This is a genomic window from Hymenobacter aquaticus (assembly GCF_004765605.1).
In the GTDB taxonomy this organism is placed as follows: Bacteria; Bacteroidota; Bacteroidia; order Cytophagales; family Hymenobacteraceae; genus Hymenobacter; species Hymenobacter aquaticus.
The window spans coordinates 343676-399218 of sequence record NZ_SRLC01000003.1 but is presented as its reverse complement, the minus strand read 5'-3'; the positions used below and the strand labels follow the sequence as shown (position 1 = coordinate 399218).

Genomic DNA, 55543 nt, shown 5'->3' with positions numbered 1-55543 from the left:
AAAAACGTATCAGTCCAGATTCCGCGGGGTCAGCTGGTGGTCTTCACCGGTATTTCGGGCTCGGGCAAGTCCTCGCTGGCTTTCGACACGATTTACGCCGAAGGCCAGCGCCGCTACATGGAGACGTTTTCGGCCTACGCCCGCTCCTTCATGGGCGGCCTGGAGCGTCCCGACGTCGACAAAATCGAGGGACTGTCGCCGGTTATCAGCATCGAGCAGAAGACGACCTCGCGCAACCCCCGCTCCACGGTGGGTACCATCACCGAGATTTACGACTTCCTGCGCCTGCTCTACGCCCGCACCGCCGAGGCCTTTAGCTACGCCACGGGGGCTAAAATGATTCGGCAGAGCGACGAGCAGATCATCAACTACATCCTCAAGCACTTCGCCGACAAAAAGCTGGTGGTGCTTGCGCCCGTAGTGAAAGGCCGCAAAGGCCACTACCGGGAGCTGTTCCAGCAGATTGCCAAGCTGGGCTTTACCAAGGTGCGCGTCGATGGGGAGCTGCTCGACATCACGCCCAAGATGCAGGTGGACCGCTACAAAATCCACGACATCGAAATCGTCATCGACCGGCTCAAGGCCACCAAGGAAGACCGGTTCCGCCTCTCGGGCTCGGTGCAGAACTCCCTGACCCACGGCAAGGGCACGATGCTGGTGCTGGATTCGGACTCGGGTAAGACGCAGTTTTTCTCGCGCTTCCTGATGGACCCCACCACCGGCATTGCCTACGACGACCCGGCGCCCAACACCTTCTCGTTCAACTCGCCCTACGGCGCCTGCCCCACCTGCAACGGCCTGGGCGAGGTGCAGGAGATTACCGAGGAAAGCGTGATGCCCGACAAGAAGCTCAGCATCAGCCGCGGCGGCATCGCGCCCCTGGGCGAATACCGCGACATCTGGATTTTCCAGCAGCTGAGTACCATCCTCAAGCGCCACAAGGCCAGCCTTTCCACCGCCCTCGACAAACTGCCCGCCGACCTGCTCGAAAAGCTGCTCTACGGGGTAGAAGAAGAGGAAGGCGCCGACCCCAAAAAGGCCGGCTACGTGGAGCCCTTCGAAGGCATCATTCCCTTCCTGCGCCGGCAGATGGACTCCGACTCGGAAAACATCCGGGCCTGGATTCAGGAGTATACCCAGGCCAAGGAGTGCCCCGAGTGCCACGGCTACCGCCTCAAGAAGGAGTCGTTGCACTTCAAGATTGCCGATAAGAACATTGGCGAGCTGTCGGTGATGGACATTGCCCAGCTGGCCCAGTGGTTTGAGGGCCTGGAAGACCGGATTTCGGACCGCCAGAACCTGATTGCCCGCGAGCTGCTCAAGGAAATCCGGAAGCGCATCGGCTTTTTGCTGGAAGTGGGCCTGGAATACCTGAACCTGCACCGCTCGGTCCGCACTTTGTCGGGCGGGGAGTCGCAGCGCATCCGCTTGGCCACCCAGATTGGCACCCAGCTCGTGGGCGTGCTCTACATCATGGACGAGCCCAGCATCGGCCTGCACCAGCGCGACAACGAGCGGCTCATCAAGGCCCTCCAGCACCTGCGCGACATCGGCAACTCGGTCATCGTGGTGGAGCACGACAAGGACATGATTATGAATGCCGACTACGTGCTGGATATTGGCCCCGGGGCCGGTATTCACGGCGGCAGCATCGTGGCCCACGGCTCACCCACCGAGATTTTCGAGTCGGGCAGCCTGACTTCGCAGTACCTGAGCGGGCAGAAGCACATCGAGCTGCGCCGCCAGAAGCGCAAGGGCGACGGGGGCCAGCTGGTGCTGAAAGGCGCCACCGGGCACAACCTCAAAAACGTGACGGCCAAGTTCCCGTTGGGAAAGCTGGTAGCCGTGACCGGCGTGTCGGGCTCGGGCAAGTCGTCGTTGATTCACGACACGCTCTACCCGATTCTCAACCAGCACTTCTTCAACGCCAAGCGCGACCCGCTGCCCTACCAGGCTATTGAAGGCCTAGAGTTGATTGACAAGGTAATCGAGGTCGACCAGTCGCCGATTGGGCGCACCCCGCGCTCCAACCCGGCCACATACACCGGCGTGTTCACCGAAATCCGCAGCCTGTTTGCCTCCTTGCCCGAGGCTAAGATCCGGGGCTACGGACCGGGCCGCTTCTCCTTCAACGTGAAGGGCGGCCGTTGCGAAACCTGCGAAGGGGCCGGCATGCGCACCATCGAAATGAACTTCCTGCCCGACGTGCATGTGCCCTGCGAGAGTTGCAAAGGCCGGCGCTACAACCGCGAAACCCTGGAAGTGCGCTTCAAGGGCAAGAGCATCACCGACGTGCTCGACATGACGGTGGAAAAGGCCGTGGAGTATTTCGAAAACCAGCCCCGGATTCTGCGCAAGATACAGGTGCTGAACGAAGTAGGCCTGGGCTACCTCACCCTGGGTCAGCAGGCCACCACGCTGAGCGGCGGCGAGGCTCAGCGTGTGAAGCTGGCTACGGAGCTCGGCAAGAAGGACACCGGCAAAACCTTCTACATCCTCGACGAGCCCACCACCGGCCTGCACTTTGAAGACATCAACCACCTCTCCGACGTGCTCCAGAAGCTGGTCGACAAGGGCAACACGGTCCTTATCATCGAGCACAACCTGGACCTGATCAAAGTCGCCGACCACATCATCGACCTCGGCCCCGAGGGCGGCGGGGGCGGCGGGACCATCGTGGCCCAGGGCACGCCCGAGCAGGTAGCCAAGGTCAAGAAGGGCCACACGGCCCGCTTCCTGGCCGAAGAGCTCAAAGTCAGCAAGTATGCCGAGGCGTAGACTGGCGTGACGCATTGCAAATGAGGCCGGGAAATGATTATTTCCCGGCCTCATTTTTTCCGGCCTATGCGCGTTTTTCTACTCCTCCCGGCTCTCACACTGTTGCTAGCGGCCGGAACCGCCCCGACCCCACCAACCGGCACCCGTTTCGAGGGCAAATTCACCAACGGCATGAAAGGCAACACGCTCAGCTTCGTGCTGGCTCCCGATGGCAAAACCATCCGCGACGTTACCTTCAAAGGATACTGGCGCTGCGACGGGAAGCTGGAAATGCTGGGTGCCACCGGCCCCAGGGGTAGCTTCGCCGTCACCAATGGCACCATTGCCGGCCGCCTCTGCGAACCGCCGGACGGTGGGGCCTCCGCCTGGTGCTTTGATATGGGCGGCAAGCTCGCGGGCAAAACCGCTACCGGCCGCTTCCGCATGAACATCAACGCCCTGCGGTGCGATTCTTACGAACTCCAATGGGAAGCCACGGCTGTTGGTCCGGCTAAGTAAGACAGGCACGTTAGGCCAGCACCCGGGCGCCGTGCTTCTGCCGGTAAGCAGCATCCAAACGGCGGTAGCGGCGGCGGTTCAGGAAGCCCAGCAGTGGAAACGCCACGGCCGGAATCAGGCGCAGCGCGATGGGCGGCAGCACGAAGGCCAGGGCAATGCTGCTGACGAACACCAGCGGCGACATCAGCGGGCGGGCCAAGTCCAGGTCGGGGTGCTCGTGCTCGGGGTCGGCCACGAGCTGATGGCGGTGGTTGCGCAGGTGGCGCTGCAGGGCGGTCTGCATCAGGCCTGTGAAGGCAATGTTGATGCTGTACACAATCCAGGGGGTGCGCAGCAGGCTGTACTCGCTCTGGTAAGCCGTGGTGAAGGGCATGATGACGATGCTGAGCAGAAACACCAGATTCAGCCACAGCAGGCGGTTGTCGAGGCGGCGCACGAAGCGGAAGATGCGGTGGTGGGCCATCCAATAGATGGCAATGATGAAGAAGCTGAGCAGAAAGCCCACGAACTTCGGAATCAGGTGAGCCAGCACGCTCTGCACGGCGCTTTCGGTGGGGTGCTCCAGCTCCGGCACCTTGATTTCGATGACGAGCAGCGTAATGGCAATGGCAAAAACGGCGTCGGTAAACAGAATTACCCGCTCAATCTGGAAAGCGTCGCGGTGGTGCTGGGCTTTTTCGTTGCCATCCATAAGTATCTGTCCCTAATACGAAGCCGACAATAGTGCACCGGTCAGCCAAATATAGAGTTTGGCATATGAGCAGCCAACCCGCGCCGCCAGCAGAGCGCCAAAAAGCAGAAAGCCGCCGGACGCAGGTCCGGCGGCTTTCTGGTGGTAAGCAAAGCGCTTGGCTTACATGCTGGCGTGCTTTTTCGACATATCCAGGTGGCCCTGTACCACGGGCGTCACCTTGCCGATAAAGCCTTGCAGGTCGGCGTCCTTGGTCATGCTTTGGTGGGCTTTCAGCGTGTTCAGGGTCTTCTGGTGGTCCATCACCATCTGATCCATGAACTTCTTGTCCAGCGCCGCGCCCGACAACGTCTCCATCTGCTTGGCAATGGCTTTGTGCTCATCGTCCATATCGGCGGGCAGGGCCACGTTCTTTTTCTGGGCTAGGGCTTTCAGGTCCGCCGTCGATTTGGTGTGGTCCTTAATCATCATCTCGGCGTGCTGCTTGGTCATGCCGGTCGCGCCTTTCGCGAGCACCAGCTTGCTGAGCTGAATCTCATTCTGGTCGCTGTGGGCCGCCGACATCATAAACTCAGGGTCGGTAGCGTGCGGGGCCGTAGCTCCCGACGAATTGGCGTTCATATCGGCTGGGGCCGTGCCCGTAGCGGCGGCGCTGCCGGCGGCGGTGGCATCGGCGGGCAGCGAGGTTGTCGATGAGTCGCCGTTGGTGGCGGCGTTCATGTAGTTGTCGCCCGCGTTGCCACCCGCTTCTTCTGAGTTAGTCGGGGCGTCGGTCGTGGTAGTCGAGCTGTCGTTGCTGCTGCAAGCGCCCAGGCTGAGTAAGCTGGCACACAACAGGCTCATGGTAATGCGTTTCATAGTGGGTGGTTTGGTTGAAAAGAGGAGGGGATACTCAGGGCGGAAAACTCTTACTGCTACGCTGAGCTGCCCCGGGCGGGTGGCAGCTCAGCGTAGAGTGTACCAAGAATACGGCTGCTTAGGGGGCCGTGGTAGTGTCGGTCATGGCCGAATCGGCGTTGGCCGTCACAGTCGGGCCTGCGTCGTTGTCGATTACGGTGGCGTCGGCCTGTACGCCGCCGTCGTCAGCGGCTTTGTCCATATCACTTACTGCCTCGCCGGCCGTGCCGTCGGTGCGCTTATCGGCATCGCCACAGCTGGTCAGGGAAAGCATAGCTGCCAGGGCCAGCAAAGAAAAAAATCGGGTCTTCATACGGTAAATTGGTTGAGTAAAGGAAAATCAGGTTAGGGTAGCTTTTCCACCTGGTCGTTGACCTGCTCGGCCATTTCCAGGTGTTGTTTCAGCACGGGAGCGTACTTGGCCGCGAAGCCGCGAATGTCGCCGTCGTAGGCGTCTTCGCTCATGTCCTCAAACTCGTCCACGTCCTTCTTGTGGTCGTCGACCATCAGATCCATGTAGGCTTTGTCGAACTGGCTGCCGGTGAGGCCCGAAAGCTTGCGGTAGGTTTCCTGCTGGTCGCGGCCCAGGCTGGCGGGCAGCACGAGGCCTTTTTGCTCGGCCAGCGTTTTCAGGGCCGCGTTGGCTTCGGCGTGCTGAGTGGCCATGTGCTGACCAAAGTTTTTTACCGCCGGTTGGGTAGCCTTTTGCTGCGCCAGCCGGCCCAGCTCTACTTCCAGCAGACCGTCGCTGGCGGCTTCCACCATAAACTCGGCGTCGCGCTCCTGCTTCTTCGTCACGTTTTCGTCGCCGATGCGCTTCTCGTTCTGAAACTGGGCTTCCGCGACGGGGTCTTTCTGGCTCTGCTCGGGCGAACAGGCCGCGGCCAAGGCCAGCAGGCTGCCCCACAAGGCTACGGTTCGATACGAGGAGCTCAGCATAGGTCTGGGGGCGGATAAGTGAAAAGCAGTGCGCTTCTATACGGCCGGTGGGCTTTGCGGTTCAAAATGAAATAGTTCCGGGCCGCGAAAAAAAAGTTTGACCGGGGTTAAACTCTTTCCTTACCCCGGCCTCTAACGGCTACAAAACCAACCCATACCACACTTTTTCAACCTCCCTCCGCATGAAAAATCTCACGCTCCGCTCCCTGGGGCTGGCTGCTCTGGCTAGCGGCCTGCTCTGCTTCACGGCCTGCAACCGCGACAACGACAAAGATGCTGCTCCGGAAAACCTGGAATCGGCGGAGGACAGCGGCAACGCTGAAGACGAAAATGCTGCCATCGGCGACATCATCGAGGCCTCGACCCCCGACAACGAGCGGGTATCCAACGGCCCGGCCCGGGAGCCCGGCGACGTGCTGCGGGTAGTGGGCACCTGCGCCGTGCGCACCTACAACGCCGAAACCCGGACCCTGACCATTGACTTTGGTGCTACCAACTGCCTGTGCCCCAACGGCAAAACCCGGCGCGGCCAGATTGTGGTGGTCTTCGGCGGACCCTACCGTCTGAACGGCGTTACGCAAGCCGGCGCCACGGCTACCGTAACCTTGGTCAACTACTACGTGAACAACAACCGCCATACCGGCACGCGGGTCTTCACCAGCCTCGGCAACGGCTCCTTCTCGCTGGACGTGCAGAATGCCAGCATCGTCACCCCCGACGGCACCCACAGCTGGACCTCGCAGCGCACGTACACCCGCACGGCCGGCTTTGGCACTGCTACCATCCAGGACGACAAGTACCAGGTGACGGGCCAGGCCTCGGGCACCAACCGCAAAAACGTGAGTTACACCGCCCAGATTCAGACGCCGCTAGTGAAAAACTTCACGCTGGGCTGCGCCCGACACTTCACGGCCGGTACCGTCAACATCAGCAACTCCAAGGGTAAAACCCTGCTGCTCAACTACGACCCCACGGGCACCGAAGCCTGCGACAACATCGCCAGCATCACCGTGAACGGCGTTACGCGCACCATTCGCCTCCGCTAATCCTTTTCAACCACACCTAGCGCCCCGCTGCGGATTGTCGCAGTCTGTACCCACAAAGCGGCCCGGAATTTCCGGGCCGCTTTGTTTTTAGGGCCCAGTAAAACCGCTATTTCTTGGCTTTTTTGACGTGTAGAGTTAGCGTCGCCACCCCATCGGCCGTCACGATGCACACACTGTCGTAGTAGATTCCGTCGCCGTTCCAGTATGAAAGGAACCGGACGGAGGAAATGCCGACAACAGGGTCCAGCGTTAGGGGCGGCATGATGTCAGCGGGTACGGTGCCCGTCCATACCGACGTGCGGTTGCCGCGCGGAGTGTCACAGTGTACACGCGAAACAGGGCAGCCTTGTCGAAAAGCTGCCCTGCGGCGTTGAAATTCAGTATTTGTCAAGTGCTGGGTTACGTCCGGACAGCTGCCCTACCAGGAGCACGTACTCCGTCGGCGAAGGTGCCAGCAAGAACGGAGCCGACGAAGGCCGGATCAGTCGTCTGGTTGCGTGTCTATGATGCCGAAATAATACAGTTACAGACCTTTAAATACGGGTTTGCGCTTTTCCGTAAACGCGGCCACGCCTTCCCGGTAGTCCGCCGATTCGCCGGCCGTCTGCTGGCAGTCGGCCTCGTAATCGAGCATTTCGTCCAGCGTGGCGGTGCCCGCCTTGTTCAGCATCTGCTTGATCAGGCCAATCGACTTGGTCGGGGCCGCGGCATACCGGGCGGCCAGCGCGGCCACGGCGGCATCCAGCTCGGCCGGTGCCACCACCTGATTGACCAAGCCCAGGCGCAGGGCTTCATCGGCCGTTACCTTGGAACCCAGCGTGCAGAGCTCGAAGGCCTTGAGGGTGCCCACCAGCCGGGGTAAAAAGTAGGAGGAGCCCGAGTCGGGCACCAGCCCGATGTTGATAAACACCTCAATCAGCGAGGCTTCCGAAGAAGCCACCAGCACGTCGCAGGCCAGGGCCAGGGAGCAGCCGGCACCGGCCGCTACGCCGTTGAGCCGGCCAATAATAGGCTTGGGCATGTTGCGCATAGCCCGAATAATGGGGTTGTAGCGCTTGTGCAGGGTATCGGCAAAGGAAAAATCAGGGTCGTCCTGGGTGGCTTTCAGATCCTGACCCGAGCAGAAGGCGCGGCCGGCCCCGGTCAGCACCACGGCCCGCACCGAGTCGTCGTCGGCTACTTTCTGCAGCGCGTCCTGCAGCTCGTAGCTCTGCGGGTCATTGAAGGCGTTGAATACTTCCGGCCGGTTCAGGGTAATAGTGGCAACGCCGTTCTGAACGTCGTAAAGCAGGCAGGTGTACATAGGAAAGAAATGTCGGGTGGAAAGGTTTGAGAACCGAAAAGTACGCCGAACCCGGCAAACGGGCGGACCGGGTGATTACCCAGCGCCCAGCTCGGCCCGCAGCAGGGCCTCGGCCACAATCAGGTCTTCGGGGGTGGTAATCTTGAGGTTGCGGTAGTCGCCGGGCACCAGGTAGATGGGCTGCAGATCTTCCACCACGCTGGCATCATCCGTAAACGTGGGCAGCTCGGGTAGCTGGTAGGCCCGCCACAGCAGCTGTAGCTCGAAGCACTGCGGCGTCTGCACCAGCCGCAGCCGGCTGCGGTCCAGGGCGTAGGAGCCCTGCTGGGCCAGGCCGCGCACCGAGTCTTTGGGAGCCACGGCGGCTACGGCCGCCCCGTGGGTGGCGGCGGCGGCGTAAGTCTGCTCAATGACGGCCGCCGACACCAGGGGCCGCACCCCGTCGTGCACGGCCACCAGGCCCGCCGGCTGTTCGGCCAGGTAGGCCAGGCCGCGCCGCACCGAGGCCCAGCGCGTTTCGCCGCCCGCCACCACCGCGTGCGGAATGCTGATGCTGAACTCCCGGCACAGCTGCTCCCAGGTGGCAAACTGCTCGGCTGGCAGCACCACCACGCATTGCTCGATTCCCAGCTCCGGTTGGGCAAACCGGCGCAGGGTGTGCAGCAGCACCGGCTCACCGAGCAGATTCAGGAACTGCTTGGGTCGGTCGGCGCCCATGCGCGTGCCGCTGCCGCCGGCCACCAGAATGGCGTAGCGCGGCGGGGTGGAGGAAGAGGTGAGAGGGGAAGCAGCAGAAGCCATAAGCGGAAAGTAGCGGGCAGATGGCCCGAAAGTAGGTTTTTCCCAAAAGAAAGCGCCGGAGCCGTTGCGAAAACAGCCCCGGCGCTACCGGATGGTACAGCAAGTTGCCGCCTACAGAATCAGCATGGCGTCGCCGTAGGTGAAGAACTTGTACTTCTCCTTAATGGCGGTCTGGTAGGCTTCAATCAGGAACTCGTGACCGGCAAAAGCCGACGCCATCATCATCAGCGTGCTTTCGGGCATGTGGAAGTTCGTGAGCAGGGAGTTGGCAATCTTGAACTCGTGGGGCGGGAAGATGAACTTGTCGGTCCAGCCCTGATTTTCCTTCAGGCGGGCATGCGCCGATACCGACGACTCCAGGGCGCGCATCGTGGTGGTACCCACGGCGCACACGCGCTTCTTGGCGTCCAGGGCGCGGTTCACCACCACCGCCGACTCGGCCGGCACGATGAAGTTCTCCGAGTCCATCTTGTGCTTGGTCAGGTCTTCCACGTCAACGGGACGGAACGTGCCCAGGCCTACGTGCAGCGTCACCGGCACCATGTCCACGCCCCGGATTTCGAGGCGCTTGATTACTTCGCGGGTGAAGTGCAAACCGGCCGAAGGAGCGGCCACGGCACCTTTATTCTTGGCGTAGATGGTCTGGTAACGCTCTTTGTCGGCGGGCTCCGCGTCGCGGGTGATAACCTCGCGGGGCAGCGGGGTTTCGCCCAGGTCGTTGAGGGCCTTGTAGAACTCCTCGTCCGAGCCGTCGAACAGGAATTTGATGGTGCGGCCGCGCGAAGTGGTGTTGTCGATAACTTCGGCCACCATGTCGCTTTCGCCGAAGTAGAGCTTGTTGCCCACCCGGATTTTACGGGCCGGATCGACCAGCACGTCCCAGAGGTGGATTTCCTTGTTGAGCTCGCGCAGCAGGAACACCTCAATTTTAGCGCCCGTCTTTTCCTTGTTGCCGTACAGGCGGGCCGGGAAAACCTGCGTGTCGTTGACCACAAATACGTCACCCTCATTGAAATACTCAATGATGTCCTTGAAGACACGGTGCTCGATTTTGCCGCTGTCCCGATGCAACACCATCAGGCGCGATTCATCCCGAGTTTTGGCCGGATGTTGGGCCAGCAGGCTTTCGGGCAAGTCAAATTTGAACTCGGACAGTTTCATGGGCTAAACAAAGGCAATAGGAGGGGAATCTAACAAAATTTTGGGTTGGCAAAAGTACGTACAATGGCCGGATAAATCGTTACTTTTCGCCCGAAAAGGTGAGATGGTGAACTAGTGAGATGGTGAGTTGTCGTGCCGGCAGCGCAATTCCACTCTATCCAAGCATAAAACTCACCCTTTCACCACCTCACCATTTCACTGGATGAAATCGCTGCGCCTGACTTTGGAAAGCTTCCGCTTCGCGTGGCAAGCCCTCAAATCGAACCTGTTACGCACCATTCTCTCGCTGCTGGGCGTCACGGTGGGCATTTTCGCCATCATTGCCGTGTTTGCCGTTGTCGATTCGCTCGAGGCCAACGTGCGCAAGAGCATGAGCTTCGTGGGCGACAAGGTGATATACGTGGGCAAGTGGCCCTGGGCCTTCGGGGGCGAATACCCGTGGTGGAAATACTTCAACCGCCCGGTGCCGACCGTGCGCGAGTTTCGGGAGCTGCAGAAAAACCTGGGTCCTAACAATAAAGGCGTGGCCATCTTCGGGGCCGTGGGCGGCAGCGTGCTGAAAGCGGGCAGCAACAGCGTGTCGGACTGCGCCCTGCAGGGCGTCAGCTACGACTACCGCCAGGTGTCGGACGTGCCCATTGCCGAAGGCCGCTACTTTACCTCGCAGGAAGTCGACGCGGCCCGCAACGTGGCCATTATCGGGGCCACCATTGCCGAAAGCCTGTACCCCAATGGCAGCCCCATCGGGCAGGAATTCAACGCCAAGGGTCGCAAGTTCGTGGTCGTTGGCGTGATGCAGAAGGAAGGCAAAAAGCTGCTCGATACGCCCAGCAACGACACCAACTGCCTGATTCCCTTCGGGATGTTCACCAAGATGTTTGCCCTGAACACCGGCGGCATGACCGGCGTGACGCCGACCATTGCCGTGAAAGGCTCCGACTCTGACCCCGGCCTGCTCGACCTGGAATACGAGCTGCAGGGCGTGATGCGCAACATCCGGGGCCTGAAGCCCCGGCAGGAAGACAACTTCGCCCTGAACCGGCCCGAAATGCTGGCCAACGCCATTACCCAGCTGTTTTCCATCATCGGGGTGGCCGGGGCCGTCATTGGCTCGTTTGCCATGCTGGTCGGCGGCTTCGGCATTGCCAACATCATGTTCGTGTCGGTGAAAGAGCGCACCAACATCATCGGGATTCAGAAGTCGTTGGGGGCCAAGAATTTCTTTATTCTCTTTCAATTCCTTTTCGAAGCCGTTTTTCTGTGCTTAATTGGCGGCGCGGCGGGCATCTTTCTGGTGTTCCTCATTACCCTGGTGCCCCAGGATTCGCTGCCGTTGTTCTTATCGGCCGGCAACATCGTGCTGGGCCTCACCGTGTCGGTGGTGATTGGGGTGTTGGCGGGCATTATCCCGGCCGTGCTGGCGTCGAACCTGGATCCGGTAATTGCCATTCGTTCGAAATAGTGGCCGGAGCAGGACATTCTACAACAGCGGGTTAGGCTATTGTTAACAAATTGTTAACTTGCACGCCCCAATTTTTAGTCGCCCTGTTTCCGCGGGGCGGCTTTCTTTTGCCCCCACTCTTTTCGTATTTTTTTCACTAGCGGGTTGGCTGTACCGCTACGGGCAACGTCGTTGCCTCCGGCTGACCCTGCAATTCCCATGTGTAGCCATGACGAAACTCAAAAAAACCAGTCGGACTAAAGCTTCCGACGAGGCCCTCAACGCGGGCAGCGGCCAAACCATCGTCCAGCCCAACGTAAACGACAATAAAGTCACCAGCATCAGCGACATCCGGGAGCAGACCCACGGCGAGCGGACGGTGCAGCTCGACGACGAGCAGCGCATCCGCAAGGCGTTTGTGGACAAGGACTGGAACGAAATCAAGATTGCCGACTCCTGGCAGATCTTCAAGGTGATGGCCGAGTTCGTGGAGGGCTTCGAGAAGATGTCCAAGATTGGCCCCTGCGTTTCGATCTTCGGCTCGGCCCGCACCAAGCCCGACAACCCCTACTACCAGATGGCCGAGGAAATTGCCTCCAAGCTGGTGCGCCACGGCTACGGCGTTATCACGGGCGGCGGCCCCGGCATCATGGAAGCCGGTAACAAAGGCGCCCGCGCCGAGGGTGGCAAGTCGGTAGGTCTGAACATTGAGCTGCCCTTCGAGCAGTTCCACAACATCTACATCGACTCGGACAAGATCATCAACTTCGACTACTTCTTCGTGCGCAAGGTGATGTTCGTCAAGTACGCCCAGGGCTTCATCGGCATGCCCGGCGGCTTCGGTACGCTCGACGAGCTGTTTGAGGCCATTACCCTGATTCAAACCAAGAAAATCGGCCGTTTCCCCATCGTGCTGGTGGGTACCAAATACTGGCAGGGCATGTTCGACTGGATTAAGACGGCTATGCTGGAAGACGAGCACAACATCTCGCCCGAAGACATGGACCTGGTGCAGCTCGTGGACGACGCGGCTTCGGCCGTAAAAATCATCGACGATTTCTACTCCAAGTACCTGCTGTCGCCTAACTTCTAGGCCATTGCTCGACGAAAAGAAAAGCCGGACCCGCGTCCGGCTTTTTTTATGCCCGCCCCAGCTACGGCCGTCGGCAACAATTCCGGGCTGGCCTGCTTTCTTTGTTTCGTGAAGCCTGACTTTGACTACTTACTTGCCGGGGGCGGCGCCGCGGGCCTGAGCCTGGCCTACCACATCAGTCAGGAGCCCCGGCTGCGCGACAAGCGCGTGGTCATTATCGAGCCCGCCGCGAAAAACCAGAACGACCGGACCTGGTCGTTCTGGGCGGATGCGGCCACGCTGTTCGACCCGATTGTGGCGCACGAGTGGCAGCAGCTGGCCTTTCGCAGTCCGGGCTTCGAGCGGGTGTTCCGGTTGCAGCGCTACCGCTACAAGATGATTCGCGGCCTCGACTTCTACCGCTTCGTGCAGGAGGCCCTGGCCCAGAACCCGCAGTTTACCTTCGTGCAAGCCTCCGTAGAAGGCCTGACCAACACCCCGGAAGGCGTGGAGGCCCAGACCAGCGCCGGCGCGTTTCGGGCCCGCTACGCTTTCGACAGCCGCCTGCCCCAGCTGCACAAGCAGCCCGAGAAACACCGGTATCTGCTGCAGCACTTCGTGGGCTGGGAAATCGAAACGCCGCACGACGTGTTTGACCCGGGCACGGTCGAGTTTATGGACTTCCGGGGCGAGCAGCACCGGGAGGCGCGTTTCATCTACGTGCTGCCGTTTAGCCGGCGCAAGGCCTTGGTTGAGTACACGCTATTCTCGGAAGAGCTACTCCCCAAAGCCGAGTACGAGGCCGCCATGCAGGAGTACCTGCGCCATACGTTAGGGCTGACTGACTACACGATACAAGGCGAGGAAGTGGGCGCCATTCCCATGACCGACCACCCGTTGCCGAGCCGGGAGGGCGCCAACATTATCAACCTCGGTACCCGGGCCGGCCGGGCCAAGCCCAGCACGGGCTACGCCTTCCTGCGGATTCAGGAGCACAGCGCCCGGCTGGTAGCCGCCCTGGCCGGCACCGGCCAGCCCCCCCGCAACCCAACCGGCGACCAGCGGCAGTTTCATCTGTTCGACACGCTGCTGCTGGACATTATGCGCCGCCGGGGCGAAACCACCCGCGACATTTTCACCGAGCTGTTTCGGCGCAACCCCATCGAGCGGGTGCTGGCCTTCCTCGACGAGCGAACCTCCTGGGCGGATAACTTCCGCATCATGAACTCCGTGACGCCCTGGCCCTTTATGCGCTCCATCTGGCACGTGCTCCGCGGCCGGCCTGGAAAGCGGGGGGAGTAATGTGCTAATGAATAATGTGCTCAGGTGCTAATGTGGGCAATGTGCTGATGTGGAGAATGCGGAAAACGTGGGCAATGTGTTCTGCGGATGCTTCAGCCCCACGATGAAAAAGGAAGCATTGGCACATCCAACCACATTTCCCACATTCTCCACATTAGCACCTGAGCACATTAATCATTAGCCCATTGAACCTATGCTTTCCTCACTTTCCAGAAACTCCCGCTCGGCCTGGACTACGGCGGCGGAGAGGGGCTGCAAAGTAGGCTGCGGCCTGGACAGGTTCAGGACGTACCCGGGCATGACGGCCAGATTGTCGAGGTCGTGGGTGATGCAGAGGATGGTTTTGTGGGCCTGCGTGACCCACTCCCGCAGTAGGTCGAACACGCGGCGGCGGTAGTAGACGTCGAGCTGCTGGGTGGGTTCGTCGAGCAGGTAGAGGCCGGCATCCTGCAACGCCAGCTGGGCCAGCCACACCAGCTGCTGCTCGCCCCCCGAGAGCTGGGTAAAGTCGCGGCGGGCCAGGTGCAGCGCGCCCACGCGCTGTAGCGCGGCTTCGGCCAGGGCATAGTCCTGCGGGGTGTAGGAGCTCAGGAAGCGGTGGTGGCGAAACCGGCCCATCACGACCAGCTCGCGCACTTCAATCGGGAAGCCTACCGCGCTGCGTTGGGGCAGGTGGGCCAGCAGCCCGGTTGCCGCCGGCCGGCGCACCTGGCGCAGGTCGTGGCCGGCAACGTGTACGGTGCCCTGGTAGGGAATCTGGCCGGTCAGGGCCCGGAACAGGGTGGTTTTGCCGCAGCCGTTGTGCCCGATGACGGCCACGAAAGCCGGCCCCGGCAGGCACAAAAAAAGGTTGCGGAGTAGAACGCGCTGTTCGTACCCCGCAACCAGATTTTCAATGTGTAGTGTCTGATGCTTAGTGCTTGGTGCTTGGTTCATGACGTGAGTCGAGGCTCCAGAACTACCTAAGCACTACCAACCAGGCACTAAGCACTAGTATTCGTCTTCGTTGAACATGAAGTCTTCCTTGGTCGGATAGTCCGGCCAAACTTCTTCGATGTTCTCGTAGGGTTGGCCGTCATCTTCCAGGGCCTGCAGGTTCTCTACTACTTCCATCGGAGCGCCCGAGCGGATAGAGTAGTCAATGAGTTCATCCTTGGTGGCAGGCCAGGGGGCATCTTCCAGATACGAAGCCAGTTCGAGGGTCCAATACATAGTCGTGTGTGCTACAAAAAAAGGTTGGCAAAAGTAGTGTTTAAAAGTAATTCAGACGCCGCCTACTTGCTTGACACGGCTCCGGTCGTTTGGTTGCTTTTGCAGGACAACGTAAAATACCTCTGAATGTTGGGCTACGCAACCAAGCGCTGCTGTAAGATGTCGATTAGCTCGGTTTTCGTGCGGATTTTGCGGTCGAAAGCCCGCACCTTCCCTTGCAGCATGGTACGGAAGGTGTCGTTGCCGGGCGAGTCGCTGAGCTTGCCCAGGTTTTCCAGCAGCACCTCGCGCTCCTGCTGATCCGACTTGATAAAGTCGCGCAGGGCCTGCACGCGGGTGCTGATCTGCTCGTCCTTGGTCAGTACCTCGGGGTTGCCGGCCTGGCGCTTGCGGATGAAGTGCTCCAGGGCGCTCATTTCGAACACCTTGTCGCAGGCCAGGATAAACTGCTCCCACACCCGGTCCGACTCCTCGCCGCGCACGGGGCCCACCTTTTTCCAGGCGGCCTGCAGCTCCTTGGCCCGGGCTACGGCCTCGTTCATGGGGCGGTTCAGCAGGGCATCGGCTTCGGCGACCAGGGCGCGCTTGCGGCTCAGGTTGTCGTCGGGGCCGCCGCTGGCCACCACGCTTTCCACCCGCTTGATGCTGATATGCTCCTTCAGGCGCTCAAAGAAGTGATTGTGGGCCGCCCTAAAGCGGGTCCACAGCTCGTTGGCCTGCTTGCGCGGCAGCGAGCCGCCGACTTCCTTCCAGTCCTGCTGCAGTTGCTTGAGCTTGGCGGTGGTGCCTTCGAAGTCGTCGGAGTTTTGCAGGGCTTCCGACTTGTGAATCAGCTCCTTGTACTTGTCGAAGACGCGGTTGGTCATGGCCTTTTTCTGGGCCATAAAGTCCTTTTTGCGCACGAAAAACTCTTCCACCGCGTCGCGGAAGCGGGTTTCCAGCTCCTCGGTTATCTGCTTCTCCACCGGCCCGGTCTTGATCCAGGCCTGGCGCAGGTCCTTGAGCTTGTCGCCGGCTTCCTGCCAATCGATTGTGTCGCGCAGGGCTTCGGTTTCCTGGATCAGGCTGATCTTGGTGGCCAGGTTTTTCTCCCGGTTGCGGGCGATGGTCACCTTGATGTTGTCCTCGGCCTCGGTGAGGCGACGGTGCAGGCTCTCGAAGTCGCCGAGGCCGTCGTAGGTGGCCGTCTGCTCCTTCAGGTGCAGGGCCTTCATCAGGAAGGAGCCCTTGTTTTCCGACTCCTCCATCTTCTGCAGGAGCTCGTCGACTTTGGCGCGGAAGTTCTCGAAACGCTGGGCGAAGTACAGCAGGGCCGCTTCCTCCGAATCTTTTACCAGGCCTACCCGCCGGGCTGGCAGGTTCATTATCGGTTGAAGCCACACCTGGTCGCCCTCGATGTAGCCATAACGGCGAGCTTCGGCCAGTAAGTGGTCTTGTTGTTCCATAAACTAATAACGCGGGGCGAATAGGGGGTGAAGGGGGGAGTTCAGAGCGGAAATATGGACAAGAATTACGGCATGCCTAACAAGTACACCTGTTTTTTGCCGGCCCACCGGCATTCTGCGGAATCTTACGCCGGGCTACCTACCTTTGGTGAGCGGGCCCCCAGGGTGGCGGCTGGGGGGCTCCGCGCCTGCAGGCAGCTTCTGAAAGGTAGGCTACGCACTGAAAGCCTGCACGGTTATGACAAACCCATAACGAGCCGCCAGCCACCCAGGTGCGCAACCACTGCAAATACAACCGGTAAGAATGCGCAATGAGCCCGCAAAATATCGAGTATTACTAAATACCCAACTGTTTAAGGTTGCCACCGGCTTTGTTCGACACGCGCGGGCCAGGCAAAAGCAGTGGCAAACCCCGGAAAAGTTCCGGGCGGGGTAGCTCCGGCCCGGGCCCCGACCGGGGCCCGGGGACCCGCCCCCGCGTTTTTTTCGTTTTTTCGAGGCCCCAGGCCTTACTTTCTTTCCAACCACCCTACCATGAGCGACCAGACGATTATCTTTTCGATGGCCGGCGTGACCAAAGTCTACCCGCCGCAAAAACAAGTTCTCAAAAATATTTACCTCTCGTTTTTCTACGGGGCCAAAATCGGGGTGCTCGGCCTCAACGGCTCGGGTAAATCTTCGCTGCTCAAGATTATTGCCGGCGTCGACAAGCAGATTCAGGGCGACGTGGTATGGTCGCCGGGCTACACGGTGGGCTACCTGGAGCAGGAGCCCCAGCTCGACCCCACCAAGACGGTGCTGGAGGTAGTGCAGGAAGGCACGGCCGAAACCGTGGCTCTGCTCAAGGAATTTGAGGAAATCAACGAGGCCTTCGGCGGCGAAGACCCCGATTTCGACAAGCTGCTGGAGCGCCAGGGCACCGTGCAGGAACGCCTCGACCAGCTCGACGCCTGGAACCTGGACAGCAAGCTGGAGCGCGCCATGGACGCCCTGCGCACGCCCCCGGCCGATGCCATCATCGGCAACCTCTCGGGCGGGGAAAAGCGCCGGGTGGCTTTGTGCCGCCTCTTGCTGCAGGAGCCCGACGTGCTCTTGCTCGACGAACCCACCAACCACCTCGACGCCGAAAGCGTGCTGTGGCTGGAGCAGCACTTGCAGCAGTACAAGGGCACCGTCATTGCCGTAACCCACGACCGGTACTTCCTCGACAACGTGGCCGGCTGGATTCTGGAGCTGGACCGCGGCGAGGGTATTCCGTGGAAAGGCAACTACTCCTCGTGGCTGGAGCAGAAGTCGACCCGCCTCTCGCAGGAGGAGAAAACTGAGAGCAAGCGCCAGAAGACGCTGCAGCGCGAGCTGGAGTGGGTGCGCATGGCCCCCAAGGCGCGCCAGGCCAAGAGCAAGGCCCGCCTGGCCGGCTACGACAAGATGGTGAACGAGGACGCCAAGGAGAAGGAGCAGAAGCTCGAGCTGTTCATTCCCGACGGTCCGCGCCTGGGTTCCCAGGTTATCGAGGCCGAAGGGCTGACCAAGGCGTTTGGCGACAAGCTGCTGTTCGAAAACCTGTCGTTCAACCTGCCCCAGGGCGGTATCGTGGGCATCATCGGGCCCAACGGCGCGGGCAAAACCACGCTCTTCCGCCTGATTACCGGCCAATTGCAGCCCGATGCGGGCACCTTCGTGGTGGGTCCCACGGTGCAGACGGCCTACGTGGATCAGCAGCACGACACGCTGGAACCCAACAAGTCAGTATTCGAAACCATTTCGGGCGGCACCGAAACCATGCTGCTGGCCGGCCGGCCCATCAACGCGCGGGCCTACGTGAGCAACTTCAACTTCCGCGGCGGCGACCAGGAAAAGAAAGTGGGCAGCCTCTCGGGCGGGGAGCGGAACCGGGTGCACCTAGCCACGACGCTGAAGCAGGGCGCCAACCTGCTGCTGCTCGACGAACCCACCAACGACCTGGACGTGAATGCCATCCGGGCCCTGGAAGACGCGCTGGAGAACTTCGCCGGCTGCGCCGTCATCATCAGCCACGACCGGTGGTTCCTGGACCGCCTGGCTACCCACATCCTGGCCTTCGAGGGCGACTCGCAGGTGGTATGGTTCGAGGGCAACTTCTCGGACTACGAGGAAGCCAAGAAGAAGCGCCTCGGCGACGTGGAGCCCAAGCGGGTTCGCTACAAGAGCCTGGGGTAAGCCCACTATGCCTTGCCAAAGCCATAAGCAAAAAGCGCCGCCGGAAGTATTTCCGGCGGCGCTTTTTGCTTACTCGGTCATTGATTTCTGCTGCGCAATTACGGGTTGGCAAACTTGGGGCTACTGGCTACCTGCCAGCGCAGACCCGCAAAAATCAAGGCCGCTTCCGGCTTGCCCGCATCGGACAGCTTGCTGCTGATGCCCGTCGAAATCCACATGCCTTCCACCGCCCGAAACTCCAGGCCGCCGCCCCAGTCGCTGCGCTTTTTGCTGGCCCCGGGCAGCGGGTTGCTGCGGGAGGTGCCGGATAGCTCGGCAAAAAAGTTGACAGTAGCCGACCCAAACAGCAGGCGCGCGCCATACTGCAGCTGATTGTCAATTTCGGTTTTTGCTTCCGCACTGTTTACCTGGCGTTGGCGGGTGTAGCGCAGCTGGCCCAGCAGCTGGCTGGCGTTTCCGGGCAAGGGCACTGCGCCGGTGGCCCAGGCGCTCCAGCCCAGCTGGCGGTTGGCCGCCGCCGGGGCTAGTTGCGACTCGCTCAGCCGCCAGCCAGTAGCGGCGGCCACCGAGAAGCTCGTTTGGTTCCAGTGCTGGCTGTTCCAGCGTTTGCGCAGCTGCGCTATTTTTTCCTTCGCCGCTTTATCGGCAGCCTGGTCCTGCGCCACGGCTACCGTTAGCGAACTGGCCTGGAGCTGCCCCCGCGCTAGGTCGGCTTCGGCTTTGGTAGCTGCCGCCGCGGCCTCCGTATCAGCGGGGCGGGCGTTGGCTACGGCGCGTGCATCGGTAGCAAGCTGCTGGAGCTTGGCCACCGCAGTAGCCGCCGCCGCAATGGCGCTGACCGGGTATTTAGGCGAAGCCGCGACCAGTACCCGACGGATGCTGTTAGTGAATGCAGTATCGCGCATCGGGTCGCTTTTGTCGATCAGCGTGACGCGGGCGCCGATGCCCAGGTCGGTAGCGTGGGCGTCGCCGGCCACCCGCACGGTACCCAGCGACACTTGCGCGTTAGCCAATATGTACTGCCCCGGCTTCTTCTGGTAGTCTTGCAGCGTAATGCTCTTGTCGAGCAATGACCAGGGCGCCAGGGCTAGGGCCAGTCCCTGCTTTACCCGGCCCATGGAATCGATGCTGTTGACAAGCTCGGTCGCCAGGCCGCGCGGAATGACCGGCCGGCTAATCTTAGCGCTGCCCGCGTCGATAAAGGTCAGGGCCGGTAGCTCGGGGAAGGCATACGGCTGCTGCCGGACCGTATCCTGCTGGCCAAGGGCCGGACGCATGAGCAGAATGCTGAGCAGAAACAGCGCAAACCAAGTGCGCCAGGTGCGCCGCATAGGATACAAATACCTCATGTAGTCAGGTCGATGGAGCCGTCTACCACCGCATTGCCATTGCCGTCGGTAGTACCAGTCAGGGGCAAGGTGGCTCCGGGTAGCGGCGTGCCGGCCTGGGCCAGCGTAACAGTCACTTTATAAGGCGTGTTAGCATTGCCGTGCAGCGCAACGTGATAGGCAATGGTGCTGCTATCGGCCAGCCCGGCAACGGAATAGGGGTAGCTGCTGGGCGTAGCGGGGCCTTTGTCGGTGCCGGTGCCGAGGGTCGTAAAGAGTACGTCCAGCGCTTGCTTATACCAGAGCTTGTACGCCGCGACCTGGGGCGAACCGAAGTCTACCGTGATGGTAACGGGCTGGTTGGGGTTGATTTTGACGCTCATGGGAAAAGCTATGACGGGTTAAGAGGGAGTTGTTGCGCCGGAAAGTCGGGCAGCAGCAGCAGTAGCTCTTTGCGGCGCAGGTTCTCCTCCCGCTGTTGGCGGGCGGCCGCCGGAGCCAAGGCGCGGCGCGCCAAGACAGCTTCCGCGGAGTGCCGGTCAATCAGCAGCTCCTGCACGGCGTCAATGATTTCAGCTTTGACTACGTTCTTCCCCGGGCAGCCCTTGTGGCTGGTTTTTGGGTCCTCCTTATGCAGCCGGATGGTAGCGGGGGCGAGGCCCAGAACGGCGGAAAGCGTAGCCAGGGCCGCAATGGTGTTGTGGCGCACGTTCAGGCCCCGGCCGGTCGTAAACGATTCGGTAGCATATTCCCCCAGCATTTCTACTCCCAGGGAAAGCTTGTTCCAGGAGGGCGAGTGCACCCCCGATACGGTGAGCGGGGTAAACACCCAGATGCGCTTATCGTCGACGAACAGGTGCGGGCCGGCATTCCATTCCTGCACATCACGGTAGTAGTGCTCCAGGTCGAGCATGTGCTGGCGGCGGAAGCCGTTGGGGCGCTGGGCCAGCGTCGGAATGCTGGTGTTGTGCAGCACCAGAAAGCCAGGTCGCCAGGCCGGCCACGTAAGCGTATGGCAGTAGCTATCGAATTCCGCCGGGGTAAAACCTGCGCCGACAATGCCTTTCCAGCGAATAGCCATGACAAAAGGGGGTTAGGTGAGAAAAAACGAAAGAAAGAGACGTAGGCGGCGCGTTTCCAGTCGCCGGGCAGTTGTCAGCAGGGGCGTATAGTATCCGCTAAGCTTTATGGAACACATTGTTGGCCAGCCTGACGGCCTCCGTCAGATTCTGCTGGGCTTGGTCGGCCACGGCTTGGTCCGCCGAATTCAGGCCGGGCAGCGCCGCGGGTGCTGGCTGCTCCTGGGGCATGTAGCGCGCCGCAGGCCGGTCGGCGGCCGGGCTACCCTGGGCAATGGCGGCCACCGTAGCGGCGGCCGTGACGCGCGCCGCCGCCGCTTCCACCTTCTTGATTTCCTTGACTTTGTTGACGTACCCCTGAATCGAAGTCCAGAAGCCGGAGCCGCCACTGGCTAGCAGCCCCAGTAAGAATAGGACGCCGAAATTGTCGTTCCAGTCGTCTTCTAGCTTCAACGTTTCGGCCAGGGCCGGGAAGGCCAGAATGGCCGTGACGATGCCGGCCCCGGCGGCCAGCACCTGCAGCAGAATCTTGCGCCACCGCTCCTTGGTTACGTCGGAATTTTCCTGATCAAGCCCCGGGATGATGCCTTTGATGATTTCAACCAGGCGTTCGGCCGCCACGCTCAGGGCAATCAGCACCACGAGGATATTCGACAGATTGGTTAGCATGACGGATTAGCTTAGGAAAACCAAAACACTAGTAATTTAAAAGGGCCGCGCGTCACTCCGGGACGTTGACCGTAATCTGCACCAAGTGGGTGCGCGGGGCGGGGCTCAGGATGCCCGCGGCCAGAAACAGCTTCACCGTGGCCTGCCCCGGCTGCCGCGCCTCCACCTGCACGGTGTTGGGCAATCCGGCCGGGCGGGGCCGGGCGCCGGTATCGTGGGCGGTGGTGCGCAGGTAGGGGCCCACCACCGCCACGATGCCCGCACCAGCCACCACGAGGGCCCCCGAGGCCCAGAACCGGGCGGTGTCGCCCACTGCCAGCGTCAGGCTGTCGGGCAGGTGCGGGCTGCCTGCTACCTCTACCTGCTTGCCCACCGGCGTCAGTGGGTCCCGACGAGCGTCGCGTGGTTGAACTCGGCCAGCAGGTCGGCCGAAAACCGGATATCCTTCGCCTCGGGCCAGCCTTCGGCGTGGACGCCGTCCCCGTGGGCGGCCATGGCCATTTCGGCGGCGGGCTGCTTTTTAGGCTTGGGATATAGCCGGCCGGCAAAGGCATAGTCGGTGGCGTTAATGTCCTTGCCCCCCGGAATGCCTTTTTTGTTTTTCATGATTTTGCCGGGCAGCTGATAGCACATGATGGATGTTTCATCGGGCTTGGTGCCGATGATGGACCGGGCGGCCAGGGGCGTGAGTACCTGATCATCCACGGTTTCCTGGTCCCAGCCCTGGGTTTGCAGGAAATAGGCGTAGGCACTCTGCCGGTCGATGCGGTCTACCAGCTCCTGGCGCATGTGCTCGTGCTCGAAGCCCAGCGTGTGGCCCGCCTCGTGGCGTACGACCCGGACAAACTCGGACTCCGGTGTCTGCATGGAAAAGCCTTCCAGGTTCATCGTTTGCTCGTCGGCCGGGATGAGCAGAATATCCGTGCCCAGGTACGACCAGTACCCGCCGGGACCAAACGACACCCGGACTTTCCCGCCTTTGTCGACGCGCTGGAACCCGATACAGCACGTTTTGGTCCAGGCGTTCATGTGGCTCACAATCCGGTCCTGTAGCTCCCTGGCGGTGCCGGCCGGAAAGCTGACCGTCAGGATGCGGGGCTTATCGTCCCACTTTTTGGCCACGGCCGCCGTCAGGCGCATGGGCGGCGTGGGCCGGTGGCCGTTGGGGGGCGGCGTGGGCAAGAATCCGTTCAGCGGATTAACGGCTAGGGCGGTCCGGATGCCTTCCAGCTTGAGCCGGTCGGGCAAAGCTTTAAGGGTACAGGGTTTCACGTCATCCTGGTCGTCGGCGTCGTTGTGCGTGCTCATTGGTGCTGGAAAGTAAGCGGTGAATAGTCAGCGGTGCTTGTCAGGTGGGTGCGCCAGAAAGGGCAGAAGTCGTAGGGCTTGGCGAGAAACAATGCCGAGGGTCAGGGAGGTGTAAAGCTGCAGAGAGTTGCAGGTACCGCGCGTCAGTACTATCACTGAATTTTAGCCACTATGCCCCGTCCAGCAGACCGGCGCCAAAACAAAAGTCCCGGCTGCGCCAAGCACAACCGGGACCAAGTTGACAAGTAAGCTGTCGGGCTGAACGCAGCCGTTTTGCTGGCGTTTGTTTCCGGGCGGGGCCGCTTAATGCGGCATGTGGCTGATTTTGGCCTCGTCCAGGTCGAGCTGGGCTTCCTGGTGGCGCAGCATCTCCTCCTCAAACACGTCTTCGCGGCGCAGCACCATCAGCTCCTCGCGCTGCACCTGCAACACGTCTAGCAGCACCTGGTGGTAGCGTTGCAGGGCCCGGCGCTTCGACTCGTCGTAGTCCAGGGCTTCGAGCAGGTTGCCGGTGCGCTGGGCCTCGGCCTGCATGCGGTGCTGCAGGGCGCTGATCATCTCGTTGCTGCGGATGTCCTCCTCGTAGTGCCGGGCCAGGTGGGCCAGGGCCACATGGCGCAGCCGCAGCCGGATGCCAGCTTCCTGCTCGTCGGTGGGCATGCGCTCCTCCAGGTCGGCCACGCCGGTCAGCCGGATGATGGCCGGCAGCGTCAGGCCCTGGAAGACGAGCGTAACCAGGATGACCACGAAGGTGATGAACAGAATCAGGTTGCGCTGCGGAAACGCCTGCCCGTTGCTCAGCAGCAGGGGCACCGACAAAGCCGAGGCCAACGACACCACCCCGCGCATGCCCGCCCAGCCGATAATCACGGGGCCCTGCCAGCCGGGGCTGGCTTCCTGGGTGCGGATGCTGCGGAACAGCCAGCGGGGCACGAAAGCGGCCGGAAACATCCACACCATCCGGATAACGATGACGATGGCGCTGATGACCAGGCCGTAGGTAATGGCTTGCCGCAGCGAGTAGTTGCCCAGGCTCTGCACGGCCACCGGCAGCTCCAGCCCAATGAGGATAAAAACCAGGCCGTTGAGGGCAAAGCCCACGCTGGTCCACACGCTGGCCGTTTGCAGGCGGGTGTCGGCGTCGAAGATGCGGTGGGAGTGGTAGGAGAGCAGCAGCCCGCCGCTGACCACGGCCAGCACGCCCGAGAAGTGAAACTCCTCGGCCAGCAGGTACATCACGTAGGGCGCCAGGAAGGTCAGCACCGTGTTGATGCTGGGCGTGGTGGGCAGGTAGGTATGAATCAGGTAAAAGCCGTAGCCGACCACCAGCCCGATGGCCAGGCCCATGCCACTGACCAGCAGGAAGGTGGTGGTGGCCTGGTGCCAGGAAAACGTGCCCGACACCACCGCCGCCAGGGCAAAGCGGAACACAATCAGGCTGCTGGCGTCGTTGATCAGGCTTTCCCCCTCCAGAATGCTCGTGACGCGGCGCGGCACCTTGATGCCCTTCAGCACGGAGGTGGCCGCCACCGCGTCGGGGGGCGAGATGATGCCGCCCAGCAGAAACCCCAGCGCCAGGGTGAAGCCCGGAATCATGCTGCTCGACACGTAGGCCACGATGGTGGAGGTGAAGAACACCAGCCCGAAGGCCAGCAGGGCAATGGGCCGCTTCCAGCGCCAGAAGTCTTTCCACGACGTATCCCAGGCGGCCTGGTAGAGCAGGGGCGGCAGGAAAATCAGGAAGATCAGGTCGGGGTTGATGACGATAAGCGGCAGGCCGGGCACGAAGCTCAGGCCCAGGCCGGCCAGCACCAGGAAAATCGGGTAGGAGATGCGCAGCTTCTGGCTCAGCATCACCAGCAGCAGCATGGCAAACAGTAGACCCAGAACCAGCAGTATCGTTTCGTGTAGGGCGTTATCGTGCATCAGACAAAGGGCTACGGGCGGGGCGCGCCCGACCTGGACCGGAAGGTAGCCGCTGCGGGCTAAAAACGCTACTGTCGGCGCCCGCCGCAACGCCCGGGCAGGAGCCGCCGAATGCCACCCGATCTGTCATCCTGAGCATGAGACAGAGGCCGGGGAATCTCGCGGGCTGCCGAATGCCACCCGATCTGTCATCCTTCATCTGGCGTACGCCCAGCGAAGCACCTTGTGGGATACGAACGACAAGCGTTGTTACGACTCGTGCCGGCGTGGTGAGGTCCTTTGCTTTGCGTACGCCAGATGAAGGATGACAGGGCCCATCCCGGGGCCGGGTGTTACCCGCCCCGGGCTTCTCTTCGCGGCCTCATACCAAAAAAGGCCGCCGGAAGCGAATCCGGCGGCCTTTTTCCTATGCGGTAGCAAAATGGGTTGTCATTCCTCATCGGGCAGGACTTCCGCCTGAAAACCGGCCAGGTGCAGCAGATCAATCAGCTCGGCTGCCTGCACCCCGCCGCTGCGGGCCTCGATGCGCAGGATTTTGTCGCAGTCTTCCAGGTCGAAATTGGCCCGGTACCGCGCGAAGGTTTCGTGGATCTGGGTCAGCAGCCGCTGGGCGTGGCGGCGGGCCCGGACGTTGGTTTTAAAGACTTCTACCATAACGCAGGCTTGAAAAAAGGCTGGGCCGCGGCTAGGCTATGCTCAGGTGCGACGACCGGGCGGGAGCCTCCGTCCGGCGCCGGTTGGTGACGTAAGACGTGGCAATGACCAGGAACCCGATGGTCAGGGGCAGCCACGTGCTCAGCGGGTCGCCCACGGCCAGGCCCGAGTACATGGCCCCGGCCAGATCGAACACGAAGCCGGCGTAGGCCCACTCCCGCAGGCGCGGAAAGCCCGGCACGAGCAGCGCCAGCACCCCCAGCAGCTTGGCCACGCCCAGAAACGGCGACAGATACGCCGGGTAGCCCAGGTGCCGGAACGCGTCCAGCGACTCGGGCGTGCTCAGCAGGTTCGACATGCCCGACATGAGCATCAGGGCCGCCAGCAAGCCAGTGGAAACCCAGTACAGCACAGTTGTAGTTTTCATAACGCAGAAAGGAAGTGGATGAATGACGGAGAAGCAGCGCCGGTAGCTACCTCGTTTGCTAATTGAAGTAGCTAAATAAGGCGTTGCGCTTTTGCTTTGTTGCCAACAAATTTAGCAAGACCGGCGCGGGGAAAGCAGGGGCAATTCCGACTTATTGCGGGTATTTTGCGACGCCCACCTTCCAACTGACGAAAATGGGAGAGGCGCGCCCGAGTGCTGCCGGCCCGGCCCCTGGCGGCCGGGGCTCCGGCCGTTGCCGGGGTGCGGTGCGGCCGGGCGCTTTTGCGCAACTGGCCCGGGCAGGTAGCGGCCACAACGGGCCGCCGGTCTATCTTGCGCCCGCCTATGCCCGACCTGCTGCCCTACCTCACCCGTTTCCGCAAGCTCAAAACCAGCCGCCTCGCCGGCGAGGAAGCGCCCTACAAGCCCGCCCTGCTGCTGGCCGTGCTCGAAGGAATTGAAGACGAGAGTATCGTCGACAACCAAATCGTCATCACGCCCGAACTGCTGGCCGCCTTCCAAAGCAACTGCCGCGACCTGAGTTCCTCGGACCGGTTTCGGGCCAACAACTTCGCCCTGCCGTTTTACCACCTCACCGGCGACGGGTTCTGGCACCTGCGCACCCACTTCGGCCAGCCCCTGGTGCTCACGGCCTCCGGCTCGCCGCGCAGCCTGGGCCACCTGCGCCAGGTGGTAGCCTACGCCGCCCTCGACGAGCCCCTGTGGCAGCTGCTGCAAGACCCGGCCACCCGCCACGTCTTCCGCGACGCCCTGCTGACCCGCTACTTCCCCCAGACCCGCTTCCGCTACCGCCCAACGGCCGGCCCCGATGCCCTGCGCGACCTGGGCCAACAGATGCTACAGGAGCCCGCCGCCGTCTACCAAACCCACCTCAACCTCACCGACGAAGTGGAAACGGCCGTGCGCAGCGCCGTCTTCAAGCGTGAGGTGCTCAAGGCCTACAACTACACCTGCGCCATTTCCGGCCTCCAGCTCATCAGCACCAGCACGACTGCCCCGGCCCCGCTGCTCGACGCCTGCCACATCGTGCCCTGGGCCATCAGCCACGACGACACCATTGGCAACGGCCTGGCCCTGACGCCCACCCTGCACCGCGCCTTCGACCGCCACCTCCTGCGCATTGACCAAGAGTACCGGGTGCGGGTCGCCGGCTCGTTCCGGGAGCTGCGCGGTGCCGGGCATGGGCTCCTGCAGTTCGAGGGCGAGAAGCTGCGGCTACCCGAGCGCGAGGAATGGTGGCCGCGGTTGGAGGGGTTTGGGGTGTGGTAGAGCAGGTAAAGGTATATGTAAAGAGGAAGCCTGTTTTCTTTACATATATTGCAGCATCTGATAAGTAAAAAGCCTTTTGCTTATCAGATGCAATGCTGTTATGTGTGTCTGAAATATCTCCTGGTCATGGCTACTTCGTTGTGGGAACCTACCAATTTGCCGCCGGCCGAAGAACTGGAAACGCGGGCCGTGCTAAAAAAGCTACCTGCTGCCCGTAGCGCATTAGCCGAGCTAAAAGGCATTTCCAAAACGATTCCTAATGAAGGAATTCTACTCAATACTCTGCCGCTGCAGGAGGCCAAGGATAGCTCAGCCGTAGAAAACATCATCACTACCCACGACGAACTGTTTAAGGCTGCCTTGCAGACTGAAGGGCTAAAATCGCAGGCAGCCAAAGAAGTAAGTAATTACGCTGCAGCTCTGCGCCTGGGATTTGATCTGGTACAGCAATACGGCTTTTTGAGCGTCAACCACTTGGCGCAGATTCAGGCGGAGTTGGAACAGAATAGTGGGGGCTACCGCCGTCTGCCGGGTACCACCCTGATGAATCAGAATGGGGAAGTGGTGTATACCCCACCTCAACATGCTGATGATATTTTACGCCTGATGGGAAATCTGGAAACGTACCTCAACGACGATACCCTTAGCGACGCCGACCCACTCGTGAAAATGGCGGTGCTGCATTTTCAGTTCGAGAGTATCCACCCCTTTTACGATGGTAACGGCCGTACGGGCCGCATTCTAAATATCCTCTACCTGGTACTGAAAGGACTGCTTGATATTCCGGTGCTGTACCTGAGTCGCTACCTCATTCGTCACAAGGCCGATTATTATCACCTCCTCCAACAGGTGCGTGATACAGGCAATTGGGAGCCCTGGCTGCTCTACATGATTGAAGGAGTTGAGCAAACTTCCCGCGAAACAATTACGCTGATTGGGGAGATGCGCGATTTGATGCAGCACACCAAGCAGCAGCTACGTACCTACCGCTTTTACAGCCAAGATCTGCTCAACAACCTATTTAGGCATCCCTATACCCGTATTGAGTTTGTGCAGCAGGAGTTGAAAGTAAGCCGTATCACGGCCGCTAGCTACCTCAATCAGTTAGCTGCCGATGGCCTACTACAAAAGCAGAAACTGGGCGTAGCGAATTACTACATCAACCAGCCCCTGTTCGATCTGCTGGCTCGGAGCAGCTAATTACTACCGGCTCGTTCCGGGAGCTGCGTGGCGCCGGGCACGGGCTCCTGCAGTTCGAGGGTGAGAAGCTGCGGCTGCCCGAGCGCCGGGAGTGGTGGCCGAGGAGGGAGGGGTTTGGCATTGGATAACCCTGAGCAGCGTGTATCTTCGGAGCCCCCTTTTTATCCCGTTACCCTATGCTATCCAAAAAAGATCTTTCGGAGCGCGACATCTGCACTAAATATATTACCCCGGCCATCGAAGGTGCCGGCTGGAACCGGCACAGCCAATACCTGGAGGAAGTGTCCTTCACCGATGGTAAAATCTACGTGAAAGGCAAGCTCACCGCCCGGGGCACCCAGAAGCGCGCCGACTATATTCTCTACTACAAGCCCAATATCCCGATTGCTATTATTGAGGCCAAGGACAACAAGCACTCGGTAGGCGCGGGCATGATGCAGGGGCTCGACTATGCCCGGATTCTGGATATTCCCTTTGTGTTCAGCTCCAACGGCGACGGGTTTCTGTTTCATGACCGCACGGTGGGCGAGGATGGCACCGTGGAAACCGAGCTGAAGCTGGAAGACTTTCCCACGCCCGCCGCCCTCTGGGCCCGCTACAAGCTGGCTAAAGGTCTGACTTCGCCGGTGGCCGCCAGGGTGGCCGAGCAGGCGTACTACTACGATGGCGGCAGCAAGCCGCCCCGCTACTACCAGCAGATTGCCATCAACCGCACCGTGGAAGCCGTGGCCAAAGGGCAGAACCGCATCCTGCTGGTGATGGCCACCGGCACGGGCAAAACCCTGACGGCCTTCCACATCGTGCACCGGCTCTGGAAATCGGGGGCGAAGAAGCGCATCCTGTTTCTGGCCGACCGCACCGCGCTGATTGACCAGACCCGCAAGGGCGACTTCAAGCACTTCAAGGACAAGATGCACCAGGTGACCAACCACCAGGTCGAGAAGAGCTACGAAATCTACCTGGCCCTCTACCAGGGGCTCACGGGCACCGAGGCCGACCGCAACATCTACAAGCAGTTCACCCCCGAATTCTTCGACCTGATTGTGGTGGACGAGTGCCACCGCGGCAGTGCCCGCGACGACAGCAGCTGGCGCGAAATCCTGAGCTACTTCTCCAACGCCACCCAAATCGGCCTCACGGCCACGCCCCGCGAAACCGAAGCCACCAGCAACAGCGAGTATTTCGGCGACGCGCTCTATACCTACTCGCTCCGGCAGGGTATCAACGACGGCTTTCTGGCGCCCTACCGGGTGCTGCGCATCGGTACCAACATCGACTTGGACGGCTGGCGGCCCGAAGACGGCAAAACCGATGTGCGCGGCGGGCTGGTAGAAGACCGGGTGTACAACCTGCGCGACTTCGACCGCAAGCTCGTTATTGCCGAGCGCACCGAGCTGGTGGCCCGCAAAATCACGGAGTTTCTGAAAGGCTTCAACCGCATGGCCAAAACCATCGTGTTCTGCGTCGACATCGACCATGCCGAACGCATGCGCAGCGCCCTGGCCAACCAGAATGCCGACCTCGTGAAGCAGGACCACCGCTACGTGATGCGCATCACCGGCGACAACGAGCTGGGCAAGATGGAGCTGGAAAACTTCACCGACCCCGAATCGAAATACCCCGTCATTGCCACTACCTCGGAGCTGATGACCACCGGCGTGGACGCCAAAACCTGCCAGGTAATCGTGCTCGACTCCAACATCAGCTCGATGACCAAGTTCAAGCAGATTATCGGGCGGGGCACACGCATTGATGAAGACTACGGCAAGCTGTTCTTTACCATCCTCGACTTCCGGCGGGCCACCGACCTCTTTGCCGACGCGGAGTTCGACGGCGACCCAATCCGGGTGAAGGAGGTGACCCCCGACACCGACCTGGAGCCCGAGGGCGCGGCCGGCGGTACCGAGCCCGGCGACGAAGACACCCCGCCCATTATCGACGACGTGACCGGTAAGCCCGTGGAGTTTCCCGCCGACCCCGACCCGGCCGCGCCCGTGGTAGCCGAGCCGAAGATTCGCTACCCCCAGGGCGGCGGTGCTACAAACGGGCAGAGGCGCGAGAAAATCTACGTGAACGGCGTGGACGTGACCGTGCTGCTGGAGCGCGAGCTGATCTTCGACGAGCACGGCAAGCCCGTCACCATCAAGCTCACCGACTATGCCCGCCAGAAAGTGCAGGAGCACTTCGCCACCCTCGACGACTTCCTGACCACCTGGCACGCCTCCGACCGCAAGGCCGCCATTCTGGAAGAGCTGCGCGAGCAGGGCGTGCCCGTGGAGCGATTGCAGGAGGCCGTGGGCCACGACGTAGACCTGTTCGACCTGCTCTGCCACGTGGCCTTCGACCAGCCCCCGCTCACGCGCAAGGAGCGGGCCCACAACGTGCGCAAGCGCAACTACTTCACCAAGTACGGCGCCCAGGCCCGGAGCGTGCTCGAAGCCCTCACCGACAAATACGCCGACCAGGGCCTCGCCGACCTCGAAAGCCTCGACCTGCTCAGCACGCCGCCCTTCACCCAGCTGGGCTCCCGCCTCGAAATCGTGCAGCAGTTCGGCGGCAAACCCCAATACCTGCAAGCCGTGCAGGAGCTCGAAACCGAGCTGTACCGGTCGGCCTGACGTAACCCCACCCCCCAGCCCCCTCCCCTCTGGGAGAGGGGGAGCCGGACGACTAATCGTAATCTTTTTCAAACAGAATTCAACCTAACTCCTGCCGCCGTGGCTCCCCCTCTCCCGGAGGGGAGGGGGCCGGGGGGTGGGGTCACCCCATGTCCAACCTCTCGTCCCTCTACAAGTCCATTGAGAAAATCATGTGGACCGATACCGGCCTCAACGGTGATGCCCAGCGCATCGAGCAATTCGCCTGGATGCTGTTCTTCAAAATCTTCTCCGACAAGGACAAGGACCTGGAAATGGCCGACGACAGCTACCAGTCGCCCATACCGGCGGCCTACCGCTGGGACGCCTGGGCCGCCAACGACGAGGGCATCACCGGCGACGAGCTGCTGGCCTTCATCGACCGGGAGCTGTTCCCGACCCTGCGCAACCTGAGCTTCACCTCCGGCAACCGCCGCGCCCTGATCGTGCGCGAGGTGTTCGAGGGCAACAACAACTACATGAAGAGCGGCACCAACCTGCGCAAGGTGCTCAACAAGCTCAACGAAATCGACTTCAACCGCGCCAAAGACCGCCACGCCTTCGGCGACATCTACGAGAGCATCCTCAAGGGCCTGCAAAGCGCGGGCAAGAGCGGCGAGTTCTACACGCCCCGGGCCGTCACGCAGTTCATCACCGATACGCTGGCCCCCAAGCTGGGCGAAACCATCCTGGACCCCGCCTGCGGCACCGGCGGCTTCCTTACCAGCACCGTGGAGCACCTCAAGGCCCAGACCAAGGCCGTGGCCGACCAGCAGGAGCTGCAAAAGGTGAAGGGCTGGGAATACAAGCCCCTGCCGTTTCTGCTGGCGACCACCAACCTGATTCTGCACGACGTGGCCGTGCCCAACATCACCTTCCGCGACGTGCTCGACCAGCCCCTGAGCGCCTACTCCCAGAAAGACCGCGTAGACGTGGTGCTGGCCAACCCGCCCTTCGGCGGCGTGGTAGCCAACGGCAACGAAACCAACTTCCCCGCCACCTTCCGCACCAAGGAATCGGCCGATTTGTTCCTGGTCCTCATCATGCACCTGCTCAAGGATGGCGGCCGGGCCGGTATGGTGCTGCCCGACGGCTCGCTCACGGGCGAGGGCGTGAAGCAGCGCGTGCGTCAGAAGCTGCTCGAAGACTGCAACCTGCATACCATCGTGCGCCTGCCCAACTCCGTGTTTCAGCCCTACGCCACGGTAGCCACCAACCTGCTGTTCTTCACCAAGGGCACTCCCACCAAGGAGGTGTGGTACTACCAGCACCGCCTGCCCGAAGGCCAGAAAAGCTACTCCAAAACCAAGACCATCCGCCGCGAGGAGTTCCAGCCCCTGGAGGCGTGGTGGCACAACCGCCAGGAAAGTGACGTAGCCTGGCGCGTACCCATCCAAACCATTATCGACCGGGGCTACGACCTCGACATCAAGAACCCCCACCAGACCGAGGAAACCCACGAGTACACCAGCGCCGAGTTGATCGAGCTGCTGGCCCAGAGCTTCGCCAAGAGCGAAGGATTGTTGAACGCGTTGAAAGGGGAGTTGGTATGAACTGGCGCAACATCAGAATAGGCGACTTCCTGCACCGCGTCCGGGTGCCGGTTGATATTGAGGACGACCAGGACTACAACCTCGTCACCATCCGGATGCACCACAAGGGCGTGGCGCTACGGGCTACCAAGCGGGGCAAGGATATCGGCTCGAAGCGGATGTACCGCGTGGCCCCCGGCCACTTCATTCTGTCGGGTATTGATGCCCGGCATGGTGCTTTCGGTATTGTGCCCGAAGAGCTGGATGGAGCCGTTGTGACCAATGACTTCTGGTATTTTGAAGTAGACGAAGCGCAGGTAGACAAGGAGCTGTTTCTGCACCTGACCTCTACCACCTTCTTCGACGACCTGTGCCGACTCGCCAGCGACGGTACCACCAACCGCGTCCGGTTGCAGGCCGATAAGTTCTTCAACTATGAAATCAGCCTGCCCGAAGTAGGCCAGCAGCGCGAGCTAATGGCGCAGCTCAAGCAAACCAATGCGGCCGTAGCCTCTGTGCTAACCGAAACCGACCAGCAGCTCACCCACCTCACCCAACTCCGCCAGGCCCTGCTCCGCGAGGCCATGCAGGGCCAGCTGCTCCCCCAAGACCCCACCGACGAACCCGCCGCTTTGTTGCTCCAGCAGCTGCAAGCCGAGAAGGCCAAGCTGGGCAAAGCCGGCAAGGGCAAGGCCGGGCCGTTGTTTGGGGAAGAAGCTCCGGCGGTAGAAGGCCCGTTTGAGATTCCCGAGAGTTGGGTGTGGTGCGAGTTAAAGGAAGTCGTTAAAAGTGTCTTTGATGGTCCTTTCGGTTCTCATCTAAAAACAGCGGATTATACTACTTCGGGCGTGAGAGTAATCAGACTTGAGAATCTTGATTACGGTAAATTCAAGCATGATAAAACGACTTACATCAGTTTGGAAAAGTATGAGGGCCTCAAGCAGCATACTATCTATGCAGGTGACATAATTGTCGGTTCGTTCATTGCTGACGGGGTAAAAGCAGTACTTATTCCCCATTTAGCAGAAACGGCTATTGCCAAGGCAGACTGTTTTTGTATTAGAAATAATCCTGCTGTTGTAGACAATCAATTCTTGACATATTTATTGGGCACAGGCTTTATCTCGGATGGTTATCTGCGAATCATGCGTGGCATGACTCGTTTAAGAATAAACACCGCTCAATTAAAGCAGACGCTCATCCCCCTGCCCCCCCTGGCCGAGCAGCACCGCATCGTGGCCAAGCTGGAGCAGCTCATGCAGCACTGCGACGCCCTGGAGCAGCGCATCCGGGAGAGCCGCCGCCTGGCCGAGCAGCTCCTGCAAACGGCCCTGCGCGAGGCCCTGGCCCCCCCGGCCGGCGCCGAGGCCGAGGAAGTGTCCGAGTCCGAGCCCGAGCTGGCCGAAGCCGCCCCGCCCCGCCGCCGGGGCCGCCCCGCCAAGCCGGTGTTCCAGCGCGGCGACTACAGGGAGTTCGGCGACCTGTTCGGCCAGCCCGAGGCCTAGCCGGGCTGCCATACCGCCGCCGGCAAACAGACCGTCAGGCAGAGCTGCTTCGAAGCAGCTCGGCCTGACGGTCTTCTTTTTCACCGCCTTCAGCCCCTACGCCGCCTGCTTGCCCATTGTAGTCACCGGAAAAAATATTCGGTGTTACAATGGTCATTGTAGCGCCGGAAAAAATTATTCGACGCTACAGCGTACATTGTAGTCTCAGATAATTTTTTCTGCCGCTACAATCCACGCGCGCCATGCCCCAGCTCCCACTGCTCTCCAACACGGTTTCGGCCCGGGTCCGGGCGCACTTCTGTCTTACCCAGGCCGAGCTGGGGCGGTTTCTGGGCGTTACGCCGGCCCAGGTGAGCAACGTGGAAGCCGGCCGGAGCGTGTTTTCCGAGGCCGTGCAGGAGCGTCTGTTTCAGCTGCGGCGCTGGCTGCCCCAGGAAGCCGCCCCCGCGCCCGAAGCCCCGGCCCCGGAGCCGCCCGAAGCCGGGCCCCTGCAACAGCGCCTGCGCCGCTGCCGCCACTTGGCCGCCGGGGCCCGCTACGAGCTGGAAGAAATGCGCCGCCGCACCCAGGCCCACGCCGCCCGGCAGCAGGCCCTGGCCCGGCTGCGGCAGGTGCTGCTAACCCCCCACGACCCGGCCTCGCCCATCCCGCCCGACCCCGCCGCCGACCCCGCGCACAACCGCCGCTGGCTGACCCACCTGGAAACGAATACTGCCGTGGCGCCCGCCCCGCCCACGGCCGCCGAGGTAGCCCTGCTGGAGGTGCGGCTGGCGGCCCTGGAGTACGAAGCCGGGGAGCTGGAAAAGCGCCTGCCCGCCCCCGATTCGGTCCCAGAATGAGAATATTTGGGAATATCTATACCATTATGGGAAAGCCTTGGCGCGTGAGTACGAGGCCGTTATATTTCGCCTATACCAGTTCTATTTCCACCTTTAATTTCTTTTATCAGTATGAAGTACTCCGTTGAATTATTGCTGACCTGGGCCGACTGCGACGCGGCCCTCGCCCTGGCCGCCGAGCGGCTGCGGGTGCTGACCAAGCAGGGAGGCGACGCCAGCTATCAGCTCACCAACGTCACCGCCGAAACGGCCGAGCTGCTGGCCGAGCTCAAGGGCCTCAACGCGCGCATTGCGTTCCTGACGCCCTACCTGGCCACGCTGGACGCCGGCGACGAGCGCACCGCAACCCAGAAAGAGCTGCGCCGCAAAACCGACCGCCGCGACGAGCTGGAGAGCCGCAAGGAGGCCCAAGGCCCCGTTGCCCAGCTCACCCGCGAGCTGGAGCAGGGCGAAACCGCCGTCCGCGTCGCGGAGGTCAACGCATTTATAGCCGACGTACAGGCCCGTCGGGCTACGCTTTCCGCCTAGCCCGCTGCCGTAGCAGGAGCCGCCAACCGCCCGCCCCGGAATTGTCCGGGGCGGGCGGTTGTGTGTTGCATGGGGCTATGGCTGTGCTACCGGCCTGCCGGGCTACCCCGGCCCTCCGCCGGGCACAAATTGCGGGAAGCCCAGGCAACGCCCGCCGCCCCGCGCGCATCTATCCGCTCTGAACCCCAAGCTTCTACTCCTATGAAACACGCATTTCGCACCCTGCTCTGCGGAGCCGCTTTGCTGACGGCTTCGGCCAGCTATGCCCAGACCAAGCAAACCCGCCCGGTGGAGGCCTTCCAGGCCGTGCAGGCCGGGGGCGGCATCGATGTTTTTCTGACCCAGGGCCCCACGGCGGCCGTGGTGGTGGAGGCCGCCAGCGAGGTGCAGCCCCACCTGCTGACGACCATCAGGAACGGCACGCTCGTGGTGGGCTGGGAGCAGAACTACTCCTGGAAAAAGCTGCTGCCCGGCAAAAGCCCCGGCAAGGTCAGCGTGTACGTTACCTGCCCCACCCTGACGGCCCTCTCGGTGAGCGGGGGCTCCGACGCCCGCGGCGAAACGGCCTTTACCGCCGATAACCTGCGCCTCTCCGCCAGCGGGGGCGGCGACATTCGCCTGGCCCTGACGGCCAAAGCCCTGACCAGCCAAGCCAGCGGCGGCTCCGACATCACCGTCTCGGGCCGGGTGGAGCGCCAGAAAGTAGCCGTCAGCGGCGGCTCCGACTACCATGCCTTCGCCCTGCAAAGCACCACCGCCGAGGTAAGCGCCAGCGGCGGCTCCGATGCGGAAGTTATGGTCGAGGGCGAGCTGAAATCCAGCGCCAGCGGCGGCAGCGGCGTGCGCTACAAGGGCGGGGCCCGGGTGGTCAGCTCCCACGCCAGCGGGGGCAGCAGCACCAAGCCGGCCCGCTAAGGCGGCTGGCGGTGCCCCACCGAACTCACGGGGAGGCCCGGCCGCTGCGGTGGCCGGGCCTCTTTGCGTCGGGTCCGGCCGGGGCGGGTAGAGGAGTGGCAGCTTCCGGGAAGAAAGCCGGGCCGGAGCCACCGAACTAAAGCGGGGTAGTGGGGTGTTGCGCCGACAAAGCCAGGGTTTCTGGCGCGGGGTCGGCTAGTGGTAGCGGCTTCCCGTAAAAACTATATATTTTTCAGGCTGTTAAGCTTTCCTTTCCCGGCTCTTTTTTCGCGCTTATGTCCCGCACCCGTACGCTTCTGGCTGGCTTCAGCTTTTTTCTGACCCCTGGCTTCGTGCTGGCCCAGCAGGCCGCCGCTGCCCCCGACCAGCCCCTGGAGTGCCCCACGGTCAGCGGCCTGGTGACGGACGAAAACCAACAGCCCCTGACCGGGGCCACGGTGGTGGTGCTGGGCATTCAGGACGCGTTCAGCACCAATTCGGAGGGCCGGTACATCGTCAGCAGCCGCAAGCCTATTTCCCAGACGGCCCAGCTGCAAATCAGCGCGGCCGGCTACGAAACCCAGAAGCTGGTGCTCAGCGGCTGCCAGCCCCCGACGGTCGCCCTGAAGCTACTGCCCGGCACCCGCTTCAAGCGCGACGGCCGCATCAAGAAAACCACCTCGACGGGCAAGATTAAGTATTAGCCGCCCGCCAGGGCGGCGGCGCGGGTGTACGCCGCCCGCTACCAGAACGTCATGTCGAGCCTTAGCGAGACATCTCGCGTGCAGTAGTAATCAAATTACCATTGCACGCGAGATGTCTCGCTAAGGCTCGACATGACGTTCTGTTTTATATAGCTCTGGCCCCAACAACGTCAGCACGCGAGATGTCTCGCTGTGCTCGACATGACGTTCAGCGGGCTAGGTGGTTTTTCCGGCCTTTCCGCGCTAGCTCAACACCCATCCTTCGCGCACGGCTTGCACGGCCAGGCCCAGCAGGGTGCGGGCGCCGGCCTTCTGGAGCAGGGCGCGACGGTGGCTTTCCACGGTGCGCACGCTCAGGCAGAGCTGGTCGGCGATTTCCTGGTTGCAGTGGTCGGCCACCACCAGGCGCAGTACTTCCAGCTCCCGCCGGCTGAAGGGCGTGGCCGGGCCGGGTCGGCGGCGGGCCACCAGTCGCCCACTGCCCGGCCCCGGACTGGTGAGCAGGCGCAGGGTACGGCCCACTTCGGCCGGCGACGCGTAGCGGGCCAGCAGGGCCCGCGGGGCCGTGGGCGTGAGGACCGGCACGTCGACGGGGGTGGCGGCATCCGTGAAGCACAACACGGGCTGCCGCCACCGGGTAAGGTACAGCTGCTCCAGCAGATACCAGACGGGCCCGGGCGTGAGGGCCGCGTCCAGAATCAGCAGGGCGTAGGCGTGCCGCCGGAGCAGCGCCAGGAGCAGGGCCGCATCCGGCACCAGGCAGATGCTCAGGTCCGGGCAGGCCTCGCGCACGGTAGCCAGCAGCCCTTGCCGGTGCAACGTGGCCGGCGCCGCAATAAGGATGGTCCCGCAGGTCGATGACATAGGAGAAGAATGCTGCTAATCACGTAACGGAGAAATAATCGGTGAGGCAATAGGTAGAGCAGCGGTACTCGGCGGGCAGAACGGCGGGCGCCGGCCGCAACGCGCCCGACCCCGCTAAAGTCAGCAGGATATCCGGCCCGGGCAATACCTACTTCTTAGTATAAATGGAACCGATACGCTCCGGCTGCGCCCCTACAGGGGGCTTCTTCCAACGGGGCGGATTTACACGCTAGGCTTATAAATGGCCATGGTTGAAAGTTTGGTCCGGAAGTCGCATTTGGATTTGGCACGACAGTTCCTCTGCTTTTGAGAGGTCCTGGGAATAGTTTACCCGGGTAAGCGGGGCAAATTTTCTACTAGCTCTCTTGTGGTGGCGGGTTGTCATTATGTCGGCACGGCAGGCGTTCAGTTGGGCTGTTTGACTAAGTAAATAGCCCTTCCAAACGACCTTTTCCGGCGGCCAGCACCATTTTGTTGGCCGGGTAGCCACGGACTCGCATCTTTGTCGCTGCCTATTACTCTTGCCGCCGGGCGCTGTCGATGAGAAAGCTCTTATCTCGTGTTGCTGATTCGCCCCTGCGCTTTTACTTATGGCCGCATACCCGGCTGGCGCTTGGCGTGCTGCTGATTTACTGGCCCATCCGGCTCTACCAGAACGTACCCGTGTGGAGCGGCGCGGTGCTGCTGCGCAAGCTGCCTTTTTTCCTGGTGGAGGGGCTGCTCATCTTTGGTCTGCTGCTGGGCTGGGTACTATTGATGGACGGGCTGCAGGACCGGCTGGGGGGGACGGCGGCTAGCCTGCGGCGGCGGCTGCCCCCGCTGGTGCTGACCCTGCTGTTGGCGGTGGGCCTAGCCATACCGGTCAACGAGTTGTTCGGGCGCATCCACGCCCGGATGCAGCAAGGGCTCGAACACGAGCTGCCCACCCGCGGGCCCGCTCCCGATGAGCCGGCCGACGACAACCGCCAGCGGCGGCGCATGAACAACGGCCTGACCGTGCTGGCCCTGCTCGCGGCCTTCTACCTGACAGCCAACCGGCGCTCGGCCCGGCTCATTCAGCAGCTGGGCCGGCATGCTGAACGCCTGGAGCTGGCCACCGTGCAGGCCCAGCTTGAGGCCCTGCGCAACCAGGTGAACCCGCATTTTCTGTTCAACAGCCTCAGCATTCTGGCCGCTCTGGTGGACACCGACGCCCGGCTGGCGGGGCAGTTCGTCGCCCGGCTGGCCACCACCTACCGCTACCTGCTGGAGCAGCACGACCAGGCGCGGGTGCTCCTGCGCACGGAGCTCGACTTTCTGGCGGCCTACACGTTTCTGCTCACCTTGCGCTTTGAGGGCAAGCTGTTCGTGGACCTTGATGTGCCCGAGGCCGCCCGCAACGGCTACGCCATTGCCCCGCTCACGCTCCAGCTGCTGCTCGAAAACGCAGTCAAGCACAACCGCCTCTCCGCCGCTGAGCCCCTGCGCGTGACCATCGCGCTGGCCGGCGACTGCCTGCGGGTGGCCAACCCCGTGCAACGGCGGCTGGTGCCGGAAGCCTCCACGGGCGTGGGGCTGCAAAACATTATGGGCCGCTACCGGCTGCTCACCGACCAGTCCGTGCGGGTGACGGAAACGGACGGTTATTTTATCGTTGACTTACCCTTGCTGCCGCTGCCATGAACGTGCTCATCCTCGAAGACGAACCGCGCAGCGCCGAGCGGCTGGCCGGCCTGCTCCGGCAGTGCGACCCCGCCATCCGGGTGCTGGCTCAGCTGCCCTCGGTGGCGGAGGGCCTGGCCTGGTTTGCCGCACCCGGGCAGGGCCCCGGCCAGTCCGGTCACCCCGACTTACTGCTGCTCGATATTCATCTGGAAGACGGCACCGGATTTCAACTCATCGAGCGGGCGCGGCTCACGCTGCCCATCATCTTCACCACGGCCTACGACGCCTACGCTCTGCAAGCCTTCAAAACCAACAGCGTCGACTACCTACTCAAGCCCGTGGACCCCGACGAGCTGGCCGCGGCTCTGGCCAAGTTCCGGGCGCGGCACGCCGCGCTGGCCCCCGACCTGACGGCCCTGCTGCGGCGGCTGGGGCAACTGCCGGCAGCGCCCCCCCCGGCCCCCGCCTACAAGCCGCGCTTTATGGTAAGCAGCGGCACGAAGCTGCGCAGCATCGAAACCGCCGACGTGGCGTACTTTTTCTTCGCCGACAAAGCCACCTGGCTTATGCCCCGCCAGGGCCCTCGCGTGGACGTGGAGTACAGCCTCGACAAGCTGACCGAACTGCTCGACCCGGACCGGTTTTTTCGGGTCAGCCGGAGTTTCCTCGTGGCGCGGGAGGCCATCGGTACCATTCACGCTTTTCCGGGGGGCAAGCTCCAGCTCGAGCTGCTGCCGCCACCCCGCCAGGAGGTGTTCGTGAGCGGCGACCGGGTGACGCCCTTCAAGGAATGGCTGGGCAAATGAGCCCCGCGGGGTGGGCGCTCAACCGCGCAAACGCCCGCCCCAACCCGGCTTTTCCGGCACTCACCTCCTTTTATCATTAGGGGCGGCAGCGGCCCGGCAACTTTGTGTGATTCGCTCACCTACACTCCCGTTGCCATGAAAATCCGCTGCTTTTCCTGCCTCTTTTATGTCTTGTCCTGAAATAGGTTGACCATCCTTCTCCGTCAGATGGAACACGTATTTCTGTTTGGTAAGCAGGCCCGCGAGCTGGAAATGCGCCAGGTGGTGGGGGAAACTTACCTGCGGCCGGCCTACGATTAACGGACTTGCGGGAGTAAGGCATCAAGCTGGGACGGGATGCCCGGTTTTCGCTGTCGGCAGCCGATAGCCTGCTGATCGGAAAGCGCCGTCAAAAGGCCCTGACGATCTTCCCGGCTTTGCCGTCGCCGACACCCTGGCCACGGTGCACGCGCGCCGTGCGTTGGAAATGGCCCTGCGGCAGATCAGTAAACGGGCGGGGAGCCGGTTGATTCACCACAGTAACCGGGGCAATCAGTACTGCCGCCAGGGATACCTGAACACGCTGGCTGCCTTTCAGATCCGGATCATCAGGACGGAGAACTCCGATCCGCTGGAAAACGCTATTGCCGAGCGTGTAAGCGGCATTCTCAGGCAGGAGTGTCTGAGCCCGCAACCGGTCTGCCCGGGGTGGGAGGCGGAGCAGCACCTGCAACAAGCCCACGCCAGTTGGGGGCCGCTGGAGAGAAGATGCAAAAACTACTACACGCCCTGCGCTTAGGTGAGCTTCGAATGAGCTGACTTTAGAACTACCGCCAAAGTGGTCAAGCCAGCGGCAGACTACCGCCAAACGGTCAACTTTTTTCAGGACGAGGCAGCCTGCCCACCACTGCTGGCCTTTTCTATTCCAGGTACTATGACTGCACATTTACGACTGTTTCTCGTGGCCGGACTGCTGGCCGCGCCTGCCTTGTGTAGGGCTCAATCCATTAGCGGCACCCTGTTTGAGGACCTCAACTACGGCGGGGGAGCCGGCCGCAGCCTGACTGCGGCCAATGCCGCCCTGGCGGGTTCGGCTGTGCCGTTGGCTACGGCCGCCACGGTGGAACTTTATGATGCGTCTGGCAACTTCATGGCCGCTACCACCACCAGCACGGCCGCCGGCAGCCTGGGGCAATACTCCTTTACCGGTCTGGCCGCCGGCACGTATCAGGTACGGGTGGTCAGCAGCACGGTGCGCTCCACGCGTACAGGGAGCGTGGCAGGGCTGGTGCCGGTGCAGACGTTCGTGGTGCGGAACGGCGCGGCGGACGTTAACCGCGTGGGAGGTGAAAATCCGGCCCAGGCCGACGGACCGGCCAATGCAGCCAGCGGCGGCGTGACGCTACGGTTTCAGGGCCTGAGCAGCAGCGGCGACAATACGGCCTTCATCGACCAGGTGGAAGTGCTCAATAGCGGCGGAGCGGTGGTAAACGGGGCGGTGCTCAACAACAGTTTTGAAACCCCCGATCTGGGCAATGCCAGCGGTTCCCTGGCTTATAATGCTACCGGTGCCCAATGGGAGTTCACCGGAGCTTCGGGTATTGCCGCCAATGGCAGCGCCTTCAACTCCACGGCTCCGGCCGGAGGCGGCGACCAGGTCGCCTTCATGCAGAATCAAGGGGCTCCGCAACAGACCCTGACGCTGGCTCCGGGTACGTATACCATTCGGTTTCAAGCAATCCAGCGCACCACCAACAACCAGTCGGTACAGGTGCTGGTGAACGGGACGCAGGTGGCCAGCGTAACGCCGCCCCAGGGCTCCTACATCACCTACACGACGGCCTCGTTTACCGTGGGGGCTAATCTAGCGGCCCTGACGCCGCACAGCTTGGCGCCGGTAACGGTGACGGGCACTACCCCCGTGACGGGAGTGGATTTCGGTTTCAACTTCGACGTCATCACCAACGTCAACGATGCGGGCCAGGGCTCCTTGCGGCAGTTTATCCTGAACGCCAACGCCCTGGATAACACTACCCTCCGGCAGCAGGGCCGTGCCCGCCGCCGCGAAACCTCTCTGTTCATGATTCCCGACGGCCAGGCGCACCCCGGTCTGCGGGCTAGCCTTACCGATCAGCTCACGGGCTCTGCCGGCCAGCGCGTAGCACAGTACTCACCGGCCTCGGTGCTGCCTACCATCACGGGAGCCGGCACCGTGCTCGACGGCACCACGCAAACCTCGCTGGTGGGCAACACCAACACCGTACTACTCGGCACGGGCGGCACCGTGGGCACTGATGACCTGCCCCTGAGCCAGGTAAGCGGCCCCGAGGTGGAACTGGCCGTGACCCTGACGGCGGGGTCCGCCTTAACCATTGCCGCCGACTCCAGCACCCTGCGCGGCCTGTCGGTGCACGGGGCTGCCACGGGCGTGCAGGCAAGCGGCAACGGCCTTCTGCTGGAAGGCAACGCGCTGGGTATCACACCTACGGCCGTGGCACTGCCCGCCACGGCCCGCACCTCGGGCATGGGGCTGACCTTGAACGCGCCTACGGCCACCGTGCAGAACAACCTGATTGGCTACGCCGGCATTTCAGGCCTGAGGTATCTGGGCGCGCGCACTACCACTGCTACCATTATCCGCAACAACGAGTTTGTGCAGAACGGGCAGGTATCGGCCGGGGGGGACGCCATTTCCATTGGCGACAACGGCTCCGCCGTGGGGCCGCTCCTCATTGAGGGCAACCTGATCAGCCTCAGCAACAGCAGCGGTATTCAGCTGGAAATCGGCCGGCTCAGCAACAACATCATCCGCAACAACACCATCAGCGGCAACGGCACGGGCGGCACCAGCACGCGCCTGGAGGGCTCGGGCATTCACTACCTGGCCCGCAACGGTACCGTCAACAGCACCAACACCGACCTGATTACCCGCAACCTGATTACCCGCAATCAGTCGTCGGGCATTGTGCTCAACTACGGGCAGCGCAACGTGCAGATCAGCCAGAATTCCATCTTCCTGAACGGGGACGGCACCATTGCCGGGGCGGCCGGCCTGCTGTCCATTGATTTCACCGGCCCCAACGGCCGCGTGGGAGGCGACGTCAACTACGGCCAGGGCGATGGGGTAACGGGCAACGACGGGCTGCTGGACGTGGCCGGCACCCCCACCTCCCAAATTCCGCCCTACCGCCAGGCCAACGGCGGCATTGATTACCCGGTGATTACCAACATTTCCAAGGACAGCAACAACCGCCTGCGGGTGCAGGGCTACGTGGGCTCGGCCGCCGGCCAGACGCAGTTTGGCGGGGCCACCGTGGAAATCTACAGTGCCAACAACACCGATACCAACCAGAACGGCCCCGTAGTAGCCGGCGACGGCCAGTCGGTGGCCCACGGGGAGGCCCAGTACTACGTGGGCACCATCACGGCCGCAGCCGATGGCACTTTTGATGCTACCTTGGCCACGGTGGCCCGCAACATCCAGCCCGGCGAAGTGATTACCGCCACCGCGTACCTGGCTGGCTACGGCACCTCGGAGTGCGGCGTAAACCAGATCAGCAGCTTCCGGGTATTGCCCGTGCAGCTGACGCAGTTTACGGCCACGGCCCAGGGGCAACAGGTGCAGCTGCGCTGGGCCACCGCCTCCGAGCTGCGCAACGACCGGTTTGAGCTGGAGCGTGCCACCGACGGCCGCAACTTCCGGCAGATTGGCCAGGTGGCCGGGCATGGCACCACCAGCCAGGGCTACACCTACCGCTTCCTCGATACGCCGCCTGCCGCACCTTTGCTGTATTATCGCCTGCGGCAGGTTGATGTGGACGGCACTGCCACGTACTCGGCCGTGCAGACGGTGCGCCTCAACGCACCGGCCGCCAAGGTGCTGCTCAGCCCCAACCCGGCCACCTCGGCCGTCACGGTGAACCTGATGACGCTGCCAGCCGGTCTGTACGAACTGACGCTGCGCGACGTGCAGGGCCGCACCGTGCTTCGCCGCACGGCCAACACCGACGCCCCCCTGACGCTACCCCTGCAGACCCTGCCCGGCGTGTATTACCTCACGGTGCAGGGCCAACAGCAGCTCCTGACGCTTCGCCTGCTGAAGCAATAATTGTCTGAGGTGGTCCAGCTGTGCCGGACACTTTTCGGACGTGGATGGCAGATGGGTTTAGGAGTGGTTGGGTGAGCGGTACACGAGTGCGGAATGTCGGCGCTCCTTGTTGTTGTAGGCAATGCAATGGCTCCGATCGAGGCGCGCCTCTTCCAAGCCGGGAAAGCGGCCGCCGTCGAGCAACTCGGTCTTGAGCCGGCTCCAGAAGGACTCGGCCTGCGCGTTGTCGTAGCAGTTGCCGCGTCGGCTCATGCGCTGCGTCGAGCCGTGGTCGGCCAGCAGGTCCCGGAAACGCGTGGCCGTGTACTGGCTGCCTTGGTCGGAGTGCCCGATCGGGCCCGGCGGCGGCTGGCGCGCCACCAGGGCCCGGCGCAGGGCTTCACTGACCAGGTCTTCCGGCATGGTTTCGCGTACGTCCCACCCCACGACCTTGCGGGAGCAGGCGGCGCGGACCGGCCGTATCCAGACCTCAAGTTTACCGGCATCCTCAACCCAGACTATATGCGCCGGGACCGGGACGAGCTGCGGCGGCGCATTCATGCCCAACTCAATAAAGGCCAGGAATTGCACGCCCTGCGGGCCCGGCTCTGGTTTGGCAGCGAGGGCGTCATCTGGCGCAAACAGCAGGAAGAGCAGTCCGAGGCCGCCCGCTGCCTGACGCTACTCACCAACTGCGTGCTGCTCTGGAATACGGTCTATATGCAGGAGGCCGTGTGGCCGCTGCAAGCGCAGGGGTATCCGGTGGACGAAACCCATTTTGAGTACCTCTTGCCCAGCCGCTACGAGCACATCAACCGGCTAGGCAAGTATTCCTTCGCGAATCCGGCGCAGGTGGACCCGCAGCACCGCCGCTCTTTACGCCAGCCGTAGGACCCCTTCTGGGCCGGTAAAACTCCTTAGAGCGTGTAAATCCGTCCGTTGGAAAAAGAACTCCCTATAGCAGCAAGCCCCGGCCACTACCGCGGCCGGGGCTTGTTCAGGCTGGCAGGCTGTAGCCGCCGTATTTACTGCACGCCGGCTACCTGCATCGGTAGCGTGTACACGGCTTCCGAAGCGGTGATAAACAGCGTTTTGCGGTCTTTGCCGCCAAAGCAGACGTTGCCGGTCCAGTCCTGCGGAATGGCAATGTGCTCCAGCTGCTTGCCGGCCGGGGAGTAGATGGTAACGCCCTTGCCGGTGAGGTACACGTTGCCCTGGCTGTCGATGGTCATGCCGTCGGAGCCCTGCTCCACGAACAGCTGGCGGTTGGTGAGCGTGCCGTCGGCGGCAATCTGGTAGCGGTAGGTTTTGTTGGCCTTGATGTCGGCCACGTACAGCTGGCGGCCGTCGGGAGTGCCGATGATGCCGTTGGGCTGCTCCAGCTGGGCATCGACTACCACCGGCTCTTTGCTGCCCCGGGCCAGGAAATACACTTTCTGGCCGCCCAGGGCCGGGTCCGGGGCCTGGCGCGTCCAGTAGGGGCGCTGGTAGTAGGGGTCGGTGAAGTAGATGCCCTGGGTCGAGGGGCTGATCCACAGGTCGTTGGGGCCGTTGAGGCGGTGGCCCTGCGCGTTGTCGAGCACCACGGTGTGCTTGCCGTCGGGCCCGATGGCCCAGAGCTGGTTGTTTTCGTCGGCGCAGGCCAGCAGGCGGCCCATCTTATCGAAGTACAGCCCATTGGCCCGGCCGGCCTTGTCCAGAAATACCGTGAGCTTGCCGTCGGTGGCGTACTTCCAGATTTTGTTGTTGGGCTGGTCGGTGAAGAACACGTTGCCGGCCTTGTCCACGGCCGGGCCTTCGGTGAAGGTAAACTGCTTGGCGACCAGCCGGGGCTGGGCCTGTTTGGCAATCAGGGAAGGGGCCTGCTGGGCCGCGGCCGGCAGCGGCCGGGTAGCAACCAGCCCAGCGAACAGGCTCAGGCCGAAAAGCAAAGGGTTTTTCATGAAAGGAATAAGTGGCAACGACCAGATGATACAGATACGGCCGCTGGCTGGCGGCCACTGCAATAGTACTAGGCGAGACGCACAAGTCGCCCGCCCCAGCCGGAAAAGTGGGGTGCCGGCCGGGGTGTGCCACATGGGACAGCCCGAATTAGGCGGCTATCCAGCCTTCGCGCACGGCCTGCACGGCCAGGCCCAGCAGGGTGCGGGCGCCGGCTTTCTGGAGCAGGGCGCGACGGTGGCTTTCCACGGTGCGCACGCTCAGGCAGAGCTGGTCGGCAATTTCCTGGTTGCAGTGGTCGGCCACCACCAGGCGCAGCACTTCCAGCTCCCGCCGGCTAAAGGGCGTGGCCGGGCCGCTGTGGGGCAGGCGGCGGGTGGCTAAGCAGGCCTCGTCGAGGCGGGCCAGGGCCGGCGTGGTGTCCAGCAACTGGGCGGTGGCCAGCAGAATAGCCTCCGGGGCCGCGTGGCGCGGCACCAGCGCCACGGCGGGCAGCTGGGTACTCAGCAGGTGGCGCAGCGCCGCCGGCTGCCGCTGCCCGGCCAGCAGCAGCACGGGCTGCGCGGGGCGGGCCAGGCGCAGCAGCTCCAGCAGCTGGGGTAGGGGCGGGTCGGGCAGCAGACCATCCACCACCACCAGCCGGTAGGCGTGGCGGCGCAGCAAGGCCGGGGCCTGGCAGGCGTCGGCGGTGAGCATCAGGTCGAGGGCCGGCCACGCCTGCTGGAGCGTGAGCTCCAGCCCGTACCGGTACAGGGTGGATGGAGCAATAATCAGAACGGCTCCCGGGGGCGAGTACATAGTTGCAATAGGGTTAGATCATAGGGACGAGCATTACGGGTTGACAATAGGTGACGTAGTAGATAAGCGCGGCAGTAGGCCAATACAGTGGCTTCCAGACAAGTAAGATGCCTAAATAAGCTCAGATAACCAATGTTTTTAATTGATATATTTATACAATAAATTCAAATAGTAATATAGTTTACACTCCTTGTTGCCCAGCGACTTCCGCGCGAGACCAGGGTGCTGACGCATCAAAAAGCCCGACTCCCGGCGTGCAGCAGGAAGTCGGGCAACAGGCCGGGGGCCGGTTCAGCGGAAGCTACTTCTTCATGGAAATCGTCACCACCTTGCTGACGCCGTTGACCAGGAACTTACACTCGTCGAATGCCGGGGGCGCCAGTTTGGGGCGCACGTTGTTGGAAAACGCGTAGGGCTCGGTCGGGATGCCCATGAAATTCTTGTCGACCAGGTCGTTGTTGTTCAGGTCCTGGGTGAGGGCCACGGCCCACTCGCCGTGGGGCAGATCCACGGGCAGGGTGATCTGCCGGCTGCCGGCGGGCTTCACGTACTTGAGCAGCGTGTAGCTGCCCCGCTTCAGAAAATTGTCCTTCACGTTGTAGAAGTACAGCTTCACCGTGGCCTTGGTGGAAGGCAGATCCGTGACGACCACGCTGACCAGAGAAGTGGCCGCGGGGGCCGTACCGGGCAGGGCAGGAGTCCAGGCGCCCAGCAGGGTGCTCCCGGTGCTCAGCAGAGCTATGCGAAGAAGATTCATCGGTGCAGGCAGGTAAAGGAGACAAAAGAGCGAAGCCGGAGCCCGGCAGGCCGTGGCCCAATCTACAAGATCGGCAAAGGCTGGCAATTCGCCAACCGCCGCCGCGCCCCCGGGTGCCTGCCTAGACACGGCCGCGCGCCAATAAGTTTCGTGTCCGGCTATAAGCCGACCCGCTGATTGTCAGGTGATTTGCGGCTAGGCTGGCTGGCCGCACCCGTTGCGGGCCGCGGGCCCCGGCTCTTTTGCGCTAGCCGCCGCCGCAGTATATTTGGTTTTGGGCCGGACAACGTTGCGCCGGTTCGCCCCTTTGCCTGGAACTATGCAGCTGCTTGCCCTGGTCGACGACCCCGGAATTTATATTGGCTACGATGCTGTTAATCAGTGGCTGTACGTGGATTGGAAAGGCGAGCATACCCAGGATTCGTCGCAGGCCGCCTGCCTGCTTATGCTGGAGAATCTGCGCCAGTATCCCTGCCACAAGATTCTGAACGATAATTCCAGCATCACCCGCACCACCGTGCAACTCACCGAGTGGGGGGCGTGGTGGCTGAGCGAAATGCTGCGGGCCGGCCTGCGGTACATTGCCTGGGTGTTCCCCCGCGACTTTGCCGCCCGCCAGGCCAGTGAGCAGGTGCTGGCTCTTATCCAGAAGCCCGTTGTCGGCACCTTCGACGACGTGGCCTCGGCCTACGTGTGGCTCCAGCGGCAGTACGTGCCGGTTGGGGCTAAGAGTCCGGAGGAGCGGCGGGAAGCCTTTTGAGCCGGGCTGCGTATGCGTTAACTCAACGCGTATGCCCATGTCTGCCGCCGCCACTTACCAGAACCCCATCCTCGACCAGGACTTTCCCGACCCCACCATTATTCGGGCGGCCGATGGCTGGTACTACGCCTACGGTACCCAAACCAGGTATCAGGGCCGGATTGTCAACCTGCAAGTAGCCCGCTCCGCCGACCTGGTGCACTGGGAGCCGCTGCCCGACGCGCTGCCCCACAAGCCCCGCTGGGCCCAACGCACCCAGAAGCTGTGGGCCCCGCACGTGAGTGAGCACGCGGGCCGCTACTACCTGTACTACTCGGCCCTGCCCGACGACTCTGCCGGCTACTGCCTGGCCGTGGCCACGGCCGACGCGCCCGCCGGCCCCTTCACCGACGTCGGCGAGCCGCTGCTCTGCGGGCCGGGCTTCCTGAACATTGACCCCATGGCGTTCGACGACCCCGCTACCGGCCGCCGTCTGTTGTACTGGGGCTCGGGCTTTGGGCCGTTGCTGGTGCGCGAGCTGGCCCCCGACCGGCTTTCCTTCGCCCCGGGCAGCGCGGCCATCGAGCTGGTGCAGCCCGTGCCCGACGAAGACCCGGATAACTACCAGCGCCTGCTGGAGGGCAGCTGGGTGGTGCTGCGCGACGGGTGGTACTACCTGTTTTATTCCGGCAACAACTGCTGCGGCGACGATGCCCACTATGGCGTGATGGTGGCCCGGGCGCGGCAGGCTACGGGCCCCTTCGAAACCCTGGCCCAGGCCACGGGCAACGGCTCCGGCATTATCCTGGAAACCAACCGCTACTGGCGCGCCCCCGGCCACAACTGCGTCGTCACCGACGCGGCCGGGCACGACTGGCTGGCCTACCACGCCATCGACCCGCAGCAACCCACCTTCGACGCCATCGACGACGCGCAGGGCTACTCGCGGCGCGTGCTGCTGCTCGACCGGCTGGAGTACCACGACGGCTGGCCCCGGCTGGCGACGGATGCACCGTCGCGCACGCCGCAGCCCGCCCCGGTGGCAGCGGCGCAGTAGGGCCAAAGTGGCCGAGCCTGACCTAAATGGAGCGGTTGGATGGATAATAGATAAAAGCTAATATTATTGATCGGCAAGCAACTCGTGCCCCGGCCGCGCGACTTTGACACGGACCGGGCTTCGGGCCGGGCGCCGTGCTTTTTCCTCACTTTCTCCCTTCCTTTCCCATGAAAACTTCCCGCGCACTCCTCTCCCTGACCCTGCTGCTGGCCGGCGTGCTGGCTGCTTCCCCCAGCTGGGCCCAGACGGGCACCGCCACCACTACGCCCGCCGCGGCCAAGCCCGCGCCGGCCAGCCCGGCCGCCACGGCCACCGGTAAAATTGGGGCCGCCAGCGTGACCATCAAGTACAGCAGCCCCAGCGTGAAAGGCCGCCCGATTTACGGCAGCCTGGTGCCCTACGGCCAGGTATGGCGGGCCGGGGCCAATGAGGCTACCACCGTGGAGTTCAGCAAAGACGTGATGGTGCAGGGTAAAAAGCTGCCCGCCGGCACCTACGCCCTCTTCACCATCCCCACCGAGAAAGACTGGACGGTTATCTTCAACAAAACCGCCAAGCAGTGGGGCGCCTTCAAGTACGACGAAAAGCAGGATGCCCTGCGCGTCACGGCCACCCCGCGCAAGGCCCCGACGATGGCGGAAAGCCTGGTCTACGACGTGAACAAAGACGGTATCGTGCTGCGCTGGGAAAACCTGGAGGTGCCCATTGCCATTAAGTAAGCCGGAACTACTCGCACCAAAAAGCCTCGCCCAGACAACTGGACGAGGCTTTTTTTTACAGGAAAAACAAATCGTCCAGAGGCTGCTCGGTGAGCCATATTTCGGTGCCGGCCGGTAGTTCCGCGGGCTCGGGCAGCTGTAGCAGCAGGGCGGGTGCGGTGAGGGTGAGGCTGGGGTCGGTGGGGGAGGGCTGCGTTATTTCCTCCACGGTGGCTACGGCCGTCAGCTCGCGGCCACCGGCCCAGACCAGGGCCACGGCCAGTGCCGTGTGCCGGGCGTAGGGCGCCAGCGCCGGAGCCGGGCCCCGCGCCAGCACGCCCAGCCCGGTTAGGACAAAGCTGGATTCGACGGTCAGGAGCAGGGTGGGTTGCATACGGGGCGGATGGTGGCAAAACGATACGCTGCTTACCCTTCGGCGGGCCAAAAGGATACGCAACGGCCCGACTCGCGGAAGCAAATCGGGCCGGGCGAGGCAGGCGGGCGTTGGCGGCCTACAGGTTTTTCAGCCAGGCCTGGCGCAGCGCCAGCTGGGCCGGGGTGGCGTCGGGTAGCACGGCGAAGTGGTAGCGCCTGATATCTTCCTGCTCCAGCAGGCGGCAGCGCACTTTTTTCTCGGCTCCGTCGCGGCGCAGGGTCAGCTCGTACTCTTCCCCGGCCTTGCGCGACTTCAGCTCAATCAGGGCCTGGCGCAGGGTGGCCGGCACCACGGCAGTGCTGCCCACGGCCACCAGCTGGTCGCCGGCCGCTACGCCGCAGGCCTGCCAGCTGCCCGGAATGTCGCGCAGCAGCACGGTATTGCCGTTGAAGCCGAAAGACGGGTCGGTGGCGCCCAGGGCTACTATTTGCCGGCCCGTGTGCAGCACCGGCGTGTAGCGCACTCCCACTTTGGCGTAGTATTCCTGCAAGGGCAGGGGCTCGGCCTGCTTCACGTAGCGGGCAAAAAAGTCGCCGATTTCGGGGTAGGTCAGCTTGGTGAAGTCGTCGAAGAAGGTCTTCTCGCTGAAGGGTTTGTCGGGGCCGTAGCGCCTGGTCAGCTCGTTCATTACTTCGCGCAGGCCCCGCTTGCCGCCGCTGAGCTCCAGCAGGCGCAGGTCGAGCAGGGCCGCCGTGAGGGCCCCGCGCTGGTAAATGTTGTTGTACTGGCGCTGGCCCTCGTCGGTAAAGGAGTTCAAGCCCAGCTTGCTGAGCGAGTACGTGGTATCGGCCTGCAGATGGTCGTAGGCCACTTTGCCCGACATTTCCTTCAAATATTCTTCCAGCGGAATCAGCCCGCCGCGCAGCTTCATCATGCCCGCGGCCCACTCCGTGGTGCCCTCGTACAGCCACAAATGCTCGGAGCCGGTGGGCTGCACGAAGTTGAACTGCTCGATAATCTCGGAGTGGATGTTGAGCGGCGTCACGACGTGGAAAAACTCGTGGGCGGCAATGCTGGTAATCTGGCTGGCAAATTCCGGCGTCAGGGGCGCTTCGCGCAGCACGTATTCCGAGCTGTAGGAATGCTCCCAGGCCCCGTTGCTGACGTCGTCGAAGTGGTAGAGAAAGGTGTAGCGCTTCACCGGCAGCTGCACCAGAAACGCCTGGGCGGCGCTGAGCATCTGCTGCATGTAGCCCAGCAGGGGCTCGGCCTTCACCTGGTCGGTTTTGGAAAAGCAGTACAAAGCTACTTCCGCGTCGCCGAGCTTGGTTTTGGCCTCGGTCAGGCGGCCCAGCAGAAACGGCGAGTCTACGGCCTGATCGTAGTTTTTGGCCGCGTAGTAGCCCTGCGCGTCGGCCGTCAGCGGCGTCCCGATTTTCCAGTCAGCCGGGTAGTTGAGCTTGATGCGCAGCGGCTTGCCCTGCCAGCCCTGCAGGTAGCCAAAAATTCCCTGGCCGTTGAGCAAAGCGTGGTCGGCTTCCAGCGACGTGCCGCACATGCGGTACACGCTGTGCTCGGTCACGGGCGTATCCCAGGTTTCGGCAATGGTGTAGCGGATGGCGCGGGTTTTTTCCGGCTGCTGCAGCTGCCACTGGTTGGTCGAAATCTGCTTGACCTCCAGGGGCTTATTCTTGGCGTCGAAAGCCTCAAACTTGCGCACGAACCGGCCAATGTCCATCACCTGGTAAGTGCCCGGCGCGGTGGCTGCAAACTGGAAGACGTTCTGGGCCTTGCTCAGCTTGGGCACCTGTAGCTGCACCTGAAACAGGTCCTGGGTTTTGGGGTCAATGTCGACGGTGTAGGTCAGGGCTTTCTGGGCCTGGGCCAGCGTGGTGGTGGCCAGCAGCCCGCCGAGCAGGGCCGCGGTGCGCAGGATTTTCATGGGGAGAGGGTAAGTGAATCGGCTAACGGATGCAAAAAAGCGTCGGGCGTTGCGTAGCCCGGCTTCGAGCCATCCGCTACCGGGCCCGGCTGACGCGGGAAATCATTTCCGGGGCTTGATGAACGCCGTGGGCATAATTGTATTAAAAGATAATGGGCCTGTCGTTGGGTTCGGTCAGCCCGGGGCCGGAAACATACGTTGCGACTAGTGTCGAGCTGACTTGCGGATAAGTCTATGTAAGCTAATTTAATAATATAACTTTTTTGTAAAATAACATGATTAGGCAAGTTTTATACTTAATATATTGAACTAATAGAAGATAATGATTGGATAGGGCTTTGGCTTTCTGAAATTCCTTTTGTTTCATTGCTCACCTATTGCATACGCCGCTCCATTTCCAATCTTCAACTCATGTGCTATGCAAGCAATTTGTACTATTCCATCTGGCCGCGCTGCCTGGCAGCGGTGGCAGAAAAGCTTCTGGACGCTGGCCGGCGGTCTGCTGCTTTCCACCTCCCTTCTGGCGCAGACCACGCCCCCGGCGTTTCCGCGCAACGAACCGTTTAAGGGCAGCACCGCCCCGAACTTCACCTTCGGCGGCGTGGCTCACCTCACCGGCACCGGCGGCACCGCCGACCCAATCGGCAGCGGCTACCTGCGCCTCACCGACGCGGCCAACAACCAGGCCGGCTACGCCATCGACAACGTGGGCTTTCCCTCGTCGGCGGGCTTCACCATCTCGTTCGAATTCTTCTCCTACGGGGGCACCAACCCTGGCGCCGACGGCTTCAGCGTGTTTCTGGTCGATGCCAGCCAGCCGGCTTCGGGCTTCCGCATCGGGGCTTCGGGCGGCTCCCTGGGCTACGCCCAGAAAACCGTGTCCCCCGTGGCCGATGGGGTTTCCCGGGGCTACATCGGCATTGGCATCGACGAGTTTGGCAACTATTCCAACGGCGCCGAAGGCCGCTCGGGCGGTAGCGCCTCCCTCGACGCCTCGGGCAAAGTGCCCAACGGCATTGCCATCCGCGGGGCCGGCGACGGTTCGGCGGCCACCGACTACCCCTACCTGACCGGCACCCAGCCCGGCACCCTCGACTTTTCGCTCGACGTGGCTACGGCCCGGGCTCAGTCCGGCTCCGACGACTACCGTCGCGCCTTCATCGACGTGGTGCCGACCACCGTGGGCTCCGAAACCACCTACCGCATCTCGGTGCGCATTCAGCACGGCAACTCGATCCGGACGGCCATCGACAACTTCATCGTGCCCACGCCGCCGCCCAACCTGCGGCTGGGCTTTTCGGGCTCGACGGGCGGCAGCACCAACATTCACGAAATCCGCAACCTGAACATCGTGCAGGTGCCTTTCGCCAATACCGACGTCGCCAGCACCCTGTACAATGCGCCCCTGACGATTCCGGTGCTCAACAACGACGTGGCCCCCGGCAGCAGCATCGACCTGGCCTCCGTGGACCTCGACCCCAACACGGCCGGCATTCAAACCAGCTTCACGGTGGCCGGCAAAGGCCGGTTCGTGGTCGGTTCCGACGGCATCGTTACGTTCACGCCTTCCGGCACCTTCGCCGGCCAGGTTGTAATTCCGTACACGATGCGCTCCATTCTGGGCGAAGACTACACCTCCAGCCCGGCTAACATCCGCGTAACGGTGCAGGGCGCCGACGTTGCCGCGACCATCAACGGGCCGGTATCGACCCTGCGCGGGGCTACCGTTACGTACTCGATGACGACGGCCAACCAGGGCGTAACCACGGCCCTGAACGTGGTGCCCAAGCTGCGCCTGCCCGCCAATCTGGCCCCCCTGTCCGTGGTAGCACCCAACGGCACCTACGACGCGGCCAGCGGCTGGGTCACGTTTTCGACCATTGCCTCCCTGCCCAACAGCGCGGTGCCCATCGTGAATACGGCCACTTTCCCGGTGCCCGCCTCCGAGCCCGCGACGATGACCGGCTGGGCCTCGGCCGCCTCCACCGTAGTGCCCGACCCCACGCCGGATAACAACAGCGCCTCGCTCAACACGGCGGTGGGCGCGCCGCTGCCCGTCGAGCTGTCGGCCTTCACCGCGAAGCCCGAGCAAGCCGACGCGGTGCTGGCCTGGACGACGGCCTCGGAGAAGAACAACGACCGTTTCGAGGTGGAGCGCTCCTTGAATGCCACCGATTTCCAGCACGTTGTCACCGTTTCCGGCCACGGCTCCACGGCTACGGCATCGCGCTACCAGTACCGCGACGCGCAGGTGGCCCACCTGTCGCGCCAGCCCATCTACTACCGTCTGCGCCAGGTAGATACTGACGGCCGTACTTCCTACAGCCCCGTCCGGACGGTGCAGTTTGCCGGGGTGGCCAAGCTCGCCGTTTCGGTGTATCCCAACCCCAGCACCGGCACCGCCACGCTCGATCTGACCGGCTTGCCCGCCGGCGAGTGTACCGTGCAGCTCACCGACCTCACCGGCCGGGTACTGCAACAGTTTACCGCCGCCGGGGCCCAGGAGCAGCCCCTAAACCTGCAACAGCTGGCCCCCGGCGCTTACCTGTTG

51 protein-coding genes (2 of these 51 cut by a window edge) are annotated in these 55543 nt (G+C 62.5%); 24 read left to right on the top strand and 27 right to left on the bottom strand.

Going from position 1 to position 55543, the window contains the following annotated elements; translation table 11 throughout:
• Both uvrA and E5K00_RS21530 read left to right on the top strand, forming a co-directional pair.
• A protein-coding gene (uvrA, locus tag E5K00_RS21535) for an excinuclease ABC subunit UvrA (RefSeq protein WP_135465378.1) crosses the window boundary here: on the top strand, nucleotides 1-2778 show its 3' portion. 141 nt of this gene lie to the left of the window's left edge; 2778 of the gene's 2919 nt are visible here — the last part of the coding sequence; its start codon lies beyond the left edge, outside the window; its stop codon occupies nucleotides 2776-2778.
• Between the two features lie 66 nt (nucleotides 2779-2844).
• Nucleotides 2845-3276 (top strand): hypothetical protein, encoded by a 432-nt coding sequence (locus tag E5K00_RS21530; RefSeq protein WP_135465377.1) that lies wholly within the window; start codon nucleotides 2845-2847, stop codon nucleotides 3274-3276.
• Between the two features lie 10 nt (nucleotides 3277-3286).
• Here E5K00_RS21530 and E5K00_RS21525 read toward each other — a convergent pair whose 3' ends face one another.
• The 4 genes from E5K00_RS21525 to E5K00_RS21510 all read right to left on the bottom strand — a co-directional run bounded on the left by E5K00_RS21525 (nucleotide 3287) and on the right by E5K00_RS21510 (nucleotide 5803).
• Nucleotides 3287-3967 (bottom strand): TMEM175 family protein, encoded by a 681-nt coding sequence (locus E5K00_RS21525; protein WP_135465376.1) that lies wholly within the window; start codon nucleotides 3965-3967, stop codon nucleotides 3287-3289.
• 162 nt (nucleotides 3968-4129) lie between these two features.
• Nucleotides 4130-4825, bottom strand: coding sequence for a DUF4142 domain-containing protein (locus E5K00_RS21520; protein WP_135465375.1), 696 nt, complete (start codon nucleotides 4823-4825; stop codon nucleotides 4130-4132).
• A gap of 118 nt (nucleotides 4826-4943) precedes the next feature.
• The gene (locus E5K00_RS21515; protein ID WP_135465374.1) at nucleotides 4944-5177 is read right to left on the bottom strand and encodes a hypothetical protein; all 234 of its coding nucleotides are present in this window, start codon (nucleotides 5175-5177) and stop codon (nucleotides 4944-4946) included.
• Nucleotides 5178-5209: 32 nt separating this feature from the next.
• Nucleotides 5210-5803, bottom strand: coding sequence for a DUF4142 domain-containing protein (locus E5K00_RS21510; RefSeq protein WP_135465373.1), 594 nt, complete (start codon nucleotides 5801-5803; stop codon nucleotides 5210-5212).
• A gap of 182 nt (nucleotides 5804-5985) precedes the next feature.
• On the opposite strand from E5K00_RS21510, the gene E5K00_RS21505 reads away from it, so the two are divergent.
• Nucleotides 5986-6849 (top strand): hypothetical protein, encoded by an 864-nt coding sequence (locus tag E5K00_RS21505; RefSeq protein ID WP_135465372.1) that lies wholly within the window; start codon nucleotides 5986-5988, stop codon nucleotides 6847-6849.
• Nucleotides 6850-6955: 106 nt separating this feature from the next.
• Here the strand turns inward: E5K00_RS21505 and E5K00_RS22915 are convergent, their stop codons facing one another.
• From E5K00_RS22915 to queA, 4 genes are all read right to left on the bottom strand, one after another.
• Entirely contained in the window at nucleotides 6956-7111 is a 156-nt protein-coding gene (locus E5K00_RS22915) for a hypothetical protein (protein WP_167856992.1), read from the bottom strand.
• Between the two features lie 261 nt (nucleotides 7112-7372).
• Complete coding sequence (locus tag E5K00_RS21500) at nucleotides 7373-8152, bottom strand: enoyl-CoA hydratase-related protein (RefSeq protein WP_135465371.1); 780 nt, start codon at nucleotides 8150-8152, stop codon at nucleotides 7373-7375.
• 75 nt (nucleotides 8153-8227) lie between these two features.
• A complete protein-coding gene (locus E5K00_RS21495) occupies nucleotides 8228-8953 on the bottom strand; it encodes a 2-C-methyl-D-erythritol 4-phosphate cytidylyltransferase (RefSeq protein WP_135465370.1) in 726 nt (241 codons plus the stop codon).
• A 111-nt stretch (nucleotides 8954-9064) separates the two neighbouring features.
• Nucleotides 9065-10114: a tRNA preQ1(34) S-adenosylmethionine ribosyltransferase-isomerase QueA gene (gene queA, locus E5K00_RS21490; protein ID WP_135465369.1), complete on the bottom strand. Its 1050-nt coding sequence runs from the start codon at nucleotides 10112-10114 to the stop codon at nucleotides 9065-9067.
• Nucleotides 10115-10316: 202 nt separating this feature from the next.
• On the opposite strand from queA, the gene E5K00_RS21485 reads away from it, so the two are divergent.
• From E5K00_RS21485 to E5K00_RS21475, 3 genes are all read left to right on the top strand, one after another.
• Nucleotides 10317-11576 carry an ABC transporter permease gene (locus tag E5K00_RS21485; RefSeq protein ID WP_135465368.1) on the top strand — a complete coding sequence of 420 codons (1260 nt, stop codon included), beginning with the start codon at nucleotides 10317-10319 and terminating at the stop codon, nucleotides 11574-11576.
• A gap of 208 nt (nucleotides 11577-11784) precedes the next feature.
• Nucleotides 11785-12648 (top strand): LOG family protein, encoded by an 864-nt coding sequence (locus tag E5K00_RS21480; RefSeq protein WP_135465367.1) that lies wholly within the window; start codon nucleotides 11785-11787, stop codon nucleotides 12646-12648.
• Nucleotides 12649-12756: 108 nt separating this feature from the next.
• Nucleotides 12757-13929 carry a lycopene cyclase family protein gene (locus E5K00_RS21475; protein ID WP_167856991.1) on the top strand — a complete coding sequence of 391 codons (1173 nt, stop codon included), beginning with the start codon at nucleotides 12757-12759 and terminating at the stop codon, nucleotides 13927-13929.
• A gap of 177 nt (nucleotides 13930-14106) precedes the next feature.
• Here the strand turns inward: E5K00_RS21475 and E5K00_RS21470 are convergent, their stop codons facing one another.
• The 3 genes from E5K00_RS21470 to E5K00_RS21460 form a co-directional block, all read right to left on the bottom strand.
• Nucleotides 14107-14772 carry an ABC transporter ATP-binding protein gene (locus E5K00_RS21470; protein WP_245328388.1) on the bottom strand — a complete coding sequence of 222 codons (666 nt, stop codon included), beginning with the start codon at nucleotides 14770-14772 and terminating at the stop codon, nucleotides 14107-14109.
• A gap of 147 nt (nucleotides 14773-14919) precedes the next feature.
• The gene (locus E5K00_RS21465) at nucleotides 14920-15141 is read right to left on the bottom strand and encodes a DUF2795 domain-containing protein (protein ID WP_019948259.1); all 222 of its coding nucleotides are present in this window, start codon (nucleotides 15139-15141) and stop codon (nucleotides 14920-14922) included.
• Between the two features lie 134 nt (nucleotides 15142-15275).
• Nucleotides 15276-16586, bottom strand: a complete 1311-nt coding sequence (locus E5K00_RS21460) for a DUF349 domain-containing protein (RefSeq protein WP_135465364.1) — start codon at nucleotides 16584-16586, stop codon at nucleotides 15276-15278.
• 534 nt (nucleotides 16587-17120) lie between these two features.
• Here E5K00_RS21460 and ettA point away from each other — a divergent pair.
• Entirely contained in the window at nucleotides 17121-18785 is a 1665-nt protein-coding gene (gene ettA, locus E5K00_RS21455; protein WP_135465363.1) for an energy-dependent translational throttle protein EttA, read from the top strand.
• Between the two features lie 98 nt (nucleotides 18786-18883).
• Here the strand turns inward: ettA and E5K00_RS21450 are convergent, their stop codons facing one another.
• The 9 genes from E5K00_RS21450 to E5K00_RS21410 all read right to left on the bottom strand — a co-directional run bounded on the left by E5K00_RS21450 (nucleotide 18884) and on the right by E5K00_RS21410 (nucleotide 26176).
• A complete protein-coding gene (locus E5K00_RS21450; RefSeq protein WP_135465362.1) occupies nucleotides 18884-20116 on the bottom strand; it encodes a hypothetical protein in 1233 nt (410 codons plus the stop codon).
• A 14-nt stretch (nucleotides 20117-20130) separates the two neighbouring features.
• Entirely contained in the window at nucleotides 20131-20496 is a 366-nt protein-coding gene (locus tag E5K00_RS21445) for a hypothetical protein (RefSeq protein WP_135465361.1), read from the bottom strand.
• 8 nt (nucleotides 20497-20504) lie between these two features.
• Entirely contained in the window at nucleotides 20505-21194 is a 690-nt protein-coding gene (locus E5K00_RS21440; RefSeq protein WP_135465360.1) for a peptidoglycan recognition protein family protein, read from the bottom strand.
• A 97-nt stretch (nucleotides 21195-21291) separates the two neighbouring features.
• Entirely contained in the window at nucleotides 21292-21861 is a 570-nt protein-coding gene (locus E5K00_RS21435; RefSeq protein WP_135465359.1) for a hypothetical protein, read from the bottom strand.
• 52 nt (nucleotides 21862-21913) lie between these two features.
• Nucleotides 21914-22234, bottom strand: coding sequence for a hypothetical protein (locus E5K00_RS21430; RefSeq protein ID WP_135465358.1), 321 nt, complete (start codon nucleotides 22232-22234; stop codon nucleotides 21914-21916).
• Nucleotides 22235-22239: 5 nt separating this feature from the next.
• Complete coding sequence (locus E5K00_RS21425) at nucleotides 22240-23169, bottom strand: M12 family metallopeptidase (protein WP_135465357.1); 930 nt, start codon at nucleotides 23167-23169, stop codon at nucleotides 22240-22242.
• 303 nt (nucleotides 23170-23472) lie between these two features.
• Nucleotides 23473-25095 (bottom strand): Na+/H+ antiporter, encoded by a 1623-nt coding sequence (locus tag E5K00_RS21420; protein ID WP_135465356.1) that lies wholly within the window; start codon nucleotides 25093-25095, stop codon nucleotides 23473-23475.
• A gap of 429 nt (nucleotides 25096-25524) precedes the next feature.
• Nucleotides 25525-25749: a hypothetical protein gene (locus E5K00_RS21415; protein ID WP_135465355.1), complete on the bottom strand. Its 225-nt coding sequence runs from the start codon at nucleotides 25747-25749 to the stop codon at nucleotides 25525-25527.
• A gap of 31 nt (nucleotides 25750-25780) precedes the next feature.
• Nucleotides 25781-26176 carry a DoxX family protein gene (locus E5K00_RS21410; protein ID WP_135465354.1) on the bottom strand — a complete coding sequence of 132 codons (396 nt, stop codon included), beginning with the start codon at nucleotides 26174-26176 and terminating at the stop codon, nucleotides 25781-25783.
• Between the two features lie 345 nt (nucleotides 26177-26521).
• Here E5K00_RS21410 and E5K00_RS21405 point away from each other — a divergent pair, with 345 nt between their 5' ends.
• The 9 genes from E5K00_RS21405 to E5K00_RS21365 all read left to right on the top strand — a co-directional run bounded on the left by E5K00_RS21405 (nucleotide 26522) and on the right by E5K00_RS21365 (nucleotide 37304).
• Nucleotides 26522-27466: an HNH endonuclease gene (locus tag E5K00_RS21405; protein ID WP_135465353.1), complete on the top strand. Its 945-nt coding sequence runs from the start codon at nucleotides 26522-26524 to the stop codon at nucleotides 27464-27466.
• 126 nt (nucleotides 27467-27592) lie between these two features.
• Nucleotides 27593-28666, top strand: coding sequence for a Fic family protein (locus E5K00_RS21400; RefSeq protein ID WP_135465352.1), 1074 nt, complete (start codon nucleotides 27593-27595; stop codon nucleotides 28664-28666).
• Between the two features lie 176 nt (nucleotides 28667-28842).
• Nucleotides 28843-31284, top strand: coding sequence for an EcoAI/FtnUII family type I restriction enzme subunit R (gene hsdR, locus E5K00_RS21395; RefSeq protein ID WP_135465351.1), 2442 nt, complete (start codon nucleotides 28843-28845; stop codon nucleotides 31282-31284).
• A 149-nt stretch (nucleotides 31285-31433) separates the two neighbouring features.
• On the top strand, nucleotides 31434-32855 hold the full coding sequence (locus tag E5K00_RS21390) for a class I SAM-dependent DNA methyltransferase (RefSeq protein WP_135465350.1): 1422 nt from the start codon (nucleotides 31434-31436) through the stop codon (nucleotides 32853-32855).
• Nucleotides 32852-34339 carry a restriction endonuclease subunit S gene (locus E5K00_RS21385; protein ID WP_135465349.1) on the top strand — a complete coding sequence of 496 codons (1488 nt, stop codon included), beginning with the start codon at nucleotides 32852-32854 and terminating at the stop codon, nucleotides 34337-34339. Before E5K00_RS21390 ends, E5K00_RS21385 begins: the two co-directional genes overlap by 4 nt.
• Nucleotides 34340-34581: 242 nt before the next feature.
• Entirely contained in the window at nucleotides 34582-35178 is a 597-nt protein-coding gene (locus E5K00_RS21380; RefSeq protein ID WP_135465348.1) for a helix-turn-helix domain-containing protein, read from the top strand.
• A gap of 111 nt (nucleotides 35179-35289) precedes the next feature.
• Entirely contained in the window at nucleotides 35290-35706 is a 417-nt protein-coding gene (locus E5K00_RS21375) for a hypothetical protein (RefSeq protein WP_135465347.1), read from the top strand.
• Between the two features lie 201 nt (nucleotides 35707-35907).
• A complete protein-coding gene (locus E5K00_RS21370; RefSeq protein WP_167856990.1) occupies nucleotides 35908-36621 on the top strand; it encodes a head GIN domain-containing protein in 714 nt (237 codons plus the stop codon).
• 275 nt (nucleotides 36622-36896) lie between these two features.
• A complete protein-coding gene (locus E5K00_RS21365) occupies nucleotides 36897-37304 on the top strand; it encodes a carboxypeptidase regulatory-like domain-containing protein (protein ID WP_135465345.1) in 408 nt (135 codons plus the stop codon).
• Nucleotides 37305-37547: 243 nt separating this feature from the next.
• On the opposite strand, the gene E5K00_RS21360 is transcribed toward E5K00_RS21365, so the two are convergent.
• Nucleotides 37548-38168, bottom strand: coding sequence for a helix-turn-helix transcriptional regulator (locus E5K00_RS21360; RefSeq protein ID WP_135465344.1), 621 nt, complete (start codon nucleotides 38166-38168; stop codon nucleotides 37548-37550).
• A 618-nt stretch (nucleotides 38169-38786) separates the two neighbouring features.
• On the opposite strand from E5K00_RS21360, the gene E5K00_RS21355 reads away from it, so the two are divergent.
• The 3 genes from E5K00_RS21355 to E5K00_RS21340 all read left to right on the top strand — a co-directional run bounded on the left by E5K00_RS21355 (nucleotide 38787) and on the right by E5K00_RS21340 (nucleotide 44705).
• Nucleotides 38787-39830, top strand: a complete 1044-nt coding sequence (locus E5K00_RS21355) for a sensor histidine kinase (protein ID WP_245328387.1) — start codon at nucleotides 38787-38789, stop codon at nucleotides 39828-39830.
• Nucleotides 39827-40618 carry a LytR/AlgR family response regulator transcription factor gene (locus E5K00_RS21350; RefSeq protein WP_135465342.1) on the top strand — a complete coding sequence of 264 codons (792 nt, stop codon included), beginning with the start codon at nucleotides 39827-39829 and terminating at the stop codon, nucleotides 40616-40618. Before E5K00_RS21355 ends, E5K00_RS21350 begins: the two co-directional genes overlap by 4 nt.
• Nucleotides 40619-41531: 913 nt before the next feature.
• Nucleotides 41532-44705 (top strand): T9SS type A sorting domain-containing protein, encoded by a 3174-nt coding sequence (locus tag E5K00_RS21340; protein WP_135465340.1) that lies wholly within the window; start codon nucleotides 41532-41534, stop codon nucleotides 44703-44705.
• A 57-nt stretch (nucleotides 44706-44762) separates the two neighbouring features.
• Here E5K00_RS21340 and E5K00_RS21335 read toward each other — a convergent pair whose 3' ends face one another.
• Nucleotides 44763-45245, bottom strand: a complete 483-nt coding sequence (locus E5K00_RS21335) for a DDE-type integrase/transposase/recombinase (RefSeq protein WP_135465339.1) — start codon at nucleotides 45243-45245, stop codon at nucleotides 44763-44765.
• Here E5K00_RS21335 and E5K00_RS21330 point away from each other — a divergent pair.
• On the top strand, nucleotides 45207-45575 hold the full coding sequence (locus E5K00_RS21330) for a Tn3 family transposase (RefSeq protein ID WP_135465338.1): 369 nt from the start codon (nucleotides 45207-45209) through the stop codon (nucleotides 45573-45575). The genes E5K00_RS21335 and E5K00_RS21330 overlap by 39 nt on opposite strands.
• A 134-nt stretch (nucleotides 45576-45709) precedes the next feature.
• Here E5K00_RS21330 and E5K00_RS21325 read toward each other — a convergent pair whose 3' ends face one another.
• From E5K00_RS21325 to E5K00_RS21315, 3 genes are all read right to left on the bottom strand, one after another.
• Nucleotides 45710-46627: an SMP-30/gluconolactonase/LRE family protein gene (locus E5K00_RS21325; RefSeq protein ID WP_135465337.1), complete on the bottom strand. Its 918-nt coding sequence runs from the start codon at nucleotides 46625-46627 to the stop codon at nucleotides 45710-45712.
• A gap of 148 nt (nucleotides 46628-46775) precedes the next feature.
• Entirely contained in the window at nucleotides 46776-47423 is a 648-nt protein-coding gene (locus E5K00_RS21320) for a response regulator transcription factor (RefSeq protein ID WP_135465336.1), read from the bottom strand.
• Nucleotides 47424-47724: 301 nt separating this feature from the next.
• Nucleotides 47725-48180 (bottom strand): DUF2141 domain-containing protein, encoded by a 456-nt coding sequence (locus E5K00_RS21315; RefSeq protein WP_135465335.1) that lies wholly within the window; start codon nucleotides 48178-48180, stop codon nucleotides 47725-47727.
• A 319-nt stretch (nucleotides 48181-48499) separates the two neighbouring features.
• Here E5K00_RS21315 and E5K00_RS21310 point away from each other — a divergent pair, with 319 nt between their 5' ends.
• From E5K00_RS21310 to E5K00_RS21300, 3 genes are all read left to right on the top strand, one after another.
• On the top strand, nucleotides 48500-48940 hold the full coding sequence (locus tag E5K00_RS21310) for a hypothetical protein (RefSeq protein ID WP_135465334.1): 441 nt from the start codon (nucleotides 48500-48502) through the stop codon (nucleotides 48938-48940).
• Between the two features lie 31 nt (nucleotides 48941-48971).
• Complete coding sequence (locus E5K00_RS21305; protein ID WP_135465333.1) at nucleotides 48972-49976, top strand: glycoside hydrolase family 43 protein; 1005 nt, start codon at nucleotides 48972-48974, stop codon at nucleotides 49974-49976.
• 167 nt (nucleotides 49977-50143) lie between these two features.
• Nucleotides 50144-50695: a DUF2911 domain-containing protein gene (locus E5K00_RS21300; RefSeq protein ID WP_135465332.1), complete on the top strand. Its 552-nt coding sequence runs from the start codon at nucleotides 50144-50146 to the stop codon at nucleotides 50693-50695.
• 55 nt (nucleotides 50696-50750) lie between these two features.
• Here E5K00_RS21300 and E5K00_RS21295 read toward each other — a convergent pair whose 3' ends face one another.
• Both E5K00_RS21295 and E5K00_RS21290 read right to left on the bottom strand, forming a co-directional pair.
• Nucleotides 50751-51068, bottom strand: coding sequence for a hypothetical protein (locus E5K00_RS21295; protein ID WP_135465331.1), 318 nt, complete (start codon nucleotides 51066-51068; stop codon nucleotides 50751-50753).
• Between the two features lie 118 nt (nucleotides 51069-51186).
• Nucleotides 51187-52992 (bottom strand): M61 family metallopeptidase, encoded by a 1806-nt coding sequence (locus E5K00_RS21290; RefSeq protein WP_135465330.1) that lies wholly within the window; start codon nucleotides 52990-52992, stop codon nucleotides 51187-51189.
• 418 nt (nucleotides 52993-53410) lie between these two features.
• Here E5K00_RS21290 and E5K00_RS21285 point away from each other — a divergent pair, with 418 nt between their 5' ends.
• A protein-coding gene (locus E5K00_RS21285; RefSeq protein WP_135465329.1) for a T9SS type A sorting domain-containing protein crosses the window boundary here: on the top strand, nucleotides 53411-55543 show its 5' portion. It continues 51 nt past the right edge of the window; the window shows 2133 of its 2184 coding nt (coding positions 1-2133); its start codon is at nucleotides 53411-53413; its stop codon lies off the right edge, out of view.

What these genes read in the sequence shown, in the direction of transcription:
- E5K00_RS21530 (WP_135465377.1), top strand. Translation starts at nt 2,845, where the DNA reads ATGCGCGTTTTTCTACTCCTCCCGGCTCTCACACTGTTGCTAGCGGCC.
- E5K00_RS21525 (WP_135465376.1), bottom strand. Translation starts at nt 3,967, where the DNA reads ATGGATGGCAACGAAAAAGCCCAGCACCACCGCGACGCTTTCCAGATT.
- E5K00_RS21520 (WP_135465375.1), bottom strand. Translation starts at nt 4,825, where the DNA reads ATGAAACGCATTACCATGAGCCTGTTGTGTGCCAGCTTACTCAGCCTG.
- E5K00_RS21515 (WP_135465374.1), bottom strand. Translation starts at nt 5,177, where the DNA reads ATGAAGACCCGATTTTTTTCTTTGCTGGCCCTGGCAGCTATGCTTTCC.
- E5K00_RS21510 (WP_135465373.1), bottom strand. Translation starts at nt 5,803, where the DNA reads ATGCTGAGCTCCTCGTATCGAACCGTAGCCTTGTGGGGCAGCCTGCTG.
- E5K00_RS21505 (WP_135465372.1), top strand. Translation starts at nt 5,986, where the DNA reads ATGAAAAATCTCACGCTCCGCTCCCTGGGGCTGGCTGCTCTGGCTAGC.
- E5K00_RS22915 (WP_167856992.1), bottom strand. Translation starts at nt 7,111, where the DNA reads ATGCCGCCCCTAACGCTGGACCCTGTTGTCGGCATTTCCTCCGTCCGG.
- E5K00_RS21500 (WP_135465371.1), bottom strand. Translation starts at nt 8,152, where the DNA reads ATGTACACCTGCCTGCTTTACGACGTTCAGAACGGCGTTGCCACTATT.
- E5K00_RS21495 (WP_135465370.1), bottom strand. Translation starts at nt 8,953, where the DNA reads ATGGCTTCTGCTGCTTCCCCTCTCACCTCTTCCTCCACCCCGCCGCGC.
- queA (WP_135465369.1), bottom strand. Translation starts at nt 10,114, where the DNA reads ATGAAACTGTCCGAGTTCAAATTTGACTTGCCCGAAAGCCTGCTGGCC.
- E5K00_RS21485 (WP_135465368.1), top strand. Translation starts at nt 10,317, where the DNA reads ATGAAATCGCTGCGCCTGACTTTGGAAAGCTTCCGCTTCGCGTGGCAA.
- E5K00_RS21480 (WP_135465367.1), top strand. Translation starts at nt 11,785, where the DNA reads ATGACGAAACTCAAAAAAACCAGTCGGACTAAAGCTTCCGACGAGGCC.
- E5K00_RS21465 (WP_019948259.1), bottom strand. Translation starts at nt 15,141, where the DNA reads ATGTATTGGACCCTCGAACTGGCTTCGTATCTGGAAGATGCCCCCTGG.
- E5K00_RS21460 (WP_135465364.1), bottom strand. Translation starts at nt 16,586, where the DNA reads ATGGAACAACAAGACCACTTACTGGCCGAAGCTCGCCGTTATGGCTAC.
- ettA (WP_135465363.1), top strand. Translation starts at nt 17,121, where the DNA reads ATGAGCGACCAGACGATTATCTTTTCGATGGCCGGCGTGACCAAAGTC.
- E5K00_RS21450 (WP_135465362.1), bottom strand. Translation starts at nt 20,116, where the DNA reads ATGCGGCGCACCTGGCGCACTTGGTTTGCGCTGTTTCTGCTCAGCATT.
- E5K00_RS21445 (WP_135465361.1), bottom strand. Translation starts at nt 20,496, where the DNA reads ATGAGCGTCAAAATCAACCCCAACCAGCCCGTTACCATCACGGTAGAC.
- E5K00_RS21440 (WP_135465360.1), bottom strand. Translation starts at nt 21,194, where the DNA reads ATGGCTATTCGCTGGAAAGGCATTGTCGGCGCAGGTTTTACCCCGGCG.
- E5K00_RS21435 (WP_135465359.1), bottom strand. Translation starts at nt 21,861, where the DNA reads ATGCTAACCAATCTGTCGAATATCCTCGTGGTGCTGATTGCCCTGAGC.
- E5K00_RS21425 (WP_135465357.1), bottom strand. Translation starts at nt 23,169, where the DNA reads ATGAGCACGCACAACGACGCCGACGACCAGGATGACGTGAAACCCTGT.
- E5K00_RS21420 (WP_135465356.1), bottom strand. Translation starts at nt 25,095, where the DNA reads ATGCACGATAACGCCCTACACGAAACGATACTGCTGGTTCTGGGTCTA.
- E5K00_RS21415 (WP_135465355.1), bottom strand. Translation starts at nt 25,749, where the DNA reads ATGGTAGAAGTCTTTAAAACCAACGTCCGGGCCCGCCGCCACGCCCAG.
- E5K00_RS21410 (WP_135465354.1), bottom strand. Translation starts at nt 26,176, where the DNA reads ATGAAAACTACAACTGTGCTGTACTGGGTTTCCACTGGCTTGCTGGCG.
- E5K00_RS21405 (WP_135465353.1), top strand. Translation starts at nt 26,522, where the DNA reads ATGCCCGACCTGCTGCCCTACCTCACCCGTTTCCGCAAGCTCAAAACC.
- E5K00_RS21400 (WP_135465352.1), top strand. Translation starts at nt 27,593, where the DNA reads ATGGCTACTTCGTTGTGGGAACCTACCAATTTGCCGCCGGCCGAAGAA.
- hsdR (WP_135465351.1), top strand. Translation starts at nt 28,843, where the DNA reads ATGCTATCCAAAAAAGATCTTTCGGAGCGCGACATCTGCACTAAATAT.
- E5K00_RS21390 (WP_135465350.1), top strand. Translation starts at nt 31,434, where the DNA reads ATGTCCAACCTCTCGTCCCTCTACAAGTCCATTGAGAAAATCATGTGG.
- E5K00_RS21385 (WP_135465349.1), top strand. Translation starts at nt 32,852, where the DNA reads ATGAACTGGCGCAACATCAGAATAGGCGACTTCCTGCACCGCGTCCGG.
- E5K00_RS21380 (WP_135465348.1), top strand. Translation starts at nt 34,582, where the DNA reads ATGCCCCAGCTCCCACTGCTCTCCAACACGGTTTCGGCCCGGGTCCGG.
- E5K00_RS21375 (WP_135465347.1), top strand. Translation starts at nt 35,290, where the DNA reads ATGAAGTACTCCGTTGAATTATTGCTGACCTGGGCCGACTGCGACGCG.
- E5K00_RS21370 (WP_167856990.1), top strand. Translation starts at nt 35,908, where the DNA reads ATGAAACACGCATTTCGCACCCTGCTCTGCGGAGCCGCTTTGCTGACG.
- E5K00_RS21365 (WP_135465345.1), top strand. Translation starts at nt 36,897, where the DNA reads ATGTCCCGCACCCGTACGCTTCTGGCTGGCTTCAGCTTTTTTCTGACC.
- E5K00_RS21360 (WP_135465344.1), bottom strand. Translation starts at nt 38,168, where the DNA reads ATGTCATCGACCTGCGGGACCATCCTTATTGCGGCGCCGGCCACGTTG.
- E5K00_RS21350 (WP_135465342.1), top strand. Translation starts at nt 39,827, where the DNA reads ATGAACGTGCTCATCCTCGAAGACGAACCGCGCAGCGCCGAGCGGCTG.
- E5K00_RS21340 (WP_135465340.1), top strand. Translation starts at nt 41,532, where the DNA reads ATGACTGCACATTTACGACTGTTTCTCGTGGCCGGACTGCTGGCCGCG.
- E5K00_RS21330 (WP_135465338.1), top strand. Translation starts at nt 45,207, where the DNA reads ATGCGCCGGGACCGGGACGAGCTGCGGCGGCGCATTCATGCCCAACTC.
- E5K00_RS21335 (WP_135465339.1), bottom strand. Translation starts at nt 45,245, where the DNA reads ATGAATGCGCCGCCGCAGCTCGTCCCGGTCCCGGCGCATATAGTCTGG.
- E5K00_RS21325 (WP_135465337.1), bottom strand. Translation starts at nt 46,627, where the DNA reads ATGAAAAACCCTTTGCTTTTCGGCCTGAGCCTGTTCGCTGGGCTGGTT.
- E5K00_RS21320 (WP_135465336.1), bottom strand. Translation starts at nt 47,423, where the DNA reads ATGTACTCGCCCCCGGGAGCCGTTCTGATTATTGCTCCATCCACCCTG.
- E5K00_RS21315 (WP_135465335.1), bottom strand. Translation starts at nt 48,180, where the DNA reads ATGAATCTTCTTCGCATAGCTCTGCTGAGCACCGGGAGCACCCTGCTG.
- E5K00_RS21310 (WP_135465334.1), top strand. Translation starts at nt 48,500, where the DNA reads ATGCAGCTGCTTGCCCTGGTCGACGACCCCGGAATTTATATTGGCTAC.
- E5K00_RS21305 (WP_135465333.1), top strand. Translation starts at nt 48,972, where the DNA reads ATGCCCATGTCTGCCGCCGCCACTTACCAGAACCCCATCCTCGACCAG.
- E5K00_RS21300 (WP_135465332.1), top strand. Translation starts at nt 50,144, where the DNA reads ATGAAAACTTCCCGCGCACTCCTCTCCCTGACCCTGCTGCTGGCCGGC.
- E5K00_RS21295 (WP_135465331.1), bottom strand. Translation starts at nt 51,068, where the DNA reads ATGCAACCCACCCTGCTCCTGACCGTCGAATCCAGCTTTGTCCTAACC.
- E5K00_RS21290 (WP_135465330.1), bottom strand. Translation starts at nt 52,992, where the DNA reads ATGAAAATCCTGCGCACCGCGGCCCTGCTCGGCGGGCTGCTGGCCACC.